This window comes from Pseudomonas sp. ICMP 10191 (assembly GCF_001467335.1).
Classification (GTDB): Bacteria; Pseudomonadota; Gammaproteobacteria; order Pseudomonadales; family Pseudomonadaceae; genus Aquipseudomonas; species Aquipseudomonas cerasi.
This window is the reverse complement of record NZ_LKGW01000117.1, coordinates 1-57277: the sequence shown is the minus strand read 5'-3', so window position 1 is coordinate 57277 and position 57277 is coordinate 1. Positions and strand designations below refer to the sequence as shown.

Sequence of the window (57277 nt, the reverse complement as noted above, 5' to 3'; positions counted from 1 at the left end):
AAACGATGTATCGCCGATGGTAGTGTGGGGTTTCCCCATGTGAGAGTAGGTCATCGTCAAGATTGAATTCCAAAAACCCTCATCGCTTACGCGTTGAGGGTTTTTGTTTGTCTGGGGTTGCAGAAACCTCTGCATCCTCCTGAGCTCATAACTCTACCTCTCCGGCAGTCATCCAGACCCACGTGCTTATGGCAATCCGGCGCGCTTGCCCTTATGGTTCGGCATCAGGTTCCACGCACCCGTCAAGGAAGCAAGCATGTCCGTTACAACCTCTCTGAGTGCAGGCTTCATGGTGGTTCAAGGCAACCGCCCGGATGAACTGCGCAGTCTGGTTGTGTCCTGGATGCGGCGATATCCATTGGCGCCCCTGGAAAACGAGATTGCTCTGGTGCAGAGCAACGGCATTGCGCAATGGTTGAAGCTGGCCTTGGCCGAAGATGCCCAGGATGAAGACAACGGTGGCTGTGGTATCGCCGCCGCCATAGACGTCCAGTTGCCCGGCAGTTTCATGTGGACGCTGTATCGCATGGTGCTGGGTGCAGATGAGATCCCCCAGACTTCCTTGCTCGACAAGACCCCTTTGACCTGGCGCTTGATGCGCTTGCTGCCGTCGCTGATCCATCAGCCGCACTTCGAACCCCTGCAGCGCTTCCTGACCGACGACACTGATCTGCGCAAGCGTTATCAACTGTCCGAGCGCCTGTCCGATCTGTTCGACCAATACCAGGTTTACCGTGCGGACTGGCTGGAAGACTGGGCCGCTGGCCGTCATCAATTGCGCGACGTACGAGGTCAGTCCAGACCATTGTCAGCTGCCAATTGCTGGCAGGCCGAACTGTGGCGTGCGTTGCTGGACGACGTCGGGGCTGAAGGGATGTCGCAGAGCCGCGCGGGCGTGCATCAGCGTTTCATCGAGCGCATCGGCAACATGACCGAAGCGCCGCCGGGCTTGCCGGCACGGGTCATCGTTTTCGGCATTTCGTCACTGCCTGCACAAGCGCTCGAGGCGTTGGCAGGGCTGGCCAGATTCAGTCAGGTTCTGCTCTGTGTCCACAACCCGTGTCGCCACCACTGGACCGATATCGTCGCCGACAAGGACCTGCTGCGTCACCAGTACAAACGTCAGGCGCGCAAGAGCGGAATGCCGATGGTCCTCGACCCGCAGGCGCTGCATCAGCATGCTCACCCGTTGCTCGCGGCCTGGGGCAAGCAGGGACGTGATTACATCAACCTGCTGGACAGCCATGACGATCCACGCAGCTACCGTTCCTCGTTCAAGGACGAGCGCATTGATCTGTTCAGTGAAGCGGAGCCCACCACACTGCTGAACCAGTTGCAGGACGATATTCTCGAGCTGCGTCCGCTGGATGAAACCCGTGAGCTCTGGCCGGCAGTCGATCCTCTCGAGGACCGCTCGATCCGCTTCCATGTGGCTCACAGTGCGCAGCGCGAAGTGGAAGTGCTGCATGACCAGCTACTGGCGAGATTCAGCAAAGACCCTGGCCTGCGTCCGCGTGACGTGATTGTCATGGTCCCGGATATCGACAGCTATGCCCCACACATACGAGCGGTATTCGGACAGATCGAACGCGAAGACCGTCGCTTCATCCCCTTTACGCTGGCTGATCAGGGCCAGCGCGGCCGCGAGCCGTTGCTGATTGCCGTCGAGCACCTGCTCAAACTCCCGGACAGCCGTTTCCCGGTCAGTGAGATTCTTGACCTGCTGGACGTTCCAGCCTTGCGAGCACGCTTCAGGATTCAAGAGCGCGACCTGCCAACACTGCATCGCTGGATCGAAGGCGCAGGCATTCGTTGGGGGCTTAATGCTCAGCAGCGGGCCGGCCTCGGGCTGCCGGATGCCCTTGAGCAGAACAGCTGGCATTTCGGCCTGCGTCGCATGTTGCTGGGTTACGCCGTGGGTGCCGGGGCGGCTTACGACGGCATCGAACCTTACGATGAGATCGGCGGGCTTGATGCGGCGTTGATCGGTCCGCTGGTCGCGTTGATTGATGCTCTTCAGGTCGCCCACACAGAGTTGTCGACACCCACCACTCCGGAAGCGTGGGGTGCCCGCCTGCAATCGCTGCTGCAGTTGTTCTTCCTCGCCGACAGCGAGCATGACGACTACCTGCTTGCCCAACTGGAAACACTGCGCGAGAACTGGCTGGAAACCTGTGCAACGGTAAGGCTGACCGAAGAGCTGCCGCTGACCGTGGTGCGTGAGGCCTGGCTGGCCGGGCTCGATCAAGGGCGCCTGTCCCAGCGTTTTCTGGCGGGCTCGGTCAACTTCTGCACGCTGATGCCCATGCGCGCCATCCCGTTCAAAGTGGTCTGCCTGTTGGGCATGAACGACGGCGATTATCCGCGCGCGCAACCACCGCTGGATTTCGATTTGATGGGCAGCGATTACCGCCCCGGCGACCGTTCCCGGCGTGAAGACGATCGTTACCTGTTGCTGGAAGCCTTGCTCTCGGCCAGGGACCAGTTGTATGTCAGTTGGGTTGGCCACAGCATTCGTGACAACAGTGAGCGTCCAGCTTCGGTGCTCATCGGTCAGCTTCGCGATCACCTCGCCAGCGGCTGGAAGCTGGCCGGCGAGACCGATCCGGACGTTAAACAGGATGATGAGCGCTTGCTGAAAGCCCTGACTGTGAATCACCCCTTGCAACCCTTCAGCGCCAATTACTTCCACGCCGGCACGGGGTACTTCAGCTTCGCCCGCGAGTGGCGTCTGCTGCATGAAACCGACCTTCAGGTGCCCGTGCCTCAAGCGCTGCCGCCTCATGAACAGGAAGAACCGCTGTCCATTGCGCAGCTACAGGATTTCCTGAGAAACCCGGTAAAACATTTTTTCAGCCAGCGCCTGAAGATCTATTTCGAAGTTGCTGAAGCGCCGCTCGCCGACGAAGAGCCGTTCGTGCTCGATGCCCTTGAGCGCTATGGCCTGAGTGAAAGCCTGCTTGGCGCAGGTATGTCCTCGCCGGACAATATGGATGCTGCTCTACAGACTCAGGCGCTGAAACTGCAAGCCAGTGGTCTGCTGCCGCTCGCAGGTTTCGGCACCTTGATGCAGAGCGAGCTGATCGAGCCGCTGCCTGACGTACTCAGGCGCTACCACGATCTGTTGACCCTCTGGCCCGAGACCCTGAGCAGCGCTTTACCGATCAGCTTCGGCCATGCGGGTGTCAGCATCGACGGCTGGCTGGGCGGGTTGCACCGTAACGCCCGTGCCGAGCTGTTGCTGGTTACCGCCATTCCCAACAGCATCGGCTCGAAAAAGACCCGCAAGTGGCACCGGTTGATTCGGCCGTGGGTCAACCATCTGGTGGCGTGCGCTTGCGACCTGCCGTTGAGCACGGCACTGGTCGCCAGTGATGAAACCCTGATGCTGGAGCCGCTGGACAAGGCGAGTGCCGTCACCACACTCAACCACTTGCTGACGGCCTGGCTGCACGGCATGCAGGAACCTCTGCCTGTCGCGGTCAAAACCGCCTTCGCCTGGTTGGGCCAGCCTGCCGACAAAGCCGAAGCGGCTGCCCGCAAAGCCTACGAAGGTGACGGACAGACCACCGACGGCGAGCGCCGCGAGAGCACGGCACTGGCCCGGCAGTTTCCGGACTTTGACGCACTGATGGGCAGTGAAGAATTCGCAGGCTGGTGCGAGACGCTTTACAAACCGATTTACGATGCGCCGTGGCAGTCGTTGTCCGGCGGGGAGGGTGGCGCATGAGCGAGCAATCCCTTCCTCTCGCGCTGCGCTTTCCACTGCGCGGCAGCCAGTTGATCGAGGCCAGCGCTGGCACCGGCAAGACCTTCACCATCTCCGCTCTGTACTTGCGTCTGGTGCTCGGCCACGGCACCGAGCAGTCCGGCTTTGGTCGCGAACTGCTGCCGCCGCAGATTCTTGTGGTGACCTTTACCGATGCCGCAACCAAAGAATTGCGTGACAGAATCCGTACCCGGCTGGCGGAGGCCGCTCGCTTCTTCCGTGACGAGATCGCCGCCCCCGATGGCCTGATTGCCGATCTGCGTGAACAGTTCGAAGCGTCGCTATGGCCAGCCTGCGCCAGCCGTCTGGACATTGCCGCACAGTGGATGGACGAGGCCGCGGTCTCGACCATCCACAGTTGGTGCCAGCGCATGTTGCGCGAACACGCATTCGATAGCGGCAGTCTGTTCACCCAGACGCTGGAAACCGACCATAGCGATTTGCTCGGCGAAGTCCTGCGCGATTACTGGCGCCGCTTCTGTTACCCCATGAGCGGCGACGCATTGCTTTGGGTGCGGGAAAACCTCAGCGGTCCGGCGGCGTTGCTGCCGCGTGTGCGAGGCCTGTTCGGCCGTGATCGCAGTCCACTCACTCAGGAACCGGCCGAACTGATTGCGGCGTCATTGCAAGAGCGCCGGGCAGCGCTTGCCGCGCTGAAAGCGCCGTGGGCCGTGTGGGCCGACGAGTTGTATGCGCTCTGCCAGGACGCGGTCGCTCGCAAGGCAGTCGACGGCCGCAAGATGCAGGAACGCTACTTCAAACCCTGGTTTGAAAAACTTGCTGCCTGGGCCGCTGACGACACACAGGAAGCGCTGGATCTGGGCACCGGTTTCACTCGTCTGACCCCCGACGGCATTGCCGAAGCCTGGAAGAGCGAGCCACCTGTGCACCCGGCCTTCGAGGCCATGGCACAGTTGAAGGCGGCGCTCGACGGTTTGCCCAAACCCGATGCTGCTGTGTTGCAGCATGCGGCGCAGTGGGTCAGCGCGCGCTTTGAAGAAGAGAAGCGTCGCCGCGCCGAGATGGGCTTTGATGACATGCTGCTCAGGCTCGACGCGGCCCTGCATGGCGCGGGCGGCGAGCGTCTGGCCACCCTGATTCGCGAGCAGTTTCCGGTGGCGTTGATCGACGAATTCCAGGACACCGACCCTGTCCAGTACCGGATCTTCGACAGCATCTATCGTCTTGAGGCCAACGATGAGCAGACCGGGCTGTTCCTGATTGGCGACCCGAAACAGGCGATCTACGCGTTTCGCGGCGCCGATATCTACACCTACCTGCGTGCCCGCCAGGCGACTGATGGCCGTTGGCATACGCTGGACACCAACTACCGCTCCAGTCATGCGATGGTCGAGTCGGTCAACCACGTCTTCACGCGGGCAGAGCAACGAGAGCAAGGTCGCGGTGCGTTCCTGTTTCGTGATGAGCACGGCAATCAGGTGCCGTTCTCCGATGCGCTGGCCCAAGGCCGCAAAGAGACGCTGCACGTCGACGGCGCTCCCCTGACGGCGCTGACGGTCTGGCACTTGCCAAGCGACCAGCCGGTGTCCGGCATGGTTTATCGTCAGCAGTTGGCGGCCAGTTGCGCGAGCGAGATCGTGCGTCTGCTCAACGCCGGTCAACAGGGCCGTGCCGGTTTCGTTACGCCCGACAACACTCTGCGCGGGCTGCGTCCGGCCGACATTGCGATTCTGGTCCGCGACGGCAAGGAAGCGCAGGCGGTGCGTCAGCAACTGACCGCGCGTGGTGTGCGCAGCGTGTACCTGTCCGACAAGGATTCGGTGTTCGCCGCTCAGGAAGCCCACGACCTGCTGTCCTGGCTCAAGGCCTGCGCCGAGCCGGACTCCGAACGCACACTGCGTGCCGCGCTGGCGTGTATCACGCTGGACCTGCCGCTGGCCGAACTGGAGCGCCTGAATCAGGACGAGCTGGCGTGGGAGCGGCGCGTCATGCAGTTTCGTGGCTATCGCGCCATATGGCGCAGCCAGGGCGTGCTGCCGATGCTGCGCCGTCTGTTGCACGACTTTGCCCTGCCACAGACCTTGATGACCCGCAACGATGGCGAACGAGTACTCACCAACCTGCTGCACCTGTCTGAACTGCTGCAGCAGGCCGCCGCCGAACTGGATGGCGAGCAGGCGCTGATCCGTCATCTGGGCGACCATCTGGCACTCTCCGGCCAGGCCGGGGAAGAGCAGATCCTGCGTCTGGAAAGCGATGAGCAACTGGTCAAGGTGGTCACCATCCACAAGTCCAAGGGCTTGCAGTACCCGCTGGTGTTCCTGCCGTTCATTTGCTCCTCGAAACCGGTGGACGGCAGCCGCTTGCCTCTTCAGTTTCATGACGCCGACGGCAAGTCCCAGATAAGCCTGCAGCCTACCGAGGCGCTGATTCAGCAAGCCGATGATGAGCGTCTGGCCGAAGACCTGCGTTTGCTCTACGTCGCACTCACCCGATCGGAACATGCCTGCTGGCTGGGCGTCGCCGACCTCAAGCGTGGCAATGCCAACACCTCGATGCTGCACCGTTCCGCACTGGGTTACCTGCTGGGCGGTGGCGCAGTGCTGGCCGAGTCGGCGGAGCTGAACGTCTGGCTGCGTGATCTTGCCCAGGGGTGTGACGCGATTGCCTTGCAATCTGTGCCGGAGCCCACCGACGAGCGCTTCAGTGCGCCGCGCAACGAAGCGGCGCTGGTCAAGCTGCTGGTGCCCAAACGCCGCGCTGCCGAGAACTGGTGGATCGCGTCCTACAGCGCCCTGCGCATCGGCGACACGGTAACGGCCGGTGCCGATGAGTCGCCTGACAGCCCGCAGGCACAGAAACTGTTCGACGACGAGCGTCTGGACCCTGAAGCCCCGCGCGACATCCTGACCAGCGGCGGCGATATCCATCGTTTTCCGCGTGGCCCCAATCCCGGCACCTTTCTGCACGGGCTGCTCGAGTGGGCTGGCAACGAAGGGTTTGCGATGACCGCGCACGCGCCGGAGAAACTGCAGGACGCCGTCGCCCGGCGCTGCAATCGACGCGGTTGGGCAGGCTGGATCAATACCCTGAGCGATTGGCTGCAACACATGCTGAACATGCCGTTGCGCCTGTCGCCGGACGCCGCACCGGTGGCCCTGGGCGAACTGGATCAGCCCAATCAGTACCGTGTGGAGATGGAATTCTGGTTCGCCAGCAATAACGTCAACGTCGCGCAGATGGACGCCCTCGTGCGCCGCTTCACCCACGACAACGCACCGCGTGCTGGGACCGAGACGGTCTCGCTCAACGGCATGTTCAAGGGCTTTATCGACCTGACGTTCGAACACGAAGGCCGGTATTACGTGGCCGACTACAAGTCCAACTGGCTGGGCAGCGACGACAGTGCGTACACCCAGCTGGCGATGGAAACCGCCATTCTCGACAACCGCTACGACCTGCAATACGTCCTCTACCTGCTGGCCCTGCACCGTCAGCTCAAGACGCGAATGGCCGACTACGATTACGACCAGCACATGGGCGGCGCGCTGTACCTGTTTCTGCGCGGCAGTCGCTCGGCCTCTCAGGGAGCGTATTTCACCCGTCCGCCACGTGAACTGATCGAGAGTCTGGACCTGCTGTTTCAGGGCAAACCGATAGCGCATGACCTGCCGGGAGCATTGGCATGAGCCGCTCGTTCGATGATCTGTTGCCTACCGCGCTGGACGATATCAGCCTCGCGGAGTTGAGCCCGCTGACGCGTGTCAGCGATCTGCTGATCCTGCTCGAACGTTGGGTCGAGCGCGGCTGGTTGCGTGCTCTGGACAAGGCGTTCGTCGCGTTCCTCAGTGACCTCGATCCGCACGCCGATCCGTTGGTGCTGGTGGCTGCGGCGCTTACCAGCCATCAGCTCGGCCACGGTCACGTCTGCCTTGACCTGTACGAGACCCTCAAAGAACCGGACTTCGCCCTGTCACTGCCACCCGAAGGCGATCAGCAGAGCGCGCCGATGCTGCTGCCCTCACAACTGCTGGCAGCACTGGATGGCGCCGCCTGGTGCCAAGCGCTGGCCGGCAGCATGCTGGTTGCCGAGGTGGGCGATTCAAGTGCCGAAGCGCGACAAAAACCACTGGTGCTGGCCGAGCGGCGTCTGTACCTGCGCCGCTACTGGACTTACGAACGGCGTATCGCAGCAGCCTTGCGTCAGCGCCTGGCACAGCGTGAAACGCCGCCGGAGGATCTGCCGCAGCAACTCGACGCATTGTTCGGCCCGGCCAATTCTTCGCTACAAGCTGTCATCGACTGGCAGAAACTTGCCTGCGCACTGGCGACCCGCAAGGGCTTCAGCATCATCACCGGCGGCCCCGGCACCGGCAAAACCACCACGGTGGTGCGTCTGCTGGCCTTGTTGCAGGCCCCGGCGGTACAGAGTGGCCAACCGCTGCGCATTCGTCTCGCGGCACCTACCGGCAAGGCGGCGGCACGTCTGACCGAGTCCATCAGTCAACAGGTGCAGAGCCTGGATGTCAGTGACGACGTACGACAGAAAATCCCCAGCGAGGTGACCACCGTGCACCGCTTGCTGGGCAGTCGCCCCGGTACCCGGCACTTCCGCCACCATGCGGGCAATTTACTGCCGCTGGATGTGCTGGTGGTTGATGAAGCCTCCATGATCGACCTGGAAATGATGGCCAATCTGCTCGACGCACTGCCGCCGCATGCACGCATGGTTCTGCTGGGTGACAAGGACCAGCTGGCGTCCGTTGAGGCGGGGGCGGTACTCGGGGATTTGTGCCGCGACGCCGAAGAAGGTTTCTACAGCCCCGACACCCAGGCCTGGCTGGAAGCCGTCAGCGGCGAAGACCTCGGCAAGGGCGATTTGCGCCAGGGCGATGCACAGCAGCATCCGTTGGCCCAGCAAGTGGTGATGCTGCGCCACTCGCGTCGCTTCGGCCAAGGCAGCGGCATCGGCCAGCTGGCCCGGCTGGTCAACCAGCAACAGGACCAACATGCCCGCGCGCTGCTCTCGGCGGGCAGTCACGACGACCTGTTCGCCCTGGCACTCAAGGGCGAGCAGGACCTCAAGTTCGAACGCCTGGTCCTCGACGGTCTTGGCAGGGGCGAGCAAGGCCCGCAGGGTTACCGGCATTACCTGAACGTACTCGCCGCCGAACGTCCCGCCGACGATTCGGCACTGGACGACGCGTGCTGGACCCGTTGGGCGCGCTCGGTACTCAGCGCCTTCGACGCCTTTCAACTGCTGTGTGCCGTGCGCAAAGGCCCGTGGGGTGTGGAGGGTTTGAACCAGCGCATCACTCACGCGCTGTTCAACGCGAAGCTGATCGAAAGCGAACAGCAATGGTACGAAGGTCGCCCGGTGCTGATGACCCACAACGACTATGGCCTCGGCCTGATGAACGGCGACATCGGCATCACCTTGCGCCTGCCCGAGCGCGACGGCGAGGGCAAACAGGTGTTGCGCGTCGCCTTCCCCCGCAACGACGGCAGCGAAGGCGTACGCTTCGTCCTGCCCAGCCGCCTCAACGAGGTCGAAACCGTGTACGCCATGACCGTACACAAATCCCAGGGCTCGGAATTCGCCCACACCGCCTTGATCCTGCCCGAAGCGCTCAACCCGGTACTGACCAAGGAGCTCATCTACACCGGCATCACCCGCGCCAAGCACTGGTTCAGCCTGATCGAACCGCGGCAGGGCATCTTCGAAGAAGCCCTGCGCCGCAAGGTCAAACGTCTGAGTGGTTTGATGTTGGGGCTTTGAGCAGCACTCGACTCTCGTGCCGATGCTCCGCGTTGGCATGCTGTCGGTGATGCTTTACGAGGGCTGTCAGTCCTGTGGGCGCAGCCCCGGCCGCAACAACCTGAGAGTTACGTGCGTCGTTTCTCGAGAGCGGAAAACAGGTACATACCGGCCAGTAAGGCTAATAGGAATATGAGGATTTTCCAGTGTCCTGTAAGCAGAGTGGCGACCGCTGGCCCAGGGCAGATTCCCGCAATGCCCCAGCCAATCCCGAACACCAGGCTGCCAACGATCAAGCGGGCGTCCAGCTGGGTTTTCACCGGGAGCTGCATACGGGCACCCAGCAAGGATTGCCTGTTCCTGCGCGCCCAGTTCAGGGGGACGACCGCCACCGAGATAGCACCTGCCATTACCAGAGCAAGCGATGGATCCCACGTTCCGCTTACATCAAGAAAGGCCAATACCTTGGCAGGGTTTGCCATGCCAGCCAAAAGCAGACCAAAGCCAAATATCAAGCCTGCAAAAAATGCGGTCACCTTGAGCATCTTCAGACCCCCAGTACATGGCGACTGACGTATACCGTCGCAAATCCGGTAGCCATAAAGCATAGCGTCGCCACGATGGAGCGAGGAGACAAGCGGGATATCCCGCACACACCATGACCACTCGTACAGCCCGAACCGTAACGGGTACCCACGCCAACGAGCAGGCCCGCGATGACCAGAACGGGCCATTCTGAATTAATTTCTATCTCCGGCAACGCTGTGAACGCCGCCCACAATAATGGCGAAATCAACAGGCCAAGCAGGAACAGCGCCTTCTCGCCCCAGCCTTCACTGCCCAATTGCAAAAAGCCCCCCAACACGCCGCTGATGCCGGCAATACGACCATTCGCGAGAACGAACAAGCTGACGGCCAGCCCTATCAAGGCTCCTCCGCATAATGACGTCCAGGGTGTGAAGTTGATCCAATCAATGCTCATTTCGTATTNGGGGGGGGGGGCGTTGACTGGTAAAGCACTATCACCGGCATGATAACCGTCTGCCCGGGTGGGTTGCGCGGCTGCTGTGCGAGAGTTAATGGAGGAGTCAGCTATCGGCTCGGCCTACCAAGGCAGCCATGGGAGTATCTTCTGTGTTTACTCATTGGCTGCGCCGAGTTTGACTTGACGCTGGTAGCACGCCTCAGGGCCGGAAGGCGTCTGGTCGCCCCGGACACTGTTTCAGACGAGCAATGACGTCAGGCGCCGTTTTGGCTGTGTCGATCCTGCCGATATCATCAAGATAGATGTCTATCGTACTTCCCCATTTAGGCGTGATGTCGATGCACCGCTTGAAACCCTTATCGGTCCACCAATCGAACATCATGAAGAAGTCCTTATCAGGGAATATGTAGCTGAACTCAACGGCTGAGCCGCCGTGCCTGATATCGCCCCTGTGGATTCTGTCCTGAGTGTTCCACACGTATCGAAACTCCTCCTTGCTATTCGGAGAAAAATTGACGGCTACGACCGGCGAGGAAAAATACCAAAAAGCCACAGGAAGGATGCCGAGTAGAAGAAACATCCAGCGGCCATATCGGATCCTGGGTTTATGGACAGGCATGTATTTGGACCCCTTTACCCCATGGCTGGGGCGGTACTGCAAGCATTTCGTCCATGACCATCTTTGCAGTGACGCTTCCTTTAGGATGTCGTCCGCGTTCTGCTTGGGTGCTGTGATGGGTTTACTTTGGTAGTGCTGGTAGGGCACCTTAGGACCGAAAAGGGTCAGGTTCCCCGGCACACTGTTTTAAACGAGCGATAACATCATGGTCAGTCGCAGCAGTGTCGATTCGACCTTTATCATCAAGGTAAATTTCTATCATCCGCCCCCATTTCGGTGTTACGTAGAAACACCTCTGAAATCCCTTGTCGGTCCACCAATCGAACCTCATGAAGAAATCTTTATCAGGGAAGATTTGGCCCCACTCGACCGCTGAGCCGCCACCTGCGGGCATGTCACCCTTATAGATTTGATGCTGAGTGTTCCAGATGTATCGAAACTCTTCCTTTCCTTCATGAGAAAAATTTACTGCCACGACTGGAGAAGCTAAGTACCAAAAAGCGATAGGGCCGACCAATAGGCCAACAAGCAGCCAACGGCCATGCCCGGTTTTAGTTTTGCTTGCATTTGTGTTCACGGATGCCTTTTCCCCATGCTCCAGGTGCTACTGCAAGAACTTCCTTCATTACCATTTGTGCCGTAATTCCACCGGTGGGGTTTTGGCTGAACAGCTTGATCCCAATGCTAATCGAAATCCGGTCTGGGGCGTCGTCCCATGCACGGAGTCCATCAATGTCGGCCGAGCGATTAGGCCCCGGAAGTTTTCTTTCCTCTTTCGGTTTCTGTAGGACCTCGACTGCTTTCCTGAGTGTGTCTGAAACGATCTGCTCAGCACCTGCGCCATCCAAAAGGATGCTTTCGGAAAGCCCACCAACTCGCCCGACGTATCCATAGTGAATGTTCGACCAGATGTCATAGAAGTAATCGTAATCGCCCTGTTTGTGGTAGACGACGCCATCGTATTTCGCGGCGAGTATCGGTTTGTGGTCCCACGGGCGATTCTGACCAACACGTTCTGCCCAGATAGCAAAAGCCTTTGCTTGCATACCGGCCGCCATGCTGTAGAAATCCGGGCCGGGACCAAGGCGCAAGTAAAATGGAAGCGCCTCATACTCCTTCATCTTTGCCGCCGCATCGAAGCTATTGAGGTCTCTCATCTGACGAACTTCTGGACTATTGATGTTGGCGTTCATCTCTCCAGCAATATAAGTCGCCAGCTCTTCCATCCTGTCAGGGTGTTTGCAAACAACAGGTTCCGCTTTTGACTCAGGCTGCGCATCTGACTTCTCACCAGCGGCCTCAGGGCCTACCGAAGCGTTCGCCGCCAAGGCTTTCTCCGTGAGCTTCGGGTCAGCCAGCAAGGTCGCCATCTTCTCGTCGTCCACGGAACCGTCTGGCCGGAAGGCCCCCAGCACCATGAAGTTAATAAGGGGCGCGCCACCAGCGTCGCCCATGACGAAGCCGCCACCCACATTGCCTGAGCCCGTGATGATTGTCCCGCCGTGACTGGTGGGGCTTCCTAGGTGGGCCATAGGACGGCCATTCACCAGAATGGAAGGAAAGCCTGTAGTGATGACCGCGCCACACCCGCAGGTATCCCCCACACGTGCCGCGCCCATGCCGTTGATGTTGACGTCATCGGATGCAGAAGCGATAGGCGTTGTACCGTGCCCCGGTAATGGGCAGGCTTGCTTGTCGCCCAATCGGGCTGAAGAAATCATTGCATCCCGTCCCTGCGTTTTGATCCGTAAACAACCAGCGTTTAGTTGACGCGTGGGAGGCTACCGGAAGCGCAAAAAGCGGTATGTAGGGGAAATCTTAGTTTTGCGAAGGACCTTGAGAACCTGATCTAAAAGTCGGGGTCACCTCAATGGGAGCGGACCAGCATCAGTATGACAAACCGCCAACTCCGGTCTGCCCCGCGACTATAAGGCCACCTGATCCCTCGAAAATCTGTCATTGAAGGAAGCGAATAGCGCGGTTTTCCCCCAACAGAAACCCCTTATTCAACTCCGTCACCTCCCGAATGTAATCCCACAGCAACGTGATCCGCTTCAACTTGCGCAGGTCCTCCCGGCAGTACATCCAGAATTGACGAGTAATGTTCACTTCCTCCCTCAGCACCGGCAGCAGCCGTGGGTCTTGAGCGGCGAGGAAGCATGGCAGGATGGCCAGTGCGCGGCCCTGCAGGGCGGCGGTGTATTGGGCGATGACGCTGGTGCTGCGCAGCCGTGCCTGGGCGTTGGGCAGCAGGTTGCTCATGTACAGCAGCTCGGAGCTGAACGCCAAGTCGTCGACGTAGCTGATGAAGACGTGCTCGCTCAGGTCCGCTTTGTGTTCGATGGGCGAGTGGTTGTCGAGGTAGGCCTGGGTGGCGTACAGACCCAGGCTGTAATCGCAGAGTTTGCAACACACGTAAGGACCGTGTTCGGGGCGCTCCAGGGCGATGACGATATCCGCCTCGCGCTTAGACAGGCTGATGAAGTGCGGCAGCGGCAGGATGTCCAGCGAAATGCTCGGGTAGCTGTCGAGAAAGTGGCTCAGTTGCGGGGTGATGAAGAAGCTGCCGAAGCCTTCGGTGCAGCCCATGCGCACATGCCCTGATAGCGCGACGCTGGACCCGGAAACCTGTTCGCAAGCCATGTGCAGTGTGCTTTCGATGGACTCGGCATAACCCAGCAGGCGCTGACCTTCGGCGGTCATGATGAAGCCGTTGGTGCGCGATTTCTCGAAAAGCAGTGTGCCCAGTGAGGTTTCCAGCGAGTTGATGCGCCGCGACACGGTGGTGTAGTCAACGCCCAGACGCCGGGCCGCGCTGCTGACTTTTCGGGTGCGTGCCACCTCAAGGAAAAACTTCAGGTCATCCCAGTTCAACAGCCCCAGGGAGGTGATGTTTTTTTGCATGTTGACCCTGCTTTTATCTTCGTTCTTGTTAGAAGTTTGCACATCTATACTCCAAAGCACGCCCCCTGACCAATTCAAAAACAAGACTGCCGGGAGGCCACGCTCATCCTTCTGCACAAGCTGTGGATGCGTGGTTTGCTGAAGGGAGAATCGCTGAAATGAATGCCTCACTGAACCACACGACGACCTCGATTGCTCGCGTGAAACTGCTGATCAACGGCGAGTGGACCGACTCGCAAAGCAGCGAATGGCAAGACATCGTCAATCCCGCCACTCAGGAAATCCTCGCCCAGGTGCCATTCGCCACGGCCAGTGAAGTGGACGCCGCTGTCGCCGCTGCTCACGCGGCCTATCGAACCTGGCGTGAAACACCCATTGGTGTGCGTATGCGCATCATGCTCAAGTTGCAGGCGCTGATCCGCGAGCACTCCAGGCGCATCGCGGCGGTACTCAGTGCCGAGCAGGGCAAGACGCTGGCCGATGCCGAGGGCGATATTTTTCGGGGCCTGGAAGTGGTCGAGCACGCCTGTTCGATCGGCACGCTGCAAATGGGCGAGTTTGCCGAGAACGTCGCCAGTGGCGTTGACACCTATACCCTGCGCCAGCCGATCGGTGTGTGCGCCGGGATCACGCCGTTCAACTTCCCGGCGATGATTCCGCTGTGGATGTTTCCGATGGCGATCGCCTGCGGCAATACATTCGTGCTCAAGCCTTCCGAGCAGGATCCGCTGTCGACCCTGTTGCTGGTCGAGCTGGCGATCGAGGCGGGGGTGCCGCCCGGTGTGCTCAACGTGGTGCATGGTGGCAAGGAGGTGGTGGACGCGATCTGCACGCACAAGGACATCAAGGCTGTTTCCTTCGTCGGTTCAACGGCGGTCGGCACGCATGTCTACGATCTGGCCGGTCGGCATGGCAAGCGGGTGCAGGCAATGATGGGGGCGAAGAATCATGCCGTGGTGCTACCCGATGCCAACCGTGAGCAAACGCTGAACGCGCTGGTGGGCGCGGGTTTCGGTGCGGCGGGTCAGCGGTGCATGGCGACCTCTGTGGTGGTGCTGGTCGGCGCGTCTAGACAGTGGCTGCCCGACCTCAAGGCACGGGCGCAGACTCTCAAGGTCAATGCCGGTAAGGAGCCGGGCACTGACATCGGGCCGGTGATTTCACGAAGGGCCAAACAACGCATTCTGGATCTGATCGAGAGCGGCGTGCGTGAAGGCGCGACGCTGGAACTGGATGGTCGGGAGGTTTCGGTTCCGGGTTACGAGGGCGGCAACTTCGTGGGGCCGACCTTGTTCTCGGGCGTCACCACCGACATGCAGATCTACACCCAGGAAATTTTCGGGCCGGTGCTGGTGGTGCTGGAAGTCGATACCCTCGATGAGGCGATCGCGCTGGTCAACGCCAACCCGTTCGGCAACGGCACCGGGCTGTTCACCCAGAGCGGTGCGGCGGCACGCAAGTTTCAAAGCGAGATTGATGTCGGGCAGGTCGGGATCAATATTCCGATTCCCGTGCCGGTGCCGTTTTTCAGTTTTACCGGCTCGCGAGGTTCCAAACTGGGCGATCTGGGCCCGTACGGCAAACAGGTGGTGCAGTTCTACACGCAGACCAAGACCGTCACCAGTCGCTGGTTCGATGACGATAGCGTCAACGATGGCGTGAACACCACGATCAATCTGCGCTGAGCGCTGGCGGTCAATTCGCTCGGGAGAACAATAATGAACATCGCATTTATCGGTCTGGGCAATATGGGCGCGCCCATGGCCCGCAACCTGATCAGAGCCGGTCACGCCTTGCAGGTGTTCGACCTCAACAAGAGCGTACTGGCTGAGTTCGCCGAGCTGGGCGCACAGGTCAGTGACTCACCCGCACAGGCGGCTCAGGGCAGTGAGCTGGTCATCACCATGCTGCCCGCAGCGGCACATGTGCGCAGCGTGTACCTGAGCGACGACGGCGTGCTGAAAGGCATCGCACGAGGCGTCCCGGCGGTTGATTGCAGCACCATCGACCCGCAGACCATCCGCGACATCGCCGCTGTCGCTGCGCAGCAAGGCGTGGTGTTGGGCGATGCGCCGGTGTCGGGCGGCACCGGTGGGGCGCAGGCCGGGACCCTGACCTTCATGGTCGGAGGCTCTGCCGGGCATTTCGCCGTGCTCAAACCGGTGCTGGAACAGATGGGCCGCAACATCGTGCATTGTGGTGACGTGGGCACCGGCCAGATTGCCAAGATCTGCAACAACATGCTGCTGGCGATTTCCATGATCGGCGTGGCCGAGTCTATGGCGCTGGGCAATGCACTGGGTATCGATACCCAAGTGCTGGCCGGCATCATCAATACCTCGACCGGTCGTTGCTGGAGTTCCGAGGCCTACAACCCGTGGCCCGGCATCGTCGAAACCGCGCCCGCGTCACGCGGTTACAGTGGCGGCTTTGGCGCCGAGTTGATGCTCAAGGACCTGGGCCTGGCAACCGAGGCCGCGCGCGCTGCGCATCAACCGGTCATCCTCGGCGCAGTGGCGCAACAGCTGTACCAGGCCATGAGCCTGCGCGGTGATGGCGGCAAGGACTTCTCGGCGATCATTGAGGGGTATCGCCCGAAAGCCTAGGCGTCACCCGTGTCGGGAATCAGTGGGGCGTTGCTGTGTATCCGGTTTTTACATTAGGAAAACGCGGCAGAACCGGCTACTTTGGGCCTCGTCAGATCAGCGCAGGGATGCTCGGTACGCTTCGACGAGAAGCGCCGCATCCTCGCCTGGAGGCTGGCGCTTCACTCATCAAACGTCCCTGACCCAGAAAAAGAAGAGATCGACCATGAAGTTCGAACCCCTCGCCAGATCGTTGATCGCGACGGCACTGATTGTCGCGTATTCCCCCACATTCGCGGCGTCACAAGCGCCGGTCGCTGCCGAAAACGGCATGGTCGTGACGGCTCAGCACCTGGCTACCCACGTGGGTGTCGATGTACTCAAGGCTGGCGGCAATGCGGTCGATGCGGCCGTAGCGGTCGGCTACGCGCTGGCGGTGGTCTATCCCGCTGCCGGCAACCTCGGCGGCGGTGGTTTCATGACCATTCAGCTGGCCGACGGGCGCAAGACCTTCCTCGACTTCCGTGAAAAGGCACCGCTGGCCGCGACTGCCAACATGTACCTGGATAAGGACGGCAAGGTCATCCCTGATCTGAGTGCCAAGGGCCATCTGGCCGTCGGCGTGCCTGGCACCGTCTCCGGTATGGAAATGGCCCTGAGCAAGTACGGTACCCGCAAGCGTGAGGAAGTCATCGCTCCGGCGATCAAGCTCGCCGAGGAAGGTTTTGTGCTGGGTCAGGGCGATGTCGACATGCTGTCGAGCGCCACGGATGTATTCAAGGCGGACATGGCCGATTCCGGTTCGATCTTCCTCGACAAGGGCGAACCGATGCAGGTCGGTCAGAAACTGGTGCAGAAAGACCTGGCCAAGACTCTCAAGGAAGTCTCCGAGAAGGGCAGCGACGGTTTCTACAAGGGCTGGGTTGCCAAGGCGCTGGTCGATTCCAGCCAGGCCGGCAAGGGCATCATCACCCAGGCGGACCTCGACCATTACAAGACCCGCGAGCTGGCACCGGTCGAATGTGATTACCGTGGCTACCATGTGGTCTCGGCACCGCCTCCGAGCTCCGGCGGTGTGGTCATCTGCCAGATTCTGAATATCCTCGAAGGCTACCCGATGAAAGAGCTGGGCTTCCGCTCGGCGCAGGGCATGCATTATCAGATCGAGGCCATGCGTCACGCCTACGCGGACCGCAATAGCTACCTGGGCGACCCGGACTTCGTCAAGAATCCGGTCGAGCACCTGCTGGACGTCAAGTACGCAGCCAAGCTGCGCGCAGCCATCGATCCGCAAAAGGCCGGTGACTCGAACAAGATCAAACCCGGCGTTGCGCCCCATGAAGGCAGCAACACCACCCACTATTCGATTGTCGACAAGTGGGGCAATGCGGTTTCGGTGACCTACACCCTGAACAACTGGTTCGGCGCGGGCGTCATGGCCAGCAAGACCGGCGTGATCCTCAACGATGAAATGGATGACTTCACCGTCAAGGTCGGCGTACCCAACATGTACGGACTGGTGCAGGGCGAAGCCAACGCCATCGCGCCGGGCAAGACGCCGCTGTCGTCGATGAGCCCGACCATTGTCACCAAGGACGGCAAGGCTGTGATGGTCGTCGGCACGCCGGGTGGCAGCCGCATCATTACCGCCACGCTGCTGACCATGCTCAACGTCATCGACTACGGCATGAACATTCAGGAAGCGGTGGATGCGCCGCGTTTCCACCAGCAATGGCAGCCTGAGGAAACCAACATCGATACCTTCGCGGTCAGCCCTGACACGCTGAAGATTCTCCAGAGCTGGGGTCAAAAGTTCGCAGGTCCGCAGCCGCTCAATCATGTGGCGGCGATTCTGGTGGGCGCGCCTTCGCTGGGTGGCAAACCGGTCGGTAACAACCGCTTCTACGGTGCCAACGACCCGCGTCGCAACACCGGGTTGTCGCTCGGCTACTGAGTCACGCTGCTAATCGCGCCACGGCCCTGAGCTTCAGGGTCGTGGCGTTTTGCGTTCTAAGGTCTGCTCAGTTACGCACCCAACGCTGCCTGCTCCAACCGCTCAAAGCGTCGACGGCCAACACCAGTATCAGCATCGCCAGAATCACGGTACTGGCCTGCGCTTCCTGAAACAGGCTGAGGCTGACATACAGCATTTGCCCCAGACCGCCCGCGCCGACAAAGCCCAGCACGCTGGCCATGCGAATGTTGTTCTCCCAGCGATACAGCGTATACGCCAGCAGCTGTGGCCAGAGGTTGGGCAGGGTGCCGTAGCTGAACGCCTGCCAGGCGCTGCCGCCCTGCAGACGAATCGCTGCAGCGGGTTGTGGCGCGGTATTTTCCAGCGCCTCGGCAAACAGACGGCCCAGAACGCCCGTGGTGTGCAGTGCCAGCGCCAGCGTGCCGGCATTGGGGCCTAGCCCGGCAGCCAGCACCATCAACACGGCCCACACCAGTTCCGGAATGGCGCGCAGCGCATTGAGCAGCAGGCGGCTCAGGCTGCGCAGGAACCAGCCGAAGCGTCCGGCAGCGGGCAGTGCCAGGAGCAAACCTGCAATGGCGGCCAGCAATGTGCCGAGTGCAGACATGGCGAGGGTTTCCAGGGTGCCCTGGCCGATTGCCTGCAGATGAGGGGCGCTCAGGTCCGGGCTCATGAAGCGCAGCGCGTAACGGCCCATCTGCGTCAGGTTGTCGTGGCTGCCCAGGGTGAACAGGTCGAGGCCGAGGTACACAAACGATGCGGTCACTGCCGCAATCATCGTCAGCACCAGCAGCAGATTGCCTGCGCGCTTCATGTGAACTGCCTGCGCAGCAAGCGGCTGAGCTGGTCGGCGAGCAGCACCAGCAGCAGGAAGGTCAGCAGCATGCTCGCCACTTCGTCACCGGCGAACATGCGCATCGACAGGTCGATCTGCTGACCCAGTCCGCCTGCGCCGACGAAACCCATGACCACCGAAGCGCGCACGGCGCACTCCCAGCGGTACACCGTGTAGGACGTCAATTCGGCTGCCGCGTTGGGCAGGATGCCGTAAGCCAGCGCTGCCAGGCGACCGCTGCCTGCCTGGAGCAGCGCGTGGGCCGGGCGTTGGTCCACCGATTCGAAAATCTCCGCGTACACCTTGCCGAGCATGCCCGCATAGGTGATGGCGATGGCCAGCACGCCGGCCGTCGGGCCCAGGCCGACCGCGCGCACGAACAGCAGCGCCCAGACGATTTCCGGCACGCTGCGCAGGAAGATCAATACTCCGCGTGTCGGCCAGCGCAGGCATTGGCCGAGCCAGCCGGGGCGGCCGCCGTGTGAGGCGGCCGACAACGACAGCGCTTTGCTGGCGAGCAGGCTTGCCGGAACGGCCAGCAGCAAGGCAAGGGCAATGCCGGCCGTCGCGATCGCCAGGGTTTGCAGCGTCGCATCCAGCAGCAGCCCGAGGAATTCCACAGAGTGCGCCACCGGCCAGAACCCGGAGAGAAAGCTGCCCATCGTCCGCGCATTATCGGCTTGCAGCAGTACCAGCGGATTCAGTTCGGCCAGACGAATGCCCGGCCAGAGCAGGGCGACCGCCAGCAACGTCAGCAACAGGCGTGGCGTTGCCGCCGGGTCGCGCTGATCCCGACTCAGCATCGTGGCGTCCAGCGTATTTCAGCCGCATCCGAAACCGCCTGAGGGCTGAGTTGCTCGTTGGCATACAGCGTGTCGAGATGCTCCCGGCCGACCTCGCTGGCGGCAAGGTCGAAGTGAATTCGCCCGTCGCGCACCCCGATGACCCGCGGAAAGTGTGCCAGCGCCAGTTCCACCGCATGCAGGCTGGCGACCAGCGTCACGTTGTGCTCAATGGCGTGCTGACACAGCAGCGCCAGGGTGTGATCGGCGAGGCGCGGGTCCATCGCCGAAACCGGCTCGTCGGCCAGCAGCAGTTCGGGTTGTTGATACAGGGCGCGGGCAATGCCGACACGTTGCAGCTGTCCGCCGGACAACTGCTGGCAACGCTCGAACAATTTGTCTGCCAGGTCCAGACGTGCCAATACCTCGCGGGCGCCGCTGATGTCGAGGGGATGCAGCAGGTTCAGCAGGCTTTTGCCCAGCCCCCACTGACCAAGCCTGCCCGCCGACACCGCAGTGACCACCCGTTGGCGCGCCGGCAACGGCGGTGCCTGATGAATCAGCGCAATGCGGCTGCGCAGGCGCTGGCGTCGTGTGCTGGAGAGCTGCCAGGGATCAGCCCCCAGCACCTGCAGTTGCCCGGCACTGGGCGGCAGAGCGCTGGCCAGCAGGTTGAGCAGCGTGGTCTTGCCCGCACCGGATGGCCCGATGATCGCCACCCGCTCGCCGCGATCAATGCTCAGGTCCAGGCCGCGCAACGCCAGTGTGCCGTCGCTATGGCGCAGCTCGATGCCGGACAGACGCAAGGTCATTTCAGCAGGTCGGCAGCGCGTGCGGCTTCTTCGATGCCTTTGTAGTTCTCGGGCTTGGTCTCGATGAAGCGGCTGGCGGCCTGAAGGTCGAGGATCGCCTTCTGCTCCGGGTTGGCCGGGTCGAGATCAAGGAAGGCCTGTTTGATTTTCGCTGCCAGTGCCGGGTCGAGGCTGCCGCGCACGGTCCAGTTGTAGTCGAAATAAGCCGGTGTGGTCTGGAAGACATGAACCTTGTTGGTGTCGACCTTGCCGCTGGCGACCAGTTTGTCCCAGACGCTGGCATTGAGCACGCCTGCATCGACCTTGCCCGCCTGAACCCACGCGGCAGTTGCGTCATGCGCACCGGAATAGGCGACGCGGCTGAAGAACGTTTCCGGTTTGATGTTTTCCTTGAGCATGAAATAACGCGGCATCAGGCTGCCGGATGTCGAGGACACCGAGCCGAAGGCAAACGTCTTGCCCTTGAGGTCCGCCAGGGTTTTCACGTCCGGATCGGAGGTGATGAATTTGCTGGTGAATTTGGCGTCCTGCTCACGCTGTACCAGTGGCACCGCATTACCGGTCTTGAGGTTGACCTGAACGAAGGTGAAGCCGCCCAGCCAGGCCATGTCGAGCCGGTCAGTGGCCAGCGCTTCGACCACTGCCGGGTAATCCGCGACTGGAACGAACTCGACTTTCATGCCCAGCCGTTGCTCCAGATAAGCACCCAGCGGCTTGAACTTGCGCAGCAGTTCGGTGGGCGCTTCGTCGGGAATGGCCGAGACGCGCAGGGTGTCGGCAGCGTGGCTGGTCAGGGCGGAGAAGGACAGGGCAAGGCCGGCGGCGAGCGCCAGGGTACGCTTGAGCATGGAGGTTCTCCGGTTCAATAGCGGAAAAGGATAACGTGACGCCCGCCAGCACGAGCAGGCGGCGCTTCACAGGATTCGGTGGTGATGCGCGGGGATTATAAGAGGCATGGCGAGAAAGGCCAGTTCGGCAGATTCATCGCCCGAATGCACGATCGGCGCACGACGCGGTTTGCGCTGATAAGGGAACAGCCCCTAGACTCCACAGCCTGTTTCCCGGTAACCGAGAGTGTCGCAATGAATGAGCCAATCCGCCTGACCCAGTACAGTCATGGAGCAGGGTGTGGCTGCAAGATTTCCCCCAAGGTGCTGGACGTGATCCTCGCTGGCAGCGGCGCTCAGAACCTCGACCCCAGACTCTGGGTTGGCAATGCCTCGCGTGATGACGCAGCGGTCTATGCGCTGGATGACGAGCGCGGCGTGGTCTCGACCACGGACTTCTTCATGCCCATCGTCGATGACCCGTTCGACTTCGGCCGTATCGCCGCGACCAATGCCATTAGCGATATCTATGCGATGGGCGGCGATCCGCTGATGGCCATCGCCATTCTTGGCTGGCCGGTCAACATCCTTCCGCCAGAAGTGGCGCGTGAAGTCATTCGCGGTGGTCGTGCCGTCTGCGACGCTGCCGGTATTCCGCTGGCGGGCGGGCACTCCATCGACGCGCCGGAGCCGATCTTCGGTCTGGCGGTGACCGGCGTGGTGCAGAAAAAGCACATGAAACGCAACGACACTGCCCTGGCGGGGAGCACCTTGTACCTGACCAAGCCCCTGGGCATCGGCATCCTCACCACCGCCGAGAAGAAATCCAGGTTGCGCGAGGAAGACATCGGTCTGGCGCGTGACTGGATGTGTACCCTGAACAAGCCGGGCAGCCGTTTCGGCAAGCTCGACGGAGTGCAGGCCATGACCGATGTCACCGGCTTCGGCCTGCTCGGGCATCTGGTTGAAATGGCGGACGGCGCAGGTCTGACCGCGCGTCTGGACTACGCTGCTGTACCGCGTCTGCCTGGCGTCGAGCATTACATTGCCGAGGGCTGTGTGCCGGGCGGCACATTGCGCAATTTTGAAAGTTACGGCGACAGGATCGGCACACTGACCGACGCCCAGCGTGACCTGTTGTGTGACCCGCAGACAAGCGGCGGTCTGCTGGTCGCGGTCAGCCCTGAAGGTGAAGCCGAGTTTCTGATCGTGGCTGCCGAACTGGGTCTGTTGCTCAACCCTATCGGCACCCTGCACGAGCGACAGACCCACGCCGTCGAGGTGTTCTGATGGCCGACAACAGCAGCGACTACCGCGCATTGTTTCTCAACGACGTGCCGATGATGGACGCTCGTGCTCCGGTGGAGTTTTCCAAGGGGGCTTTTCCTGGTGTGATCAACCTGCCGCTGATGAATGACATCGAGCGGCAGAAGGTCGGCACCTGCTACAAGCAACACGGCCAGGACGCCGCTATCCAGCTTGGGCATCAATTGGTCTGTGGTCAGGTCAAGGATGAACGCGTCAATGCGTGGGTCGAGTTCGCCAAGGCCAATCCGGATGGCTACCTGTATTGCTTTCGCGGCGGGCTGCGCTCGCAGACGGTACAGCGCTGGCTGAAGGATGCCGGGGTCGACTACCCACGGGTTCTTGGCGGCTACAAGGCGATGCGCACGTTCCTGCTGGATACCCTGCACGAGGCGGTGAGCGAATGCGAAATCGTCGTGCTCGGCGGAATGACCGGCACGGGCAAGACCGAAGTGTTGACGCAACTGCGCAACAGCCTGGACCTGGAAGGCATCGCCAACCACCGCGGCTCCAGCTTCGGCAAGCGTGCCACCGGGCAACCGGCGCAGATCGACTTCGAGAACCGGCTGGCCATCGACCTGCTCAAGAAGCGCGCAGCCGGTATCGAACAATTCGTTGTGGAAGATGAAAGCCGTCTGGTCGGTAGTTGCAACGTGCCGCTGGAACTGCACCAGGCGATGCAGGGCTGCGCGATGGTCTGGCTGGAAGACAGCTTCGAGAATCGCGTCGAGCGGATTCTCGATGATTACGTGATCAACCTCTGCGCAGAGTTCATCACCGTCAAGGGCGAAGAGCAAGGCTTTGGCCTGTTCGCCGAGCGTCTGTTGCAAAGCCTGAACAACATTCACAAACGCCTCGGTGGCGAGCGTCACCAGCGACTGTCGGGCCTTATGCAGGCGGCGCTGGAAGAACAGCAGCGCAGCGGTGCGGTTGATCTGCACCGTGGCTGGATCGAAGGGCTGCTCGGCGAGTACTACGACCCGATGTACGCTTACCAGCGCGAACACAAGGCGGCGCGTATCGAATTCGCAGGTGATCAAGCGCAAGTGCTGGCCTACCTGCGCGAGCGCTCAGTAAAAGGTTAAGCCTCGACCTCTATCCATCTGGCAAGGGACGCCATGCATTCGATTCTCGATTTCTATCAAACGCTGGGCTGGGGCCTTTCGGCTCTGGTGATCGGCACCTTTCTGCTGGCCGGAACGGTCAAGGGTGTCATCGGCCTGGGTTTGCCCACCGTGGCAATGGGGTTGCTGGGACTGGCCATGCTGCCGGCGCAGGCTGCGGCGTTACTGATCATCCCGTCGACGTTCACCAATGTCTGGCAACTGGCGACGGGTGGCAATCTGCGGCCTTTGCTGAAGCGGCTATGGCCGATGCTGAGCATGATTTTCATCGGCACTCTGGCCGGGGCGTTCTGGCTGGGCATGAGTGGCGGTCATTCGATGACCCGCGCGTTGGGTGGCGCGTTGTTTCTCTACGCACTGAGCGGGCTGTTTTTGCCGACCTTCAGGGTTGCTGCCGCCGCCGAGCGCTGGCTGGGCCCGCTGTGCGGTTTGATCACCGGGGTTATCGCTTCGGCCACCGGGGTATTCGTGATTCCCGTGGTGCCTTATCTGCAGGCTCTGGGGCTTGAGCGCGACCAGTTGGTCCAGGCGCTGGGGTTGTCCTTCACCGTCTCGACGCTGGCGCTGGCGGCGGGTCTGTCGTGGAACGGCACGCTGGGCGGCGCGGAACTGGGCGCATCCACGCTGGCGCTGATTCCGGCCCTGTTGGGCATGCTGCTGGGGCAGTGGCTGCGTCAGCGAATCAGCGCGGTGCTGTTCAAGCGTGTGTTCTTCATCGGCATGGGGCTGTTGGGGCTGCATCTGCTGATAAAGGGTTGAGCCTGATGGGGTAAACCCTTTAGCTGTTCACGCATTTCGGTCAATAGTCTTCCTGCCATTCGTGACTGTGAAGCAAGAGTATTTTGCCCTTTGCTGTCTTACTCATGGACGCACATCTCTTTACTCTCGGCTCATCCATTAATCACCTCCACCTCAGCCTCAAGACGGGCGGGGTCGGGTTGCGAGAGATCAGCCATGAAAAAAGTATTGTTCCTCAACGGCGGTAAACAGTTTGCGCACTCGGAAGGCCGCTATAACGCGACCCTGCACGAGGCGGGCGTAGCGTTCATGGACCGTGCCGGTTTCGATGTGAAGCAAACCTTCATTGACGGCGGCTACGACGTGGCCGAGGAAGTGCAGAAGTTTCTCTGGGCCGATGTCATCGTCTGGCAGATGCCTGGCTGGTGGATGGGGGCGCCCTGGACCGTCAAGAAATACATCGATGAAGTGTTCACCGAGGGCCACGGCAGCCTGTATGCCAATGACGGCCGTACGCGTTCGGATGCATCGCAGACATACGGCAGCGGCGGCTTGCTGCATGGCAAACAGTACATGATTTCGGCAACCTGGAATGCGCCACAGAAAGCCTTCGACGACCCGTCCGACTTCTTTGAAGCCAAAGGTGTCGATGCGGTCTACTTCCCGTTTCACAAGGCCAACGAGTTTTTGGGCATGACCGGCCTGCCGACGTTTCTGGCAGTGGACGTAATGAAAATGCCCAATGTCGAAGCAGACGTGCAGCGTTACCAGGCTCATCTGGCCAAGGTGTTTGCTGCGCAGTGAGCGCAACCTTTGCACTGAACAGCGTTAATATCCCCTGAGTGTTGAGCAGGGGACAACAATGAAAGCCCGATCCGATGAGTTACAGGTGTTTGTCTCGGTTATCGAAAGCGGTTCGATCTCCGCCGCAGCCGAGAAAATGGGCCAGACGCCCTCAGGCGTCAGCCGCACCCTGTCGCGTCTGGAAGCCAAGCTGGAAACCACGCTGATCAACCGCACTACGCGGCGCATGGACCTGACCGAGGAGGGCAAGTTCTTTCTGGAGCGTGCGCGTCACATCCTTGAGCAGATGGAAAGCCTCGAAGAACGGCTCTCCTCCTCCAGGCAGACGCCCGCCGGGCGCTTGCGTATCAACGCCGCGTCACCGTTCATGCTGCATTCCATCGTGCCGCACGTGGCAGAGTTTCGTCAGCGTTATCCGCATATCGAGCTGGAGCTCAACAGCGATGACTGGTTCATCGACCTGCTTGAGCAAAGCACGGATATCGCCATCCGCATCGGTGCGCTGTCCGACTCGACCCTGCATGCCCGCTCACTGGGCAGTTGCCTGCTGAATATCGTCGCCAGCCCGGCTTACCTGCAGCGCCACGGCAGTCCCAAAACTGCAGAAGAGCTGGCGCAGCACGTGCTGTTGGGGTTCACCCATGTAGAGGTCCTCAATCAGTGGCCGTTACGCCATGCCGGGGGCGATCGCCTGCCGATCAAGCCCTCCATCTCGGCATCCAGCGGCGACACCTTGCGCCACCTGGTGCTAGAGGGCGTGGGCATCGCCTGCCTGTCCGATTTCATGACTTGTGATGACCTGCGCGAGGAGCGGATGGTTTGTCTGTTGAAGGAGGCCAACAGCGGCTATCGTCAGCCGATCCATGCGGTGTATTACCGCAACTCTCGACTGGCACTGAGGATTCAGTGCTTTCTGGATTTCATGCAGGAGAAGCTTGAGGACTACGCGCGCTGAGGTCTTGAGTGCGTGTCCGGCGATTAATTGGCTTTCACCCGGGCAACAAAAAGCCCGTCACGCTGGACGGGCTTTTTACCGGGCGACTGTCAATGCGTGCGGGCGACTGCAAACTCGCTCAGTTCGACCAGTGCATCGCGGTACTCGCTGGGCGGCAGTGCGTCCAGGCAGGCAATGGCACGGGCCGCGTAGTCTCGGGCGAGCTGTGCGGTGTAATCGAGGGCACCGGCGCTTTCCACTGCGTTGCGGATGCTTTCCAGATCTTCCAGGCCACCTTTCTGGATCGCCTGACGAACCAGTGCGGCCTGTTCCGGGCTGCCTTCACGCATGGTGTAGATCAGCGGCAGGGTCGGCTTGCCTTCGGCGAGGTCGTCACCGACGTTCTTGCCCAGTGTCTCGGCATCGCCACGGTAGTCCAGCAGGTCATCCACCAACTGGAAGGCCACACCCAGATGATCGCCGAACGTGCGCAGTGCTTCGCTCTGTTCCTGGGGGGCGTTGCACAGGGCCGCGGCGCTGTGCGTCGAGGCTTCGAACAGCATGGCCGTCTTGCCGCGAATCACTTCCATGTAGGTTTCTTCGGTGGTGCTGGCGTCACGAATCTTCGAGAGCTGCAACACTTCGCCTTCGGCGATGATGCGGGTTGCCTTGGACAGAATCTTCATGACCTCCATCGAGCCCAGTTCGACCATCATTTCGAACGAGCGCGAATAAAGGAAGTCGCCCACCAATACGCTGGGCGCATTGCCCCAGAGCGCGTTGGCGGTGGAACGACCGCGACGCATGCCGGACATGTCGACAACGTCGTCATGCAGCAGGGTAGCGGTGTGCAGGAATTCGATGGTGGCGGCGAGCAGGCGAACGTCATCGCCTTCGCGACCCAGTGCCTTGCCACACAGCAGCACCAGCAACGGGCGCAGGCGCTTGCCACCTGCCGACGTGATGTAATCACCGATTTTCGAGACCAGCGGTACGCGCGACGTCAGTTGCTTTTTGATGATAAGGTCAACGGCACTAAAGTCGTCCGCCACCGCGCGGTAGAAGGCTTGGGGTTGCATCAGCGACACGTGCTCCGGATAGGTTGCGCCGCATGCTAGGTCGCGGGGTAGAGCGTGTCAAGGTATGACGAGGCGCCTCTTGCAACACGCGAATGCCTTGCGTACAATCGCGCACCCTAACTTTCTTGGGCAGCACCTGCCTTACGCAATGCAAACGGGCCGTTCCAGCCCCATGCAGCCATGCCAGCCGATACTCTTCTTATAAAGAGCTGGGTGAGCAGGATTTTCGGAGAAATACCATGTACGCAGTAATTGTTACCGGTGGCAAGCAGTACAAAGTCGCCCCAGGTGAATACCTGAAAATTGAAAAACTGGAAATCGCTACTGGCGAATCCGTCACGTTTGACCGCGTTCTGCTGGTTGGCAATGGCGACGACGTCAATATCGGTGCTCCAGTTGTTGCTGGCGCTACCGTTGTGGCTGAAGTGGTTTCGCAAGGTCGTCACGATAAGGTTCGTATCATCAAGTTCCGTCGTCGTAAGCACCACATGAAGCGTATGGGCCACCGCCAGTGGTACACCGAGATCAAAATTACAGGTATTCAGGCTTAATTCAGCCTAATCCTCAACTGGAGAATTGACTCATGGCTCACAAAAAAGCTGGTGGTAGTACCCGTAACGGGCGCGACTCAGAAGCCAAACGCCTTGGCGTGAAGATGTATGGCGGCCAGGCTATCATCCCTGGCAACATCATCGTGCGTCAGCGCGGCACCCAATTCCACGCTGGCTACGGCGTTGGCATGGGTAAAGATCACACCCTGTTCGCGAAAGTGGAAGGCGTGATCAAGTTTCAAGTCAAGGGCGCCTTCGGTCGCCGCTACGTGAGCATCGTTCCGAAGACTGAAGTCTCCGCAGCGTAATTACGCAGTAGCTTAAGAGCCCTGTCTTGCGACGGGGCTTTTTTGTTTGTAGAGGTAGAGAGGCAGGTGAGTCTCTTGCAAAACTGTTTGTGCGGGCTGTTGTGATGTTGACCCGTGGGGTCGCTGGTTTCTGATCGGTATCGCAACGCTCATTTTTGCAAGAGTCTTATGTAATTTATGTGGTTCTGCTCGTCCCTGTGGCGGGAGGCGTGCGTTATGAAATTTGTAGATGAAGTTTCCATTCGAGTAAAAGCCGGTGACGGCGGCAACGGTTGCATGAGCTTCCGTCGCGAAAAATTCATTGAGAACGGTGGTCCCAACGGTGGTGATGGTGGTGATGGCGGCTCGATCTTCATGGTCGCCGACGTCAACCTGAACACGCTGGTCGACTACCGTTACACCCGTCACTTCGACGCCGAGCGCGGCTCCAACGGTGGCAGCGCCGACTGCACCGGTCGCAAGGGTGAAGAGCTGGTGCTGCGTGTGCCGGTCGGGACCACCATCATCGACGCTACTACTCAGGAAATCATCGGTGACCTGACCAAGGATGGTCAGCGCCTGATGGTTGCCCAGGGTGGCTGGCACGGTCTGGGCAACACCCGATTCAAGTCCAGTACCAACCGCGCTCCGCGCCAGACCACACCGGGCAAGCCGGGTGATCAGCGTGATCTCAAGCTCGAGCTGAAAGTGCTGGCCGACGTCGGTCTGCTGGGCCTGCCCAATGCGGGCAAGAGCACCTTCATCCGTTCGGTGTCTGCGGCCAAGCCAAAGGTTGCCGACTATCCGTTCACCACGCTGGTGCCGAACCTCGGCGTGGTCAGTGTCGATCGCTGGAAAAGCTTTGTGGTTGCTGACATTCCAGGTCTGATCGAGGGTGCATCCGACGGCGCAGGCCTGGGGATTCGCTTCCTCAAGCACCTGGCGCGTACTCGTCTGTTGCTGCACCTCGTCGATATGGCGCCGCTGGATGAAAGCAGTGCTCCGGATGCTGCAGAAGTGATCGTCAACGAACTGGAGAAATTCAGCCCGTCGCTGGCCGAGCGTGATCGCTGGCTGGTGCTGAACAAGTGCGATCAGATTCTTGAAGAAGAGCAGGAGGCGCGCAAGCAGGAAATCGTCGATCGTCTGGAGTGGACCGGCCCTGTTTACGTGATCTCGGCAATTGCCAAAGAAGGCACCGAGCAGCTGACTCGCGACATCATGCGTTACCTCGAAGAGCGCAGCCAGCGTATCGCCGAAGAGCCTGGTTACGCTGAAGAGCTGGCCGAGCTCGATCAGCGCATCGAAGATGAAGCCCGTGCCCAGTTGCAGGCACTGGACGATCAGCGTGCCCTGCGTCGCAGTGGCGTGAAGAGCGTTCATGACATCGGTGACGATGACTGGGATGAGGAAGACGTGGACGATGAAGACGGTCCGGAAATCATTTACGTCCGTGACTGATCGCTTGAAGTAAACTTGAACGCCGCTACGATTGTTAGCGGCGTTTTTGTATCCCGAATTTGAAAATCTCTGGCTAGGGTTGGAAGAAGATGCGCAGCAAAGTGACGGGCGCCCAGCGCTGGGTTGTGAAGATTGGCAGTGCCTTGCTGACGGCTGATGGCAAGGGCCTGGATCGCAACGCCATGGGTGTTTGGGTGGAGCAGATGGTGGCGCTGCACGAGGCGGGTGTCGAGCTGGTACTGGTGTCTTCCGGGGCGGTGGCTGCCGGCATGAGCCGTCTTGGCTGGACGGCCCGACCCAGTGCCATGCATGAGCTTCAGGCTGCTGCGGCCATCGGTCAGATGGGCTTGGTGCAAGCGTGGGAATCGAGCTTTGCCGAGCATGGCCGGCATACCGCGCAGATCCTTCTGACCCACGATGACCTGTCGGATCGCAAGCGCTACCTGAATGCCCGCAGCACCCTGCGCACGCTGGTCGAGCTTGGGGTTGTGCCGGTCATCAACGAAAACGACACGGTGGTTACCGACGAAATCCGTTTTGGCGATAACGACACGCTGGCTGCGCTGGTTGCCAATCTGGTCGAGGCTGATCTGTTGGTCATCCTGACCGACCGTGATGGCATGTTCGACGCCGATCCGCGCAACAACCCGGAGGCGCAGCTGATCTACGAAGCGCGTGCCGATGATCCGGCGCTGGATGCAGTGGCGGGTGGTACGGGCGGTGCGCTGGGGCGCGGCGGCATGCAGACCAAGCTGCGTGCAGCGCGTCTGGCGGCGCGTTCCGGTGCGCATACTGTCATCGTCGGTGGGCGCATCGAGCGCGTTCTGGCGCGACTCAAGGGCGGCGAGCGGTTGGGTACGCTGCTGTCCCCTGAGCGTGGCATGCTCGCAGCGCGCAAGCAGTGGCTGGCAGGGCATCTGCAGACCCGCGGTACGCTGGTGCTGGATGATGGTGCGGTTGCGGCGCTGGCCAAGGATCAGAAAAGCCTGCTGCCGGTGGGCGTCAAACTGGTCCAGGGCAGCTTCAGGCGTGGCGAGATGGTGGTATGCGTTGCCCCGGACGGTCGCGAGATCGCTCGCGGGCTGAGTAATTACAGTGCCATCGAAGCCCAGAAAATCATTGGTCACTCTTCCGAATCCATCGTGCGCGAGCTGGGCTATATGGCCGAGCCCGAGCTGATTCATCGGGATAACCTGATCCTCGTCTGACTCAAGGCTGCAAAAAAGGACTATTTGATGCGTTTCATTAAAGGTTTATTAGCGGCCGCGTTGCTGATGCCGGTGCTGGTTTCGGCCGAAGAGATCGGTCAGGTGTCGACCGTGTTCAAGATGGTCGGGCCCAACGATCGAATTGTGGTCGAGGCGTTTGATGATCCCAAGGTGGACGGGGTGACGTGCTACCTGTCACGCGCCAAGACGGGTGGCGTGAGGGGCGGTCTGGGATTGGCCGAGGACCGTGCCGAGGCGTCTATCGCCTGTCGTCAGGTCGGGCCGATCCGCTTCAAGGAAACCCTCAAGGACGGCGACGAGGTGTTCAAGGAGCGTACCTCGCTGGTCTTCAAGACCATGCAGGTGGTGCGTTTCTTCGACAAGAAGCGCAATGCGCTGGTGTACCTGGTCTATAGCGACCGGGTCATCGAAGGCAGCCCGCAGAATGCCGTGACCGCCATTCCTATCCTGCCATGGACAACCGCGCCCGCGCCTTGATGTGGCTCAGTGGTGGGCGCAGAGCGTCCAGAACGGCATGCCGATGCGGAGCGTCGCACGATAGTTGAATTATCGTTCCTCACGCTCCAGTGTGGGAATGCCTGTCGTGACGCTCTGCGTCACAAGTTTCCGTTGCACCGGCTACTTTCCAGCAGGCAATAAAAAACCGACCCTGAGGTCGGTTTTTTAACAAGCGGGTCGCTTAGGCTGCAGCAGCAAGGCTCAGAGCCTTGATGTGACCGTTCAGACGACCTTTATGGCGAGCAGCCTTGTTCTTGTGGATGATGCCTTTATCGGCCATACGGTCGATAACAGGAACAGCCAGAACATAAGCGGCTTGCGCTTTTTCTGCGTCTTTTGCGTCGATGGCTTTAACTACATTCTTGATGTAGGTACGAACCATGGAACGCAGGCTGGCGTTGTGGCTGCGACGCTTCTCAGCCTGTTTTGCACGTTTTTTGGCGGAAGGTGTGTTGGCCACCGTCGAGCTCCTCGAAAGACTTTGTGAAATAGCAAACAAAATAGGCCGCGAATCATGCCGATGAGTTGAAGTCTTGTCAAGGGCAGTTAAGGTGTTCCGCTGAGTGGTTGCTACATTTGACTGGAGGATTTATTTCCGGCCTGTGACCTGTAAACTCGCGGCCTTTGCTTCGGGCATTTTTGCGGCGCGAAGTATTGCATAAATGGCTGGCTTTATCGCCCATCCTTTGCCGAGGCGCACAACTCTTTCAATGAATCTACTCAAGTCACTCGCCGCCGTCAGCTCTATCACCATGGTTTCCAGGGTTCTGGGCTTTGTTCGCGACACCATTATCGCGCGCACTTTCGGGGCCGGAATGGCCACGGACGCGTTCTTCATCGCCTTCAAACTGCCCAATCTGCTGCGCCGTATTTTCGCCGAGGGTGCCTTTTCCCAGGCATTCGTGCCGATCCTGGCCGAATACAAGAGCCAGCAGGGGGAGGAGGCGACGCGTACCTTCATTTCTTATGTCACCGGACTGCTGACCCTGGCGCTGGCCCTGGTGACGCTGCTCGGGGTGATCTTTGCGCCCTGGGTGATCTGGGCCACCGCGCCCGGCTTTGTCGACACCCCGGAGAAATTCGCGCTCACCTCGGACCTGCTGCGCGTGACCTTTCCTTATATATTGCTGATCTCCCTGTCCTCGATGGCCGGCGCGATCCTCAATACCTGGAACCGCTTCTCGGTGCCGGCGTTCGTGCCTACGCTGCTCAACGTCAGCATGATTTTCTTCGCGCTGTTCCTGACGCCGTATTTCGATCCGCCGGTCATGGCGCTGGGCTGGGCGGTTCTGGTCGGTGGCCTGCTGCAACTGCTTTACCAACTGCCGCACCTGAAAAAGATCGGCATGCTGGTGCTGCCGCGTCTGAATCTGCGTGACACCGGAGTATGGCGGGTAATGAAACAGATGCTGCCTGCCATCCTTGGCGTTTCTGTCAGTCAGATTTCTCTGATCATCAACACGATCTTTGCCTCGTTCCTCGTCGCCGGCTCGGTGTCATGGATGTACTACGCCGACCGCCTGATGGAGTTGCCTTCCGGCGTACTGGGTGTGGCTCTGGGGACGATTCTGCTGCCGATACTGTCCAAAACCTACGCGCAGCGGGATCGCCAGGAATACTCGCGGATTCTCGACTGGGGTCTGCGACTGTGTTTCGTGCTGGTTCTGCCTTGCACGCTGGCGCTGGGGCTGCTTGCCGAACCGTTGACCGTTTCGCTGTTTCAGTATGGTAAATTCGACTCGCTCGACGCGGCCATGACTCAGCGTGCGCTGGTCGCCTACTCGGTCGGGTTGCTGGGGATCATCTTGATCAAGGTGCTGGCCCCCGGTTTTTATGCTCAACAAAATATCCGCACCCCGGTGAAAATCGCGATCTTCACCCTCATAGTGACTCAATTGCTCAACCTGGCCTTCATCGTGCCCTTGCAGCATGCCGGTCTGGCGCTGGCGATCAGTGTGGGGGCGTGCATCAATGCCGGGTTGCTGTTCTGGCAGTTGCGCAAGCAGGATCTGTTTCAGCCGCAGCCTGGCTGGACGAAGTTCCTGTTCAAGCTGGTAATTGCCGTCGCGATGATGTCAGCGGTGCTGTTGGGGCTCATGCATGTCATGCCTGCATGGGACGAAGGTCATATGCTGGAGCGTTTTCTGCGTCTGGGTGCGCTGGTTGCAGCCGGCGTCGTGACCTATTTCGCCATGCTTCTTTTATTAGGCTTCCGCCTCAGGGATTTCGCCCGCAAAGCCATTATGTAGGGCGCGTCGCAGCGGTTGACCTTCGGTTTTTGTCGCCACACGCCGAGAACCTTCATTCGGTCTTGGTGTGTTGCCTGTCGTCCACGGCCGTGTGTGGTTATAATCGGCCACTTTATGAGCAAGAAGTGCGTTATGCAGCTGGTTAGAGGCCTTCACAACCTGCGCCCCGAACATCGGGGCTGCGTCGCCACGATTGGCAATTTCGACGGCGTTCATCGTGGCCACCAGGCTATCCTGGCGCGTCTGCGCGAGCGTGCCGTCGAACTGGGTGTGCCCAGTTGTGTAGTGATCTTCGAGCCGCAGCCGCGTGAGTTCTTTGCGCCCGAAACGGCGCCGGCCCGTCTGGCCCGTCTGCGTGACAAGCTCGAGCTGCTCAGTGCCGAAGGCGTTGACCGGGTACTTTGCCTGTCCTTCAATCAGCGTCTGTGCAAGCTCAGCGCGGCGAGTTTCGTCGAAACCGTGCTGATCGACGGTCTGGGTGTTCAACACCTTGAAGTGGGCGACGATTTTCGTTTTGGCTTCGACCGGGTCGGTGACTTCGACTTCCTGCAACAGGCCGGCACGACGTATGGTTTTACCGTAGAAGCGGCGCAGACCGTTGAAATAGATGGCATCCGTGTCAGCAGTACCAAGGTGCGCAAGGCTTTGGCTGCGTCGGACTTTGCCCTGGCCGAGCGCATGCTCGGTCGTCCGTTTCAGATCGCCGGGCGGGTATTGCACGGCCAGAAGCTGGCACGTCAGCTGGGTACGCCCACCGCCAACGTACAACTCAAGCGTCGTCGTGTACCGCTGAGCGGAGTCTATCTGGTCAGCACCGAGATCGATGGCAAAGCCTGGCCGGGGGTCGCCAACATCGGCGTACGCCCGACGGTAACGGGTGATGGCAGTGCCCACCTTGAAGTGCATCTTCTGGATTTTGCCGGCGATCTTTATGACCGGCGTTTGACGGTGGCTTTCCACCACAAGCTGCGTGATGAGCAGCGTTTCGCCTCACTGGAGGCGCTCAAGACGGCGATCAATGCGGACGTCGCCGCCGCCCGTGCCCATTGGCATGGCTAACCGCTAAACAAGAGCCTGAAATGACTGACTATAAAGCCACGCTAAACCTTCCGGACACCGCCTTCCCTATGAAGGCCGGCCTGCCCCAGCGCGAGCCGCAAACTCTGCAGCGCTGGGACAGCATTGGCCTGTACCAGAAGCTGCGCGAGATTGGCAAGGATCGTCCCAAGTTCGTTCTGCACGACGGTCCTCCGTACGCCAACGGCAATATTCACATCGGTCATGCGGTCAACAAGATTCTCAAGGACATGATCCTGCGTTCCAAGACCCTGGCGGGCTTCGATGCCCCGTATGTGCCGGGCTGGGACTGCCATGGTCTGCCGATCGAGCACAAGGTCGAAGTGACCCACGGCAAGAACCTCTCCGCAGACCGTACGCGTGAGCTGTGCCGCGCCTATGCGTCCGAGCAGATCGAAGGCCAGAAGTCCGAATTCATCCGTCTGGGCGTGCTGGGCGACTGGAGCAATCCGTACCTGACCATGAACTTCGCCAACGAAGCCGGAGAAATCCGTGCGCTGGCCGAGATGGTCAAGGGCGGTTTCGTCTTCAAGGGCCTCAAGCCGGTCAACTGGTGTTTCGATTGCGGCTCGGCACTGGCTGAAGCCGAAGTCGAGTATCAGGACAAGAAGTCCTCGACCATCGACGTTGCGTTCCCGATCGCCGACGAAGCAAAACTGGCAGCTGCATTCGGCGTGCCGTCGCTGGGCAAGCCTGCGTCCATCGTGATCTGGACCACCACACCGTGGACGATCCCGGCCAACCAGGCGCTGAACGTCCACCCTGAATTCGAATACGCGCTTGTCGATGTCGGCGACAAACTGCTGGTACTGGCCGCCGAACTGGTCGAGAGCTGTCTGGCCCGTTACAAGCTGGAAGGCACGGTCATTGCGACCACCACCGGTCAGGCGCTGGAACTGATCAATTTCCGCCATCCGTTCTACGACCGCCTGTCGCCAGTCTATCTGGCTGACTACGTTGAACTGGGTGCGGGCACGGGGATCGTTCACTGCTCGCCTGCCTATGGCGTAGACGACTTCACTATCTGCAAACAATATGGCCTGAGCAACGACGACATCATCAGCCCGGTGCAGAGCAACGGTGTGTATGTCGAGTCGCTGGAGTTCTTCGGTGGCCAATTCATCTTCAAGGCCAACCAGAATATCATCGACAAGCTGGTCGAAGTCGGCAGCCTGATGGACACCGAAACCATCAGCCACAGCTACATGCACTGCTGGCGCCACAAGTCGCCCTTGATCTATCGCGCCACGGCGCAGTGGTTCGTGGGCATGGACAAGCAGCCTGAAAGCGGCGAGACCCTGCGCAAGCGTGCGGTCAAGGCCATCGAAGACACTGAATTCGTTCCGGCATGGGGGCAGGCGCGCCTGCACTCGATGATCGCCAACCGTCCTGACTGGTGCATCTCGCGTCAGCGCAATTGGGGCGTGCCGATTCCGTTCTTCCTGCACAAGGAAAGCGGCGACCTGCACCCACGTACCGTCGAGCTGATGGAAGAAGTGGCGCAGCGTGTCGAGAAAGAAGGCATCGAGGCCTGGTTCAAGCTCGACGCCAGCGAGTTGCTCGGTGACGAAGCCGGCAAGTACGACAAGATCTCCGACACCCTGGACGTCTGGTTCGACTCGGGCACCACGCACTGGCATGTGCTGCGCGGTTCGCACCCGATGGGCCATGAAAGCGGTCCGCGTGCCGACCTGTACCTGGAAGGCTCGGACCAGCATCGCGGCTGGTTCCACTCCTCACTGCTGACCGGCTGCATGCTGGACGATCACGCACCGTATCGCGAGCTGCTGACCCACGGGTTCGTGGTCGACGAGAACGGCCGCAAGATGTCCAAATCGCTGAACAACGTGGTAGCGCCGCAGAAGGTCAACGACTCGCTGGGTGCCGACATCATGCGTTTGTGGGTATCGGCGACCGATTATTCCGGCGAGATGGCGGTTTCCGATCAGATCCTGCAGCGCAGCGCCGACGCCTATCGTCGTATCCGCAACACTGCACGCTTCCTGCTCTCCAACCTGACGGGCTTCAACCCGGCGACCGATATCCTGCCCGCCGAGGAAATGCTCGCGCTGGACCGTTGGGCCGTGGATCGCACCCTGCTGCTGCAACGCGAGCTGCAAGAGCATTACGGCGAATACCGCTTCTGGAACGTGTACTCGAAGATCCACAACTTCTGCGTGCAGGAGCTGGGAGGTTTCTACCTCGACATCATCAAGGATCGTCAGTACACCACGGCGGCCAACAGCACCGCGCGTCGTTCATGCCAGACGGCACTGTTCCACATCTCCGAAGCGCTGGTGCGCTGGATCGCGCCGATCCTGGCGTTCACCGCCGACGAGCTGTGGCAGTTCCTGCCCGGCGAGCGCAATGAATCGGTGATGCTCAACACCTGGTACGAAGGCCTGACCGAAATGCCTGCCGACTTTGACATGGACCGCGCCTACTGGGAGCGGATCATGGCGGTGAAGACCTCGGTCAACAAGGAAATGGAAAACCTGCGCGCTGCCAAGGCGATTGGCGGCAACCTGCAGGCTGAAGTGACCCTGTATGCCGAGGAGTCGCTGGTGGCTGACCTGTCGAAACTGAGCAACGAGCTGCGCTTCGTGCTGATCACCTCGACAGCCAGTGTGGCGCCGCTCGCGTCTGCGCCAGCCGATGCCGTGGTCACCGAAGTTGCCGGCCTGAAACTGAAAGTGCTCAAGTCCAGTCATGCCAAATGCGCCCGTTGCTGGCACCACCGCGAGGATGTAGGGGTAAACCCCGAGCATCCGGAAATCTGCGGTCGTTGCGTAGACAACATCAGCGGTGCAGGCGAGGTTCGTCACTATGCCTAACGCCTCGTTTGGCCGTCTGGCCTGGCTGTGGTTGAGCGTGCTGGTTCTGGTCATTGACCAGGCCAGCAAGTATTACTTCGAGAACGCGTTGACCCTGTACCAGCAGATCATCGTGATTCCGGATCTGTTCAGCTGGACCCTGGCCTACAACACCGGTGCCGCCTTCAGTTTTCTGGCTGATGGTGCCGGCTGGCAGCGCTGGTTGTTCGCCCTGATCGCAGTGGTGGTCAGCGCTGTGCTGGTCGTCTGGCTCAAGCGTCTGGGGCGTGACGACACGTGGCTGGCCGTTGCACTGGCGCTGGTACTGGGCGGCGCACTGGGCAACCTCTACGACCGTATCGTGCTGGGCCACGTGATCGACTTCATTCTGGTTCACTGGCAGAACCGCTGGTACTTCCCGGCGTTCAACGTCGCGGACAGTGCGATCACCGTCGGGGCAATCATGCTGGCGCTGGACATGTTCAAGAGCAAGAAAACCGGAGAGACCGTCAATGACTGAGCAATCTTCGACTCAAGGCTCGTCCGACGAGCTGCGCATCGGTCAGAATACGCAGGTCACTCTGCACTTCGCCCTGCGTCTGGAAAACGGCGATACCGTCGACAGCACCTTCGAAAAGGCCCCGGCCACCTTCAAGGTCGGTGACGGCAACCTGCTGCCAGGCTTCGAAATGGCGATTTTCGGCTTCAAGGCGGGTGACCGAAAGACCGTCGAGATTCTGCCGGAAAACGCCTTTGGTCAGCCCAACCCACAAAACGTGCAGATCATGCCACGCTCGCAGTTCGTAGGCATGGAACTGTCCGAAGGGTTGCTGGTGATCTTCAATGACGCCGCCAATACCGAGTTGCCCGGCGTGGTGAAAGCATTCGATGATGATCAGGTCACCATTGACTTCAATCACCCGCTGGCAGGCAAGACTCTGAGCTTTGAAGTGGAAATCTTCGAAGTGAAGGCGATTCTGGCTTCCTGACCTTCGCCGTCGAGCCCGGCCCAGGCCGGGCTACCCCGTACCAACCATGAGGCACCGCATGCAAATCAAACTCGCCAACCCCCGCGGCTTTTGTGCCGGAGTGGACCGCGCGATCGAAATCGTCAATCGCGCTCTGGAAGTGTTTGGTCCGCCGATTTATGTGCGCCATGAAGTTGTTCACAACAAATTTGTCGTCGAAGACCTGCGCTCTCGCGGTGCGATCTTCGTCGAAGAGCTGGATCAGGTGCCGGACGACGTCATCGTTATCTTCAGCGCCCACGGTGTCTCCCAGGCTGTGCGTACCGAAGCTGCAGGCCGTGGTCTGAAAGTGTTCGATGCTACCTGCCCGCTGGTGACCAAGGTACATATCGAGGTCGCCCGTTACAGCCGCGACGGCCGCGAGTGCATCCTGATCGGCCACGCCGGTCACCCGGAAGTCGAAGGCACCATGGGTCAGTACGATGCTGCCAATGGCGGCGCGATCTATCTGGTCGAGGACGAAGAGGATGTTGCCAGCCTGCAGGTGCGCAACCCTGAAGCCCTGGCCTTCGTGACCCAGACCACCTTGTCCATGGATGACACCAGCCGGGTGATCGATGCCTTGCGCAAGCGCTTTCCGGCCATTGGCGGGCCGCGCAAGGACGACATCTGCTACGCCACGCAAAACCGTCAGGACGCGGTCAAGCAACTGGCCGATGAGTGCGATGTGGTGTTGGTGGTGGGCAGCCCGAACAGCTCCAACTCCAATCGCCTGCGCGAGCTGGCCGAGCGCATGGCGACTCCGGCCTACCTCATCGACGGCGCCGAAGACATGCAACAGGGCTGGTTCGACGGTGTAGAGCGTATCGGCATCACTGCGGGCGCTTCGGCCCCCGAAGTGCTGGTGCGCGGCGTGATCCAGCAATTGCAGGCCTGGGGCGCGACCGGTGCGGATGAGCTTGCCGGCCGCGAGGAGAACATCACCTTCTCCATGCCCAAGGAATTGCGCGTCAAGTCGCTGCTCTGAGGCTATTCAGCCACACAGCGCTGCATCGATTTTCGTGTCCTCGACCCTCACGCGGCCGGCCGGTGCGACTATCACTCGATAGTTGCTCACCGGCTGGTCTGCAGCGCAAACGTGCAACGTCCTGGCGGTTCTGCGCCGTAACGTCCCCAAACCGTTGAAACTGATTTCCTCTACACGCTTGCGGTTATCGACCACTCGCGTTGTGCCGCCATTGGCGCGTTCGATCAGCACCGGATCGTTTTCGTCGGGACCTTTGCCATCTGCGTCGAGTATGATCCGCCAGCCGTTGCTCCAGTCGTTCTCGATGGCATGAAGCGTAATGATCTGGTTGCGTGTGATTGCGGCCGCTCTCGCCGAACGAATGCCGCTGGCCAGCTCCCGGGCGGTCGCAAGGCCTCGGCTGGAATCGATGAGTTCCTTGAAAGAGGGGGTTGCGACGTTGGCCAGGATGGCCACCAGTGCAACGACGATCAATAGTTCGATCAGTGTGGATCCTGCATGCTTCATATGCTTTCCTCCCTGGAAACCGCCGTTTCAACACACTGCGGGCGTTCGTCGTCGCAAAACAACCGTACGTCCCGCTATGGATTTTCCAGCGGCGTTGCTGCCTTATAGTCGTAACGTCTAGGAGACACTCAATGCGTCATATAGCCAAGGGATTCAGCCTCATCGAATTGTTAGTCACTGTGTCCCTGGTGGGCATCCTGGCGTCTATCGCTATCCCGAATTTCACCAGCTCCATCCAGAGCAACAAGGCCGATACCGAACTCAGCGATTTGCAGCGGGCGCTCAACTATGCGCGACTCGAGGCGATAAACAGGGGAGTGGCGGTGCGTATAGCGCCGACCAGCGGGACGGCGTGGACTAATGAATTGCAGGTGTATCTGGTTTCCGATACTCAGACGACGCCCACTGCGCTGCGAAAAGTAGCGGCCATGAGCAGCGGCGCCACGCTGGTGGCCGATAACAATGCCACAGCAATTGATTTCAACAACCTGGGCGCGCTCATTGCCCCGGCTGCGGCGGTGACCATGACTTACACCCGAGGCACCATTAGCAAAACCATAAAGGTCTGTCTGACCGGTCGTATAACCTTGGGTGGAGGCTGCTAATGGCTGGTGAAACCCGATATCGCCAGACCGGTATGACCTTGATCGAGGTACTGGTCTCGGTATTGATTCTGGCCATCGGCCTACTGGGCGCCGCGGCCATTCAGCTCAACGCGCTCAAGTACACCGACAGCGCGACCATGAGCAGTCAGGCGAGCTTCGTTGCTTACGACATGATGGACCGCATCCGTGCCAATGTTGATGGTAATGCCAGTGCCAATGGGTCGACCAATGTACTGGCGACTTATGCCTTGGCGAATCTGGATGCGGCGCCAGCGGCCAATCCGAACGATGCCAGAGCGCAGGATCTCTCTGATTTCAGAGGCAACATCATCAACTTTGCAGGCTCGAGCGGTACCGGCAGCATTGATATCACCGGAGCTCCTGAAGTGACCATTAACATCGGCTGGAGCGACACAAGGGCTGCGGGATCGAGCAATCAGGCAACCGGGAACACGACCGGCAGCCCGAGCAACCGGAGTTTTACGCTGACCTCGCGGATCGGGGTCAACCCATGAGAAAGCTTTCCAGAGGCTTCGGTCTGGTCGAAATCATGGTGGCGCTGGTCCTGGGGCTGGTGGTCAGCCTGGGTATCGTGCAAATATTCACGGCTGCCAGAGGCACCTACCAGAGCCAGAATGCCGCAGCGCGGATGCAGGAGGATGCGCGTTTCCTGCTGAGCAAACTGATTCAGGAAATCAGGATGACCGGCATGTATGGCTGCCTGAGCTTCAAAAACTACACGCCTGTATCTCCTGCTATCCCGTGGCCGATCGCACTGGATACTCCAATTCTCTGGGATAATCCGAGCAGGACGCTGACGCTGGTGACTGCCGACGTGGGGACCACAGGCAGTACGCCCACCTGGACCATCGTTTCAGACTGTCAGTCCAAGACGCAGATTTACGCCAGTACTCGTGCGCCAGATGCGGGGCAGACGGCCTTTCCGTTGCGGCAGTTGGTCTACACGCTCAGCGGAACAGACTTGACCATAAAATATGGCACGGATGGCACTCCGCAGCCGCTGTTGCAGAACGTCGCGGACTTCAGTGTTTCTTTCGGCATGACGGGTAACCCGATGTCCTATACCACGGCTGTTACCAAGGCCAACGCCGACGCTGTGCGCAGTGTGCGTATCAGCCTGACGCTGCAGGATGGGCAGAACGGCATCGTCAAGCCTCAGCAGTACAACGTTGTCGCTTACTTGCGTAATCGCTTTTGAACGGGCCGGGCATGAACAGGATCGTGCGATTCAAATCGATACAGGCTTTCCCTGCACGGCAGGGCGGTATGGTGTTGCTGGTCAGTCTGGTGTTTCTGCTGCTGCTCACTCTGCTGGGTATCTCTTCCATGCAGAACGCCACGCTGCAGGAAAAGATGGCGGGAAGCGTCACCCTGCGCAATCAATCCTTCCAGAAGGCCGAAGCGGCATTAAGGCTGGGAGAGTCTTCGATCAAGGTGGCCGGATACACGCTGGCCAAGTGTACAAACTGCGCCCCACCCGCTGAATCAACCACGCTGACCGCCGCGGGAGTGGGGGCGTCCGGGGTGAGCTGGCTGGCAGCAGGTGGTGGCTTTTACGGTGTACAGAATCTGGGGACCACTGCGACACCTGTGAATCGGCCACCGATCTGTACCGGGACAGTAACGCTCTATCGCGTGACATCAGTCGCTATTCAAGGCACGTCGCGCACGGTGCTGGAGAGTATTTATGCCAATTGCTGAGAAACTCCGTCGCAGCCTGAAGTATCTCGGCGGTGCGCTTTTGGCTTTTTATGCCCTTACGCCCGTGTATGCGTTTACGCCAGCACAAGTACCGTTGCTCAGTGCGTCGGCCGTGCCGCCTAACCTGATGCTACTGGTGGATAACTCCGGGAGTATGTACAACATCATCTGGGCCGCCGGCTTTGATCCGACGGTGACCAATCGTCCCTCGATTATCTATGCGCAGCCTGGGTCATGCGGTCTTTTTAACTGCAGAGGCGTCTCCATTCAGGGCGACGACACGCTCTCGCTGGACTCTGCCGGGCCTTACACGTGCAGAAGCGATTACACCTACGTTGCGCGTGACAACGTGGGTTACTGCCTGAAGTTGCCCGATCCGGCCGGCAACGAGAGCACCACTCGCTACACTGCAGATTACCTCTCTTATCTGGTTGACCTGACGCGGGCCGCCAACACAACTACCAAAGACTTCACCGTCAATAACATCATTCCCAACGATTACCGTATCAATGTCGCGCGCAACGTTTCATTGAACCTCGTTGCCAACAACAAATCCCTGAGAATCGGTCTGGCCGGGTTCAACCCGCCGACCAACGCTGATCCCGGGCGTGGAGGGAAGATTTCCAGACCTGTTGCAGACCTGTCCCCTGTCGCCAGTAACCCTTACAACAACGGCGGTGTCAGCCAGGCTGATGCAAACGATAATGTCACTGCCCTCAATGCGGCCATCAATGCACTGCGAGGCGACTCCAATACGCCGTTGGCCGAAACGTATTATGAGATAACCCGCTACTTTCGGGGCATGACCCCGTATTACGGTTATAGCGGGGCACCGACGACCTACACCAGCCCTATACAGTACCGGTGCCAGAAAAACTTTGGCGTGGTGATCACTGACGGCTTGCCGACATACGATCGGACGTTCCCGACCAACGATCCGGAGGATGTACTCAATACCTCACGCTCACTGCCCAATTGGGACTTGAATGCGGCCAATGACGGGGCCAATCTTAATGGTGATGGTGAGGGCGATACGCTTTATCTGGACGACCTCGCCAAGTTCGCGTATGACATCGACATGCGAAGAGCGAGCAGTACACCTGCCACTGACCTGACCAAGAAAAGTTGGGACACAGACGGCTTCTCTCAACAGAACATGACTACCTACACCATTGGTTTCACAGCCGCCAACCAGATGCTGATAGACGCTGCTGACAATAACCATGGGCACGGCAAGTATTTCCAGACCAATGACAGCGCCGGTTTGAACAACGCCTTGAACCTCGCATTGAGCGATATCTATGCCAAGGCCGGTTCGGGCGGCGGTGGCGTGGCAAACTCGTCTACCCTTCAGGCGGGCAGCCGCTTCTACCAGACGCTTTATGACCCGACGGACTGGCATGGCACGATCAAGGCTTACAATCTGGACGCTACGACAGGAGCGCTGAGCGCCCCTGTCTGGACCACCGATACCACGATCACCAGCAGCACCAAGGCGCCTGTGTTCGAGTCATGGAGCACAGCGGCGACACCGACGAAAATCACCCTGGATTTTCTGAATTTCACGCAGGCGCAACGCGATGCCTTTACCGCTACGCTGCCGAGCGGAGTGACCGGCGCGGAGGTTATTGCCTGGGCCAAAGGCACGGCCAATGCCAAGCTTCGTACTCGTGCCACGCTCTTGGGCGATATCGTCAATTCATCATTGGGTGCCGGGCTGCCGACAGAGAAGACGGCGTCTGATTTGCTCGGCGATACCACTTACACGACGTACCTTTCTGCCAAGTCCAGCAACATGAGTTCCAGTCTGCTGGCCAACGCCAACGATGGCTTCTTCAATGTGATCGACGCCAGCTCCGGTGCGCGTAAATACGCGTATATGCCGTCCACGTCTCTGAGTTCATTGGCGACCATTTCATCCTCTTCCTACGGTTCCGGCGTTCACCGTTTCACGGTGGATGGTCAGATTGCAGTCTTCGATACGCAGGCATCCGCAGGGAGTGTATGGCGCACGGTGGCGTATTCCGGGCTGGGCGCTGGCGGCAAGGCTTTTTTTGCGATCAAGCTTTTCGAAGGTTCGGCAGACAGCATCGGGGCATTGTGGGAGGTCAAGGCTCCCGACACTTCAGACACCAACAACAAGTTCAACAACCTTGGATACACCTACTCCAAGCCGGATGTAGCACGTATGGCCGATGGCACCGGGATCGTTGTTGTGGGCAACGGTTACGGCAGTTTTACCGGGAGGGCGTCTCTGTATGTACTCAACGCCAACACCGGACAGTTCATTGCCGAAATTCCGACTCCGGTCACTGGCAGCGAAACGGATAACGGGTTGTCTTCGGTGAAACTTCGGGTCAATTCGCAGAATGTCGTTCAAGCAGCCTATGCGGGCGATCTCAAGGGCCGCCTGTGGAAGTTCGACATGAGCGGGGCCGCAGCATCCAGCTGGAAAGTCGCTTTCAATGGCTCACCCCTGTTCACTGCACCTCAGGGAGCCAGTCAGTCGATTACCGTTCAGCCCTTGTTGCTGGACCATCCACTCAACGGCAAGATCGTGTATTTCGGTACCGGGAAATTCAGCGAAACTGCGGACAAGCAGACCAGCTCGTTGCAGGATTTCTATGCCATCTGGGATGGCGACAACGGTTCAGGCAACATCGTTGAGGCCAATCTGCAGCCCCAGGCCATTAACGGGACGGTAGTCGGAAGTGGCAATACGTATTACACCACGACTTCCAATGATGTGGATTGGGGCACCAAGAAAGGCTGGTACCTACCGTTGGCAACCACGGCCCCGTATGTCGGCGAGCGGATTATCTATCCGGCACAAACCTCTCGCGGTCGTATCATCTTCACCACGGCAGCCGTCAACTCTACCGACCCTTGCGAAAGCACCGGGACCGGGCGCTTGTTCGAGCTGAACGCCGCGACTGGCAGCATGCTTAATTACCAGGTACTGGATACCAACAATGACGGCGATATCAACTCTTCGGATTTGATCATTGGCGGTCTCGGTATCGGTACCGGTATCCCGGTAGTGGCTTCTATCGTTGCCGGTACCAATGGGGCCAACGATAACAAGTACGTGATTGACTCCAGCGGCGGCCCGCCCACCAAGATTACTGAGAAGGGCGGTAGCGCTAACGTCTTCCAGCGCATCATGTGGCGACAAATCCAATAGGGAAACTAGACATGCGAGTGACATCCAGGGGCTTTACGTTGATCGAACTCATGATCGTCGTGGCGATTGTCGGTATTCTGGCGGCCATCGCGTACCCCAGTTACACCGAATACGTGAAGCGCACCCAGCGGTCGGCGATTGCCAGCCTGCTGTCCGAGCAAAGCCAGGCGCTGGAGCGGTTTTATTCGCAGAAGGGAAATTACTCGGATTACAAAGGAGTATCTGGTGGCAATACGTACTACAGGATAACGCTGACCCCAACTGCCACCGACTTCACCCTGACAGCTGACCCTCTCGCAGGCACGCTGATGGCTGGCGACAAGTGTGGCAGTTTCGTGATCACTAACACCGGGGCGCGTACCAACACGGGCGCAACCAGCGGCGTCACTGCCAAAGATTGTTGGGGCCGCTAAACCGTTTCCTTGTCACGAGACCAAGATGTCCAAACAGAAAGTAGTCATCGTAGGCGGTGGCGTCATAGGTCTGCTGACCGCTTTCAATCTCGCCTCTGAGCAGGTCAGCGTCGTGCTGCTGGATCGTTCGGGCGTTGGCCAGGAGTCTTCCTGGGCAGGCGGCGGGATTGTCTCGCCGCTTTACCCGTGGCGCTACAGCACTGCGGTCACCGCGCTGGCGCATTGGTCGCAGGACTTCTACCCGCACCTCGCCGAGCGTTTGCTCGCACAGACCGGCATTGACCCTGAAGTGCACAGGACTGGCCTGTACTGGCTCGATCTTGATGATGAGCAGTCTGCGCTTGAATGGGCTGCCCGCGAAAAACGTTCGTTGAACCGCGTGGATATCTCGGCGGTGAATGATGCCGTGCCGGTGCTGGGTGAGGGCTATTCGCGGGCGATCTACATGGCCGATGTGGCCAACGTACGTAATCCCCGTCTGGTCAAATCGCTCAAGGCCGCCCTGCTGGCATTGCCCAATGTCGAGATTCGCGAGCACTGTGAAGTCAGCGGCTTTACCCGTGAAGGCAGCAGGATTTCGGGTGTGCAGACGTCTGCAGGGGATATCACCGGTGATCGGGTGATTCTGGCGGCGGGTGCGTGGAGCGGCGAGTTGCTCAAGACCCTGAGTCTGGAACTGCCGGTCGAGCCGGTAAAAGGCCAGATGATTCTCTACAAGTGTGCATCGGACTTTCTGTCGAGCATGGTACTGGCGAAAGGGCGCTACGCGATCCCGCGTCGTGATGGGCATATCCTGATTGGCAGCACCCTGGAGCATGAAGGGTTCGACAAAACCACCACGCAGGCCGCATTGGAAAGTTTGAAGGCGTCGGCCGTCGAATTGCTTCCGCCATTGGCCCACGCCGAGCCCGTCGCCCAATGGGCAGGCCTGCGCCCTGGTTCGCCTGAGGGCATCCCGTTCATTGGCCCGCTGGAAGGTTTTGACGGCCTGTGGCTCAACTGCGGGCATTACCGCAACGGTCTGGTGCTGGCTCCGGCGTCCTGCCAGTTGATCACTGACCTGCTGCTGGACCGCGAGCCCATCATCGACCCCGCACCCTACGCGCCTGCGGGGCGCCTGGCAGGCTAGCCATCCTCTCGGTCATTCGGAGCGTGGGGCACGATGGTGTTCTCTCGCGCACCTATCGTTACGCACGCTCCCGCGTGGGAACGCCTTTCGTGACGCTCTGCGTCACACGTTTTCGCCGCGCAACGCATTCAATCCAGGCCCAGCTTCTTCAGGCGATAGCGCAGTGACCTGAACGACAAACTGAGCCTTTCTGCCGCCGCAGTGCGATTCCAGCGTGTTTCTTCCAGTGCCTGCAGGATGAGCTGGCGTTCGATGCTTTCCAGGTAGTCTTCAAGGTTGTCGATGTCGGCCAGGCTCGGGCCGTCGCTCTCCTGAGGGCTGGCGGACTCTGTCAGGCGCAGGTCGCTGGCGTGGATTTCATCGTTCTCGCACAGCGTGTAGGCGCGCTCCAGCATGTTTTCCAGTTCGCGCACGTTACCGGGGAAGCGGTAGCTCTTCAGCGTTTCCAGCGCCTGCGCGTTCAGGCGTGCGACGGGTTGTGCGCCGTTCCCGGCAAGGCGCTTGAGCACGCTGGCTGCCAGTTGGTCGATATCCTCACGGCGCTCGCGCAATGGGGGCACGCGCACTTCGATCACGTTCAATCGGTAATAAAGATCCTGACGAAACCGACCGGCCGCGACCTCTGCATTCAGGTTCTTGTGGGTGGCACACAGAATACGTACGTCGACAATCTGCTCTTGCTGGCCGCCGACGCTGCGGATGGATTTTTCCTGAATGGCGCGCAGCAGTTTGACCTGCATGGCCAGCGGCAGGTCGGCGACCTCATCGAGAAACAGCGTGCCGGTGTGCGCCGCCTGAAACAGACCGGGCTTGTCTTCGTGGGCACCGCTGAAGCTGCCTTTGCGATGACCGAAGAATTCGCTCTCCATCAGCTCGGAAGGAATGGCGCCGCAGTTCACCGGTATGAAAGGTTTGTCGATGCGCGGACCCTGCTCGTGGATCAGACGCGCTACAAGCTCCTTGCCGCTGCCCGACTCGCCGCTGATGTAGATCGGCGCCTGGCTGCGGGCCAGTTTGCCGATCTGATTGCGCAAGGTACGCATTGCCAGCGAGTCGCCCAGCAGGCGGTTGTCGATGCTTCGCGTGGGTGGTGCGCCGGGCAGGCTCAGCGCGCTATTGACCAGCTCGCGCAACCTGCCGAGGTCGACCGGCTTGGTCACAAAGTCGAAAGCCCCGGCCTTCAGCGCGTTGATCGCCGTGTCCAGATTGCCGTGGGCAGTGATCATCGCCACCGGCACGTGGGGGTAGCCGTGCTGTATGTGTTGCACCAGCTCAAGGCCATTACCGTCAGGCAAACGCATGTCGGTCAGGCACATGTCGAACGGTTCGCGGGCCAGCCAGTCGTGCGCTTCGGCGACGTTACGGGCACTGCGGGTGTCGAGTTTCATGCGCCCCAGCGTGATCTCCAGGAGTTCGCGAATATCCGGCTCATCATCGACTATCAGGATTTTTTGCCGTTGGCTCATGCTCAGCTCGTCTTGAACGGGTGGGCGAAGGTAATGCGCAGGCAACTGCCACCTGTGGGGCGGGGCGCATATTCCAGGTGCGCCTGATTGCTTTCGCACAGTTCACGTGACAGATATAGACCAAGGCCGGTGCCTTTGCTCTCTGTGGTGAAAAACGGTTCGAAGATCTTGCTCAGGTGTTGCTCGCTGACCCCCGGCCCGTCGTCCAGCACTTCCAGCGTAGGCAGCTCGCTTCTGGGGTCATTGTGCAGTTTCAGCCAGACCTGTGCTGATGGATGATTTTTGCCGCTGTAGCGCAGGCCGTTCTGCAACAGGTTGGTCATGATTTGCGTCAGTTGTCCAGAATCCATGCGGGTTGTCAGCGTGCCGGGGCTTATGTCGACATGAATCGACTGATTGGGCGCAGCGGAACTGCGAAATTCAGCAACAAAGTGTTCCAGCCAGGTTTTCAGGTCGAGCAGTTCGGGTTGCGCTTCGCGTCTGCGCGACAATTGCAGGACATTTTCGATGACCCGATCAATGCGTCCCGACTGCTCATGAATGATCTGCCCCAGGCGTCGATCCGCTGCACTGAGCTCTTCCGATTCATTAAGCAACTGCGCCGCATGACTGACGGCACCCAGCGGGTTGCGTATTTCGTGGGCAATCCCGGCGGTCAGGCGTCCCAGTGCGGCAAGCTTGAGCTGCTGCGCCTGATGGGCAATCTGCGACAGGTCTTCGAGAAAAACCAGCGTCTGACGCTGATCTCCACGGTTGAGTGTGGCGAAGCTCGGTTGCAGTACCAGCCCCACGGGGGCGGTGGTGATGCTGCGCGGCACCATGATCGGATTGACGAGCCACTGGCGCAGGCGTTCGACCAGTTGTGGCGAGCAGGTGTCGATGAGCTGGCCGACCAGTTGTTCCTGGCCCAGCAGGTGTAAGGCCCCCTGATTGGCCAGCAGCACCTGATGGTTGGCATCCAGCACCAGAATGCCGGTACGCATGCGTTGCAGAATGAGTGCGTTGAGTGCCTCCAGGCTGTCGACATCCGCCGCGCGCTGCTCGGCCAGTACCTCGCTGACCTGCATGCGCGCTGTCAGCGCCTGCACCAGCAGGGCGGCGGCGAAGCACAAGGCGCCCAGCGAGCCAGCCTGCACGTAGTCGTTGGAAACCGAAGGTGTGCCGAAGCTGATGTAGAACGTCAGGTAGATGATGCCGATGGCCGAAACCGCAGCGATCAACAAGCCGATACGGCCGCGCAGCAACACATTGCTGATCGCTACCGAGGCAATCAACAGGTTGCCGATACCGCTGGAGGGCCCGCCGGCGGCGTAGAACAGCGCGGAGAGCATGATCGCGTCGGTCATCGCCAGGCCGAAAAACTGTGCCTGACGGCTGGGGCGTTCCAGCAGCACGACGACCAGAATGTTGAACACCAGATACAACCAGCAGCCCGAGCGGAACAGGTTCGGGTTGGCCAGTTGCAGCAGCTCGGTTTCCAGGCTGCTGGAAATCAACAGGACCAGTACGACGCCGATGGTCAGTCGATAGAGGTGGTACAGCCGCAGAATCCGCTGCGCCTGCGGGCTGACAAGGGACGGTGAGTCAGCGGTCACGTGCCGCGGGGCCCTGCAGCCGGTGTGCCTCGCTGCAATACCATTGCTGTGCCTGACTCAGCGCACGATCCTGCGGCAGATGAACGCCACACTGCGCGCATCGCACCATGGGTGTCGAGGCCAGTTCAGGCGGCTCGGCGCGGGATTTCGGCTTGGGGGGATTGATCAGACGCTTGACGAACCAGACCAACGCCGCGATCAACGCGACCCACATAAGTAAGCGAACCATGACTACCAGCTTAGTGATTGACGATGGCGCAGTGTAGCCAAGCCGCGAGCGGGCGCACAGGGGCAAAATTGATGCACAAAAAAAGAGGCCCGAAGGCCTCTTTTTTTATGCACTCAGGATCAGTCGAACAGACCCAGGGTCATGTAGCTGAACCACGAACGGCTCTTGGTGCCTTTCGCTTCGGCGTCTTTTTCCGCCTGTTCGTCCAGCTCGGCCTGATTCTCCGGCAGCAGTTCTTTCGGAATGGAATCCTTGGCGTCCTGGTACTGCTTCTTCATGTCCTGATCGGCGCGGGTCTGGCCCGGTGGCAGTGGAGCGCTGCCGTCGATCAGGCCAAGGGTCGCTTTCGACAGCCATGAGCGGTTATCGGCCTCGGCTTCACGCGGGGTGAACTTGCCGTCAGCCAGTTGCGGGTGGTTCGGGTAGTTGGTCTTCAGCACTTCCAGGCTGGTGGCAGCCAGGTCGTCAAGGTGCAGACGCTGATAGGACTCGACCATCACCGCCAGACCGTCGCCGACCGAAGGCGTCTCCTGGAAGTTTTCCACTACGTAGCGGCCACGGTTGGCGGCGGCGACATAGGCCTGACGGGTCAGGTAGTAGTCGGCTACGTGGATTTCATAGGACGCCAGCAGGTTGCGCAGGTAAATCATGCGTTGCTTGGCGTCAGGCGCATAGCGACTGTTCGGAAAGCGGCTGGTCAACTGGGCGAATTCGTTGAACGAGTCACGCGCAGCGCCCGGGTCACGCTTGGTCTGGTCCAGCGGCAGGAAGCGCGCCAGGAGGCCCACGTCCTGGTCGAAGGAGGTCAGGCCCTTCATGTAATACGCATAGTCGACGTTCGGGTGCTGCGGATGCAGGCGGATGAAACGCTCGGCAGCGGATTTGGCTGCTTCGGGTTCACCATTCTTGTAGTTCGAGTAGATCAACTCGAGCTGAGCCTGATCGGCGTAGCGACCGAACGGATAGCGAGATTCCAGCGCCTTGAGCTTCTCAGTGGCACTGTTATAGCTGTTATTTCCCAGGTCGGCCTGCGCCTGCTGGTACAGCTCGACTTCGCTGAGGTTTTCGTCGATGACTTCCTTCGACGAACAGGCCGCAGTCAATGCGAGGATGGCGATCAGCAGCAGGTGTTTCACTTGCATGGCGGCTTGCGTCCCTATAACGGCCTGCTGTCTTGGGCGGGGCCGTCCTGTTATGATGAGCGCCCCGCGATACCGGCGGGACAAAAGACGCCGTATTTAACCACAAGCGCGCTGCCGAAACCAAAGGCTAGCCGCCACCTAGTCTGGTCATGTCCGAAAATATAGAACTTCGCGCAGAGGTGCCGTCCGAATTGGGCGGTCAACGCCTCGATCAAGTCGCCGCACAATTATTCGCTGAGCACTCGCGCTCGCGCCTTTCCGCCTGGATCAAGGACGGCCGCCTGACTGTGGACGGAGGCGTTCTGCGCCCTCGCGACATCGTGCACGGTGGCGCTGTTCTCGAGCTGATTGCCGAGCAGGAGGCCCAGGGTGAATGGGTCGCTCAGGACATCGAGCTCGACATCATCTATGAAGACGACCAGATCCTCGTCATCAACAAGCCCGCCGGGCTGGTGGTGCACCCGGCTGCCGGTCATGCCGACGGCACGCTGCTCAACGCCCTGCTGCACCATGTACCGGACATCATCAATGTTCCGCGTGCCGGCATCGTGCACCGTCTGGACAAGGACACCACCGGCCTGATGGTGGTCGCCAAGACCATTCAGGCGCAGACACAGCTGGTTACCCAGTTGCAGAGTCGCAGTGTCAGCCGTATCTACGAGTGCATCGTGATCGGCGTGGTGACCGCAGGCGGCAAGATCGACGCGCCCATCGGCCGTCACGGTCAGCAGCGCCAGCGCATGGCGGTGATGGAAGGCGGCAAGCAGGCGGTCAGTCATTACCGCGTGCTGGAGCGCTTCCGTTCGCACACTCATGTACGGGTCAAGCTGGAAACCGGGCGTACCCACCAGATTCGCGTGCACATGGCGCATATCAACTATCCGTTGGTCGGCGACCCTGCCTATGGCGGTCGTTTCCGTATTCCGCCAGCGGCCAGCCTGACCATGGTCGATTCGCTCAAGACCTTCCCGCGGCAGGCGTTGCATGCCCGCTTCCTGGAGCTGGATCATCCGACCACCGGTAAGCGCATGAGCTGGGAATCGCCGTTGCCGGACGATTTCGTCTGGTTGCTGTCCCTGCTCAAGCAGGATCGCGAGGCGTTCATCGGGTGAATGACTGGCTGATACCTGACTGGCCTGCGCCAGCACAGATCAAGTCCTGCGTTACCACTCGCTCGGGTGGGGGCAGCCTGGCCCCGTTCGACAGCTTCAATCTGGGCGAGCACGTCGATGACAGCCCGCAGGCCGTGGCGAGCAATCGCCAGCGCCTGACCGCCAGTCTCAAGGCTCAGCCCGCCTGGTTGAAGCAGGTGCATGGCGTAAACGTTGTACCTGCCGATCCATCCCGTGTCGTCGAGGCCGATGCCAGCTGGACGAGCACGCCTGGCATGGCCTGCACCATCATGACCGCCGACTGCCTGCCCGCGCTGTTCTGTCGTCGTGACGGTACGCGTGTGGCTGCCGCGCATGCCGGCTGGCGCGGGCTGGCGGCCGGGGTGCTGGAAGCGACGGCCGACAGCCTGCAGAGTGCTCCCGAAGACATCATGGTCTGGCTGGGGCCGGCCATCGGTCAACCGTCGTTCGAAGTCGGTCCCGAGGTGCGCGAGGCCTTTACCGCCAGCCACCCGCAGACAGCCGCTGCGTTTGTCGCCAGTTCGAATCCTGATCGTTTCATGGCCGACATCTACGCGCTCGCCCGGTTAAGACTGGCAGCCCAAGGTGTCTCTGCCGTGTATGGCGGCGGGCTGGATACCTTCACCGACCCGCGCTTCTTTTCCTACAGGCGTGCCGCGCGCACTGGCCGCTTCGCTTCGCTGATCTGGATCGAACACGCCTGATTGCCGGGCTGTTTTGCACATTCCAGCTAGACTTGCCTGAACACTCGTCTGATCTGTATCAACCCCGGCCCGCTTGAAACGCGCAGAATCGTCCGCATCTAACTGGCTATTCAGCAGGTTTTCTTTATAGGTGTGTTCATTGCTCCGGCCTGCATTAAAGGAAGGTGACTAATGCGTATCGACAGATTGACCAGTAAATTACAGTTAGCGTTATCCGATTCCCAGTCGCTGGCCGTTGGCCTCGACCATCCCGCCATCGAACCTGCGCACTTGATGCAGGCGCTGCTTGAGCAGCAGGGCGGTTCCATCAAGCCTTTGCTGTTGCAGGTAGGCTTCGACATCAACAGCCTGCGCAAGGAACTGAGTGCAGAGCTGGATCGGTTGCCAAAAATCCAGAACCCGACCGGCGACGTCAACATGTCGCAGGATCTGGCGCGCCTGCTCAATCAGGCTGACCGTCTGGCGCAGCAGAAAGGCGACCAGTTCATTTCCAGCGAGCTGGTGCTGCTCGCGGCAATGGACGAGAACAGCAAGCTCGGCAAATTGTTGCTGGGGCAGGGCGTCAGCAAGAAAGCTCTGGAAAACGCCATCAACAACCTGCGCGGCGAAGGTGCCGTGAATGACCCGAACGTCGAAGAGTCGCGTCAGGCGCTGGACAAGTACACCGTTGACCTGACCAAGCGTGCCGAAGAGGGCAAGCTCGACCCGGTGATCGGTCGTGATGACGAGATTCGTCGCACCATTCAGGTCCTGCAGCGCCGCACCAAGAACAACCCGGTGCTGATCGGCGAACCAGGCGTGGGCAAGACCGCCATTGCCGAGGGCCTGGCGCAGCGCATCATCAATGGTGAAGTGCCCGATGGCCTGCGCGGCAAGCGCTTGCTGTCGCTGGACATGGGCGCGCTGATCGCCGGTGCCAAGTACCGTGGCGAGTTCGAGGAGCGCCTCAAATCGCTGCTCAACGAACTGTCCAAGCAGGAAGGCCAGATCATCCTGTTCATCGACGAGCTGCACACCATGGTCGGCGCGGGCAAGGGCGAAGGCTCGATGGACGCTGGCAACATGCTCAAACCTGCACTGGCGCGCGGCGAGCTGCATTGTGTCGGCGCCACCACGCTCAACGAGTACCGCCAATATATAGAGAAGGATGCGGCGCTTGAGCGTCGATTCCAGAAAGTCCTGGTCGACGAGCCAAGCGAAGAAGACACCATTGCGATCCTGCGTGGCCTGAAGGAGCGCTACGAAGTGCACCACAAGGTCGCCATCACTGACGGCGCGATCATCGCAGCGGCCAAGCTGAGCCATCGCTATATCACCGACCGCCAGTTGCCGGACAAGGCCATCGACCTGATCGACGAAGCGGCCAGCCGCATTCGCATGGAGATCGACTCCAAGCCTGAAGTGCTCGACCGCCTTGAGCGTCGCCTGATCCAGCTGAAAGTAGAGGCTCAGGCCCTCAAAAAGGAAAAAGACGAGGCGGCGATCAAGCGCCTGGAAAAACTTCAGGGTGAAATCCAGCGTCTTGAGCTTGAGTACGCGGACCTTGAAGAAATCTGGACCTCGGAAAAAGCCGAGGTCACCGGCTCGGCACAGATCCAGCAGAAAATCGAACAGTCTCGCCAGGAGCTGGAAGCCGCTCGCCGCCGGGGCGATCTGAACCGCATGGCCGAGTTGCAGTACGGGATCATTCCCGACCTGGAGCGCAGCCTGCAAATGGTCGACCAGCACGGCAAGCCGGAAAACCAGTTGCTGCGCAGCAAGGTGACCGAGGAAGAAATTGCCGAGGTCGTGTCGAAGTGGACCGGTATCCCGGTGTCGAAGATGCTCGAAGGCGAGCGCGAGAAGCTGTTGCGCATGGAAACCCTGCTGCACAACCGGGTGATCGGCCAGGAAGAAGCGGTGGTCGCCGTCTCCAATGCCGTGCGTCGTTCGCGTGCCGGGCTTTCCGACCCTAACCGTCCGAGCGGATCCTTCATGTTCCTCGGCCCGACCGGCGTGGGCAAGACCGAACTGTGCAAGGCGCTGGCCGAATTCCTGTTCGACACCGAAGAGGCGATGGTGCGTATCGACATGTCCGAGTTCATGGAGAAACATTCCGTGGCTCGCCTGATCGGTGCGCCGCCAGGCTATGTTGGTTACGAAGAGGGCGGCTACCTGACCGAAGCCGTGCGTCGCAAACCGTATTCGCTGATTCTGCTCGATGAGGTCGAGAAGGCGCATTCCGATGTGTTCAACATCCTCTTGCAGGTGCTTGAAGACGGACGCCTGACGGACAGCCACGGGCGCACGGTGGACTTCCGCAATACCGTGATCGTCATGACTTCCAACCTGGGCTCTGCGCAGATCCAGGAGCTGGTCGGTGACCGTGAGGCGCAGCGTGCTGCAGTGATGGACGCAGTCGGTACGCACTTCCGTCCGGAGTTCGTTAACCGGATCGACGAAGTGGTGATCTTCGAACCGCTGGCGCGTGACCAGATCGCCGGTATCACCGACATCCAGCTGGGCCGCCTGCGCAAGCGTCTGGCCGAGCGCGAGCTGTCGATGACCCTGAGCCCCGAGGCGCTGGACAAGCTGATCGCCGTTGGTTACGACCCGGTCTATGGCGCACGGCCGCTGAAGCGGGCGATTCAGCGCTGGATCGAGAACCCGCTGGCGCAGATGATCCTCTCGGGCAGCTTCATGCCCGGTACGACCATCACCGGCAAGGTGGTCGACGACGAGATCACGTTTGTCTGACAGCGCTCGTCAACGCTCTATAGAAGGGCCCTCGAACCGAGGGCCTTTTTTTGAGGCGTGGTCAGCAGTAGAATCAGGCCCGAGAGGCGATCTGAAAAAAAATCGCAAATCATTGTCTTAAAAAGCAATTTATAGGGTTGACAGGTGTTTTTAAAATTGTAGAATAGCGCGCCTCAGAGACGTGAACGCAACGATACAAACGAAGCGGAAAGGTCGATGAGATTGAGATCAACGAGTTAACAGCAAGCTGATTTCAAGGCGACAGGTTGTAAAGTTGAATCTGAAATCGATAGTTCCGCGATAGCTCAGTTGGTAGAGCAAGTGACTGTTAATCACTGGGTCCCTGGTTCGAGTCCAGGTCGTGGAGCCAGATTTCGCAAGGTTCAATGCAGTTTCAGTCGGGGTATAGCGCAGTCCGGTAGCGCGCCTGCTTTGGGAGCAGGATGTCAGGAGTTCGAATCCCCTTACCCCGACCATATTTGGGTCGTTAGCTCAGTTGGTAGAGCAGTTGGCTTTTAACCAATTGGTCGTAGGTTCGAATCCCACACGACCCACCATTTTTGGTCAGTTTGTATCTGGCTGGATCTTAGGGAGTGACGCCACAAGCGTCACCCAAATAGAAAACGCCTCCTCGGAGGTGTTTTTTAGCATCATCGGGGTATAGCGCAGTCCGGTAGCGCGCCTGCTTTGGGAGCAGGATGTCAGGAGTTCGAATCCCCTTACCCCGACCATTTTCGCCCAGCTGTATCAGGGTTG

Annotated in this window: 49 protein-coding genes and 4 tRNA genes; 36 read left to right on the top strand and 17 right to left on the bottom strand. The window is 60.0% G+C overall.

Annotated features, from left to right (window positions below):
• Window positions 1–256: 256 nt before the first annotated feature.
• From recC to recD, 3 genes are read left to right on the top strand one after another with little or no spacing between them, the layout of a single operon-like run.
• Window positions 257–3730 (top strand): exodeoxyribonuclease V subunit gamma, encoded by a 3474-nt coding sequence (recC, locus tag AO388_RS17145; RefSeq protein ID WP_058416790.1) that lies wholly within the window; start codon window positions 257–259, stop codon window positions 3728–3730.
• Window positions 3727–7419 carry an exodeoxyribonuclease V subunit beta gene (recB, locus tag AO388_RS17140; protein WP_058396806.1) on the top strand — a complete coding sequence of 1231 codons (3693 nt, stop codon included), beginning with the start codon at window positions 3727–3729 and terminating at the stop codon, window positions 7417–7419. The genes recC and recB overlap by 4 nt, the downstream gene beginning before the upstream one ends.
• Window positions 7416–9509 (top strand): exodeoxyribonuclease V subunit alpha, encoded by a 2094-nt coding sequence (recD, locus tag AO388_RS17135; protein WP_058396807.1) that lies wholly within the window; start codon window positions 7416–7418, stop codon window positions 9507–9509. The genes recB and recD overlap by 4 nt, the downstream gene beginning before the upstream one ends.
• A gap of 107 nt (window positions 9510–9616) precedes the next feature.
• Here the strand turns inward: recD and AO388_RS17130 are convergent, their stop codons facing one another.
• The 6 genes from AO388_RS17130 to AO388_RS17105 form a co-directional block, all read right to left on the bottom strand.
• Window positions 9617–10033: a DUF6691 family protein gene (locus AO388_RS17130; RefSeq protein WP_003371057.1), complete on the bottom strand. Its 417-nt coding sequence runs from the start codon at window positions 10031–10033 to the stop codon at window positions 9617–9619.
• A gap of 2 nt (window positions 10034–10035) precedes the next feature.
• On the bottom strand, window positions 10036–10470 hold the full coding sequence (locus AO388_RS17125) for a YeeE/YedE family protein (RefSeq protein WP_003435559.1): 435 nt from the start codon (window positions 10468–10470) through the stop codon (window positions 10036–10038).
• A 202-nt stretch (window positions 10471–10672) separates the two neighbouring features.
• The gene (locus AO388_RS17120; RefSeq protein WP_032609835.1) at window positions 10673–11092 is read right to left on the bottom strand and encodes a hypothetical protein; all 420 of its coding nucleotides are present in this window, start codon (window positions 11090–11092) and stop codon (window positions 10673–10675) included.
• A 148-nt stretch (window positions 11093–11240) separates the two neighbouring features.
• Window positions 11241–11669: a hypothetical protein gene (locus tag AO388_RS17115; RefSeq protein ID WP_032609808.1), complete on the bottom strand. Its 429-nt coding sequence runs from the start codon at window positions 11667–11669 to the stop codon at window positions 11241–11243.
• Window positions 11644–12813: a polymorphic toxin type 44 domain-containing protein gene (locus AO388_RS17110; RefSeq protein ID WP_058416789.1), complete on the bottom strand. Its 1170-nt coding sequence runs from the start codon at window positions 12811–12813 to the stop codon at window positions 11644–11646. Before AO388_RS17110 ends, AO388_RS17115 begins: the two co-directional genes overlap by 26 nt.
• A gap of 235 nt (window positions 12814–13048) precedes the next feature.
• Entirely contained in the window at window positions 13049–13996 is a 948-nt protein-coding gene (locus AO388_RS17105) for a LysR family transcriptional regulator (RefSeq protein ID WP_058396809.1), read from the bottom strand.
• A 158-nt stretch (window positions 13997–14154) separates the two neighbouring features.
• Between AO388_RS17105 and AO388_RS17100 the strand changes: the two genes are divergently transcribed.
• The 3 genes from AO388_RS17100 to ggt all read left to right on the top strand — a co-directional run bounded on the left by AO388_RS17100 (window position 14155) and on the right by ggt (window position 18535).
• Window positions 14155–15681, top strand: coding sequence for a CoA-acylating methylmalonate-semialdehyde dehydrogenase (locus AO388_RS17100; protein WP_054082195.1), 1527 nt, complete (start codon window positions 14155–14157; stop codon window positions 15679–15681).
• A 33-nt stretch (window positions 15682–15714) separates the two neighbouring features.
• Entirely contained in the window at window positions 15715–16602 is an 888-nt protein-coding gene (mmsB, locus tag AO388_RS17095; protein WP_003435574.1) for a 3-hydroxyisobutyrate dehydrogenase, read from the top strand.
• Between the two features lie 205 nt (window positions 16603–16807).
• Window positions 16808–18535 (top strand): gamma-glutamyltransferase, encoded by a 1728-nt coding sequence (ggt, locus tag AO388_RS17090; RefSeq protein WP_003435590.1) that lies wholly within the window; start codon window positions 16808–16810, stop codon window positions 18533–18535.
• Window positions 18536–18602: 67 nt separating this feature from the next.
• Here the strand turns inward: ggt and phnE are convergent, their stop codons facing one another.
• Genes phnE through AO388_RS17070 form a run of 4 tightly spaced genes read right to left on the bottom strand, consistent with a single transcriptional unit; the run spans window position 18603 to window position 21833 of the window.
• Complete coding sequence (gene phnE, locus AO388_RS17085; RefSeq protein ID WP_058416788.1) at window positions 18603–19370, bottom strand: phosphonate ABC transporter, permease protein PhnE; 768 nt, start codon at window positions 19368–19370, stop codon at window positions 18603–18605.
• Complete coding sequence (locus tag AO388_RS17080) at window positions 19367–20194, bottom strand: PhnE/PtxC family ABC transporter permease (RefSeq protein WP_058416787.1); 828 nt, start codon at window positions 20192–20194, stop codon at window positions 19367–19369. Before AO388_RS17080 ends, phnE begins: the two co-directional genes overlap by 4 nt.
• Window positions 20188–20985 (bottom strand): phosphonate ABC transporter ATP-binding protein, encoded by a 798-nt coding sequence (locus AO388_RS17075; RefSeq protein WP_054082197.1) that lies wholly within the window; start codon window positions 20983–20985, stop codon window positions 20188–20190. Before AO388_RS17075 ends, AO388_RS17080 begins: the two co-directional genes overlap by 7 nt.
• Entirely contained in the window at window positions 20982–21833 is an 852-nt protein-coding gene (locus tag AO388_RS17070; protein ID WP_058416786.1) for a putative selenate ABC transporter substrate-binding protein, read from the bottom strand. Before AO388_RS17070 ends, AO388_RS17075 begins: the two co-directional genes overlap by 4 nt.
• A 234-nt stretch (window positions 21834–22067) precedes the next feature.
• On the opposite strand from AO388_RS17070, the gene selD reads away from it, so the two are divergent.
• The 5 genes from selD to AO388_RS17045 all read left to right on the top strand — a co-directional run bounded on the left by selD (window position 22068) and on the right by AO388_RS17045 (window position 26738).
• Window positions 22068–23102, top strand: a complete 1035-nt coding sequence (gene selD, locus AO388_RS17065; protein ID WP_003435600.1) for a selenide, water dikinase SelD — start codon at window positions 22068–22070, stop codon at window positions 23100–23102.
• The gene (mnmH, locus tag AO388_RS17060) at window positions 23102–24202 is read left to right on the top strand and encodes a tRNA 2-selenouridine(34) synthase MnmH (protein WP_003435603.1); all 1101 of its coding nucleotides are present in this window, start codon (window positions 23102–23104) and stop codon (window positions 24200–24202) included. The genes selD and mnmH overlap by 1 nt, the downstream gene beginning before the upstream one ends.
• A 33-nt stretch (window positions 24203–24235) precedes the next feature.
• Window positions 24236–25000, top strand: coding sequence for a sulfite exporter TauE/SafE family protein (locus AO388_RS17055; protein ID WP_003371087.1), 765 nt, complete (start codon window positions 24236–24238; stop codon window positions 24998–25000).
• Between the two features lie 195 nt (window positions 25001–25195).
• The gene (locus AO388_RS17050) at window positions 25196–25783 is read left to right on the top strand and encodes an NAD(P)H-dependent oxidoreductase (protein WP_003371089.1); all 588 of its coding nucleotides are present in this window, start codon (window positions 25196–25198) and stop codon (window positions 25781–25783) included.
• A gap of 58 nt (window positions 25784–25841) precedes the next feature.
• Complete coding sequence (locus AO388_RS17045) at window positions 25842–26738, top strand: LysR family transcriptional regulator (RefSeq protein WP_003371091.1); 897 nt, start codon at window positions 25842–25844, stop codon at window positions 26736–26738.
• 89 nt (window positions 26739–26827) lie between these two features.
• On the opposite strand, the gene AO388_RS17040 is transcribed toward AO388_RS17045, so the two are convergent.
• A complete protein-coding gene (locus AO388_RS17040) occupies window positions 26828–27796 on the bottom strand; it encodes a polyprenyl synthetase family protein (RefSeq protein WP_003344609.1) in 969 nt (322 codons plus the stop codon).
• A 239-nt stretch (window positions 27797–28035) separates the two neighbouring features.
• Here AO388_RS17040 and rplU point away from each other — a divergent pair, with 239 nt between their 5' ends.
• From rplU to AO388_RS17015, 5 genes are all read left to right on the top strand, one after another.
• Window positions 28036–28347, top strand: coding sequence for a 50S ribosomal protein L21 (rplU, locus tag AO388_RS17035; protein ID WP_002551971.1), 312 nt, complete (start codon window positions 28036–28038; stop codon window positions 28345–28347).
• 32 nt (window positions 28348–28379) lie between these two features.
• Window positions 28380–28655 carry a 50S ribosomal protein L27 gene (gene rpmA, locus AO388_RS17030; RefSeq protein ID WP_002551972.1) on the top strand — a complete coding sequence of 92 codons (276 nt, stop codon included), beginning with the start codon at window positions 28380–28382 and terminating at the stop codon, window positions 28653–28655.
• 216 nt (window positions 28656–28871) lie between these two features.
• Entirely contained in the window at window positions 28872–30095 is a 1224-nt protein-coding gene (cgtA, locus tag AO388_RS17025; protein WP_002551973.1) for an Obg family GTPase CgtA, read from the top strand.
• A gap of 89 nt (window positions 30096–30184) precedes the next feature.
• A complete protein-coding gene (proB, locus tag AO388_RS17020) occupies window positions 30185–31303 on the top strand; it encodes a glutamate 5-kinase (protein ID WP_003318792.1) in 1119 nt (372 codons plus the stop codon).
• Between the two features lie 27 nt (window positions 31304–31330).
• Complete coding sequence (locus tag AO388_RS17015; RefSeq protein ID WP_003435634.1) at window positions 31331–31801, top strand: CreA family protein; 471 nt, start codon at window positions 31331–31333, stop codon at window positions 31799–31801.
• 202 nt (window positions 31802–32003) lie between these two features.
• On the opposite strand, the gene rpsT is transcribed toward AO388_RS17015, so the two are convergent.
• Entirely contained in the window at window positions 32004–32282 is a 279-nt protein-coding gene (gene rpsT / locus AO388_RS17010; protein WP_003344603.1) for a 30S ribosomal protein S20, read from the bottom strand.
• Window positions 32283–32532: 250 nt separating this feature from the next.
• On the opposite strand from rpsT, the gene murJ reads away from it, so the two are divergent.
• The 6 genes from murJ (at window position 32533) to ispH (ending at window position 39956) form a co-directional block, all read left to right on the top strand.
• Window positions 32533–34071, top strand: coding sequence for a murein biosynthesis integral membrane protein MurJ (gene murJ / locus AO388_RS17005; protein ID WP_003371103.1), 1539 nt, complete (start codon window positions 32533–32535; stop codon window positions 34069–34071).
• 132 nt (window positions 34072–34203) lie between these two features.
• Entirely contained in the window at window positions 34204–35130 is a 927-nt protein-coding gene (ribF, locus tag AO388_RS17000) for a bifunctional riboflavin kinase/FAD synthetase (protein ID WP_003371105.1), read from the top strand.
• 20 nt (window positions 35131–35150) lie between these two features.
• Window positions 35151–37982 (top strand): isoleucine--tRNA ligase, encoded by a 2832-nt coding sequence (gene ileS, locus AO388_RS16995; RefSeq protein ID WP_003435638.1) that lies wholly within the window; start codon window positions 35151–35153, stop codon window positions 37980–37982.
• Window positions 37975–38481, top strand: a complete 507-nt coding sequence (lspA, locus tag AO388_RS16990) for a signal peptidase II (protein ID WP_003371110.1) — start codon at window positions 37975–37977, stop codon at window positions 38479–38481. The genes ileS and lspA overlap by 8 nt, the downstream gene beginning before the upstream one ends.
• Complete coding sequence (locus AO388_RS16985; protein ID WP_044310113.1) at window positions 38474–38950, top strand: FKBP-type peptidyl-prolyl cis-trans isomerase; 477 nt, start codon at window positions 38474–38476, stop codon at window positions 38948–38950. The genes lspA and AO388_RS16985 overlap by 8 nt, the downstream gene beginning before the upstream one ends.
• 58 nt (window positions 38951–39008) lie before the next feature.
• A complete protein-coding gene (gene ispH, locus AO388_RS16980; protein WP_003318785.1) occupies window positions 39009–39956 on the top strand; it encodes a 4-hydroxy-3-methylbut-2-enyl diphosphate reductase in 948 nt (315 codons plus the stop codon).
• A gap of 6 nt (window positions 39957–39962) precedes the next feature.
• Here the strand turns inward: ispH and AO388_RS16975 are convergent, their stop codons facing one another.
• Window positions 39963–40463 carry a GspH/FimT family pseudopilin gene (locus tag AO388_RS16975; protein ID WP_058416785.1) on the bottom strand — a complete coding sequence of 167 codons (501 nt, stop codon included), beginning with the start codon at window positions 40461–40463 and terminating at the stop codon, window positions 39963–39965.
• Window positions 40464–40594: 131 nt separating this feature from the next.
• Here AO388_RS16975 and AO388_RS16970 point away from each other — a divergent pair, with 131 nt between their 5' ends.
• From AO388_RS16970 to thiO, 7 genes are read left to right on the top strand one after another with little or no spacing between them, the layout of a single operon-like run.
• Window positions 40595–41068 (top strand): GspH/FimT family pseudopilin, encoded by a 474-nt coding sequence (locus AO388_RS16970; protein WP_058416784.1) that lies wholly within the window; start codon window positions 40595–40597, stop codon window positions 41066–41068.
• Window positions 41068–41583 carry a type IV pilus modification protein PilV gene (pilV, locus tag AO388_RS16965; RefSeq protein WP_044310111.1) on the top strand — a complete coding sequence of 172 codons (516 nt, stop codon included), beginning with the start codon at window positions 41068–41070 and terminating at the stop codon, window positions 41581–41583. The genes AO388_RS16970 and pilV overlap by 1 nt, the downstream gene beginning before the upstream one ends.
• Window positions 41580–42287: a PilW family protein gene (locus AO388_RS16960; protein ID WP_058416783.1), complete on the top strand. Its 708-nt coding sequence runs from the start codon at window positions 41580–41582 to the stop codon at window positions 42285–42287. Before pilV ends, AO388_RS16960 begins: the two co-directional genes overlap by 4 nt.
• An 11-nt stretch (window positions 42288–42298) precedes the next feature.
• Window positions 42299–42790, top strand: coding sequence for a pilus assembly PilX family protein (locus tag AO388_RS16955; protein ID WP_003371123.1), 492 nt, complete (start codon window positions 42299–42301; stop codon window positions 42788–42790).
• A complete protein-coding gene (locus AO388_RS16950) occupies window positions 42777–45974 on the top strand; it encodes a pilus assembly protein (RefSeq protein ID WP_003435656.1) in 3198 nt (1065 codons plus the stop codon). Before AO388_RS16955 ends, AO388_RS16950 begins: the two co-directional genes overlap by 14 nt.
• A gap of 11 nt (window positions 45975–45985) precedes the next feature.
• Entirely contained in the window at window positions 45986–46387 is a 402-nt protein-coding gene (locus AO388_RS16945; RefSeq protein WP_044310108.1) for a type IV pilin protein, read from the top strand.
• Between the two features lie 25 nt (window positions 46388–46412).
• Window positions 46413–47516 (top strand): glycine oxidase ThiO, encoded by a 1104-nt coding sequence (gene thiO, locus AO388_RS16940; protein ID WP_003371129.1) that lies wholly within the window; start codon window positions 46413–46415, stop codon window positions 47514–47516.
• 128 nt (window positions 47517–47644) lie between these two features.
• Here the strand turns inward: thiO and AO388_RS16935 are convergent, their stop codons facing one another.
• The 4 genes from AO388_RS16935 to AO388_RS16920 form a co-directional block, all read right to left on the bottom strand.
• A complete protein-coding gene (locus AO388_RS16935; RefSeq protein WP_003371131.1) occupies window positions 47645–48982 on the bottom strand; it encodes a sigma-54-dependent transcriptional regulator in 1338 nt (445 codons plus the stop codon).
• A gap of 2 nt (window positions 48983–48984) precedes the next feature.
• Window positions 48985–50577, bottom strand: coding sequence for a sensor histidine kinase (locus AO388_RS16930; protein WP_003435661.1), 1593 nt, complete (start codon window positions 50575–50577; stop codon window positions 48985–48987).
• A complete protein-coding gene (locus tag AO388_RS16925; protein ID WP_032609810.1) occupies window positions 50567–50806 on the bottom strand; it encodes a PP0621 family protein in 240 nt (79 codons plus the stop codon). The genes AO388_RS16930 and AO388_RS16925 overlap by 11 nt, the downstream gene beginning before the upstream one ends.
• A 119-nt stretch (window positions 50807–50925) precedes the next feature.
• Window positions 50926–51948 carry an outer membrane protein assembly factor BamD gene (locus AO388_RS16920; protein ID WP_003371138.1) on the bottom strand — a complete coding sequence of 341 codons (1023 nt, stop codon included), beginning with the start codon at window positions 51946–51948 and terminating at the stop codon, window positions 50926–50928.
• A gap of 149 nt (window positions 51949–52097) precedes the next feature.
• Here AO388_RS16920 and rluD point away from each other — a divergent pair, with 149 nt between their 5' ends.
• The 7 genes from rluD (at window position 52098) to AO388_RS16885 (ending at window position 57252) form a co-directional block, all read left to right on the top strand.
• Entirely contained in the window at window positions 52098–53060 is a 963-nt protein-coding gene (gene rluD, locus AO388_RS16915) for a 23S rRNA pseudouridine(1911/1915/1917) synthase RluD (RefSeq protein WP_002551999.1), read from the top strand.
• Window positions 53057–53785, top strand: coding sequence for a peptidoglycan editing factor PgeF (pgeF, locus tag AO388_RS16910; protein ID WP_058416782.1), 729 nt, complete (start codon window positions 53057–53059; stop codon window positions 53783–53785). Before rluD ends, pgeF begins: the two co-directional genes overlap by 4 nt.
• Window positions 53786–53956: 171 nt before the next feature.
• Window positions 53957–56521, top strand: coding sequence for an ATP-dependent chaperone ClpB (clpB, locus tag AO388_RS16905; RefSeq protein WP_044310104.1), 2565 nt, complete (start codon window positions 53957–53959; stop codon window positions 56519–56521).
• A gap of 294 nt (window positions 56522–56815) precedes the next feature.
• Window positions 56816–56891: transfer RNA gene (locus tag AO388_RS16900), tRNA-Asn, on the top strand.
• Window positions 56892–56920: 29 nt separating this feature from the next.
• Window positions 56921–56997, top strand: a tRNA-Pro gene (locus tag AO388_RS16895).
• Between the two features lie 5 nt (window positions 56998–57002).
• Window positions 57003–57078, top strand: a tRNA-Lys gene (locus AO388_RS16890).
• A gap of 97 nt (window positions 57079–57175) precedes the next feature.
• A tRNA-Pro gene (locus AO388_RS16885) sits at window positions 57176–57252 on the top strand.
• The last annotated feature ends 25 nt before the right edge of the window (window positions 57253–57277 follow it).

Excerpts from the sequence above, each read along its gene's own strand:
- AO388_RS16945 (WP_044310108.1), top strand. The coding sequence starts at position 45,986 with ATGCGAGTGACATCCAGGGGCTTTACGTTGATCGAACTCATGATCGTC.
- AO388_RS17075 (WP_054082197.1), bottom strand. The coding sequence starts at position 20,985 with ATGACCTTGCGTCTGTCCGGCATCGAGCTGCGCCATAGCGACGGCACA.
- AO388_RS16985 (WP_044310113.1), top strand. The coding sequence starts at position 38,474 with ATGACTGAGCAATCTTCGACTCAAGGCTCGTCCGACGAGCTGCGCATC.
- recD (WP_058396807.1), top strand. The coding sequence starts at position 7,416 with ATGAGCCGCTCGTTCGATGATCTGTTGCCTACCGCGCTGGACGATATC.
- AO388_RS17040 (WP_003344609.1), bottom strand. The coding sequence starts at position 27,796 with ATGCAACCCCAAGCCTTCTACCGCGCGGTGGCGGACGACTTTAGTGCC.
- AO388_RS17125 (WP_003435559.1), bottom strand. The coding sequence starts at position 10,470 with ATGAGCATTGATTGGATCAACTTCACACCCTGGACGTCATTATGCGGA.
- ispH (WP_003318785.1), top strand. The coding sequence starts at position 39,009 with ATGCAAATCAAACTCGCCAACCCCCGCGGCTTTTGTGCCGGAGTGGAC.
- AO388_RS16950 (WP_003435656.1), top strand. The coding sequence starts at position 42,777 with ATGCCAATTGCTGAGAAACTCCGTCGCAGCCTGAAGTATCTCGGCGGT.
- recB (WP_058396806.1), top strand. The coding sequence starts at position 3,727 with ATGAGCGAGCAATCCCTTCCTCTCGCGCTGCGCTTTCCACTGCGCGGC.
- proB (WP_003318792.1), top strand. The coding sequence starts at position 30,185 with ATGCGCAGCAAAGTGACGGGCGCCCAGCGCTGGGTTGTGAAGATTGGC.
- selD (WP_003435600.1), top strand. The coding sequence starts at position 22,068 with ATGAATGAGCCAATCCGCCTGACCCAGTACAGTCATGGAGCAGGGTGT.
- pilV (WP_044310111.1), top strand. The coding sequence starts at position 41,068 with ATGGCTGGTGAAACCCGATATCGCCAGACCGGTATGACCTTGATCGAG.
- AO388_RS17110 (WP_058416789.1), bottom strand. The coding sequence starts at position 12,813 with ATGATTTCTTCAGCCCGATTGGGCGACAAGCAAGCCTGCCCATTACCG.
- AO388_RS17050 (WP_003371089.1), top strand. The coding sequence starts at position 25,196 with ATGAAAAAAGTATTGTTCCTCAACGGCGGTAAACAGTTTGCGCACTCG.
- AO388_RS16955 (WP_003371123.1), top strand. The coding sequence starts at position 42,299 with ATGAACAGGATCGTGCGATTCAAATCGATACAGGCTTTCCCTGCACGG.
- mmsB (WP_003435574.1), top strand. The coding sequence starts at position 15,715 with ATGAACATCGCATTTATCGGTCTGGGCAATATGGGCGCGCCCATGGCC.
- clpB (WP_044310104.1), top strand. The coding sequence starts at position 53,957 with ATGCGTATCGACAGATTGACCAGTAAATTACAGTTAGCGTTATCCGAT.
- AO388_RS16920 (WP_003371138.1), bottom strand. The coding sequence starts at position 51,948 with ATGCAAGTGAAACACCTGCTGCTGATCGCCATCCTCGCATTGACTGCG.
- AO388_RS17045 (WP_003371091.1), top strand. The coding sequence starts at position 25,842 with ATGAAAGCCCGATCCGATGAGTTACAGGTGTTTGTCTCGGTTATCGAA.
- AO388_RS17070 (WP_058416786.1), bottom strand. The coding sequence starts at position 21,833 with ATGCTCAAGCGTACCCTGGCGCTCGCCGCCGGCCTTGCCCTGTCCTTC.
- mnmH (WP_003435603.1), top strand. The coding sequence starts at position 23,102 with ATGGCCGACAACAGCAGCGACTACCGCGCATTGTTTCTCAACGACGTG.
- lspA (WP_003371110.1), top strand. The coding sequence starts at position 37,975 with ATGCCTAACGCCTCGTTTGGCCGTCTGGCCTGGCTGTGGTTGAGCGTG.
- AO388_RS17015 (WP_003435634.1), top strand. The coding sequence starts at position 31,331 with ATGCGTTTCATTAAAGGTTTATTAGCGGCCGCGTTGCTGATGCCGGTG.
- AO388_RS17105 (WP_058396809.1), bottom strand. The coding sequence starts at position 13,996 with ATGCAAAAAAACATCACCTCCCTGGGGCTGTTGAACTGGGATGACCTG.
- cgtA (WP_002551973.1), top strand. The coding sequence starts at position 28,872 with ATGAAATTTGTAGATGAAGTTTCCATTCGAGTAAAAGCCGGTGACGGC.
- AO388_RS17130 (WP_003371057.1), bottom strand. The coding sequence starts at position 10,033 with ATGCTCAAGGTGACCGCATTTTTTGCAGGCTTGATATTTGGCTTTGGT.
- AO388_RS17055 (WP_003371087.1), top strand. The coding sequence starts at position 24,236 with ATGCATTCGATTCTCGATTTCTATCAAACGCTGGGCTGGGGCCTTTCG.
- AO388_RS17120 (WP_032609835.1), bottom strand. The coding sequence starts at position 11,092 with ATGCCTGTCCATAAACCCAGGATCCGATATGGCCGCTGGATGTTTCTT.
- recC (WP_058416790.1), top strand. The coding sequence starts at position 257 with ATGTCCGTTACAACCTCTCTGAGTGCAGGCTTCATGGTGGTTCAAGGC.
- ggt (WP_003435590.1), top strand. The coding sequence starts at position 16,808 with ATGAAGTTCGAACCCCTCGCCAGATCGTTGATCGCGACGGCACTGATT.
- murJ (WP_003371103.1), top strand. The coding sequence starts at position 32,533 with ATGAATCTACTCAAGTCACTCGCCGCCGTCAGCTCTATCACCATGGTT.
- AO388_RS17100 (WP_054082195.1), top strand. The coding sequence starts at position 14,155 with ATGAATGCCTCACTGAACCACACGACGACCTCGATTGCTCGCGTGAAA.
- AO388_RS16925 (WP_032609810.1), bottom strand. The coding sequence starts at position 50,806 with ATGGTTCGCTTACTTATGTGGGTCGCGTTGATCGCGGCGTTGGTCTGG.
- AO388_RS16960 (WP_058416783.1), top strand. The coding sequence starts at position 41,580 with ATGAGAAAGCTTTCCAGAGGCTTCGGTCTGGTCGAAATCATGGTGGCG.
- rplU (WP_002551971.1), top strand. The coding sequence starts at position 28,036 with ATGTACGCAGTAATTGTTACCGGTGGCAAGCAGTACAAAGTCGCCCCA.
- ileS (WP_003435638.1), top strand. The coding sequence starts at position 35,151 with ATGACTGACTATAAAGCCACGCTAAACCTTCCGGACACCGCCTTCCCT.
- AO388_RS16935 (WP_003371131.1), bottom strand. The coding sequence starts at position 48,982 with ATGAGCCAACGGCAAAAAATCCTGATAGTCGATGATGAGCCGGATATT.
- rpmA (WP_002551972.1), top strand. The coding sequence starts at position 28,380 with ATGGCTCACAAAAAAGCTGGTGGTAGTACCCGTAACGGGCGCGACTCA.
- phnE (WP_058416788.1), bottom strand. The coding sequence starts at position 19,370 with ATGAAGCGCGCAGGCAATCTGCTGCTGGTGCTGACGATGATTGCGGCA.
- AO388_RS17080 (WP_058416787.1), bottom strand. The coding sequence starts at position 20,194 with ATGCTGAGTCGGGATCAGCGCGACCCGGCGGCAACGCCACGCCTGTTG.
- rluD (WP_002551999.1), top strand. The coding sequence starts at position 52,098 with ATGTCCGAAAATATAGAACTTCGCGCAGAGGTGCCGTCCGAATTGGGC.
- thiO (WP_003371129.1), top strand. The coding sequence starts at position 46,413 with ATGTCCAAACAGAAAGTAGTCATCGTAGGCGGTGGCGTCATAGGTCTG.
- AO388_RS16975 (WP_058416785.1), bottom strand. The coding sequence starts at position 40,463 with ATGAAGCATGCAGGATCCACACTGATCGAACTATTGATCGTCGTTGCA.
- ribF (WP_003371105.1), top strand. The coding sequence starts at position 34,204 with ATGCAGCTGGTTAGAGGCCTTCACAACCTGCGCCCCGAACATCGGGGC.
- AO388_RS16970 (WP_058416784.1), top strand. The coding sequence starts at position 40,595 with ATGCGTCATATAGCCAAGGGATTCAGCCTCATCGAATTGTTAGTCACT.